52 protein-coding genes (2 of these 52 only partly in view) are annotated in these 57395 nt (G+C 67.8%); 25 read left to right on the forward strand and 27 right to left on the reverse strand.

The window, feature by feature from the left end:
- Positions 1–1051: the 3' portion of a glycoside hydrolase family 3 N-terminal domain-containing protein gene (locus GNX95_RS40540; RefSeq protein ID WP_163513398.1), read on the forward strand. It extends 68 nt beyond the left edge of the window; only the last 1051 of its 1119 coding nucleotides appear in the window; its start codon lies off the left edge, out of view; its stop codon occupies positions 1049–1051.
- A gap of 69 nt (positions 1052–1120) precedes the next feature.
- Here GNX95_RS40540 and GNX95_RS40545 read toward each other — a convergent pair whose 3' ends face one another.
- The 5 genes from GNX95_RS40545 to GNX95_RS43690 all read right to left on the reverse strand — a co-directional run bounded on the left by GNX95_RS40545 (position 1121) and on the right by GNX95_RS43690 (position 5952).
- A complete protein-coding gene (locus tag GNX95_RS40545) occupies positions 1121–3475 on the reverse strand; it encodes a glycoside hydrolase family 65 protein (RefSeq protein WP_163513401.1) in 2355 nt (784 codons plus the stop codon).
- Positions 3472–4185 (reverse strand): beta-phosphoglucomutase family hydrolase, encoded by a 714-nt coding sequence (locus tag GNX95_RS40550; RefSeq protein ID WP_163513403.1) that lies wholly within the window; start codon positions 4183–4185, stop codon positions 3472–3474. Before GNX95_RS40550 ends, GNX95_RS40545 begins: the two co-directional genes overlap by 4 nt.
- Before the next feature lie 19 nt (positions 4186–4204).
- Positions 4205–4570, reverse strand: coding sequence for an STAS domain-containing protein (locus GNX95_RS40555; RefSeq protein ID WP_163513405.1), 366 nt, complete (start codon positions 4568–4570; stop codon positions 4205–4207).
- 216 nt (positions 4571–4786) lie between these two features.
- The gene (locus GNX95_RS43685; RefSeq protein WP_163513407.1) at positions 4787–5569 is read right to left on the reverse strand and encodes a SigB/SigF/SigG family RNA polymerase sigma factor; all 783 of its coding nucleotides are present in this window, start codon (positions 5567–5569) and stop codon (positions 4787–4789) included.
- Positions 5566–5952 (reverse strand): ATP-binding protein, encoded by a 387-nt coding sequence (locus GNX95_RS43690; protein ID WP_246281929.1) that lies wholly within the window; start codon positions 5950–5952, stop codon positions 5566–5568. The genes GNX95_RS43685 and GNX95_RS43690 overlap by 4 nt, the downstream gene beginning before the upstream one ends.
- Positions 5953–6646: 694 nt before the next feature.
- On the opposite strand from GNX95_RS43690, the gene GNX95_RS40570 reads away from it, so the two are divergent.
- The 6 genes from GNX95_RS40570 (at position 6647) to GNX95_RS40595 (ending at position 12341) form a co-directional block, all read left to right on the forward strand.
- Positions 6647–7693 carry an ABC transporter substrate-binding protein gene (locus GNX95_RS40570; protein ID WP_163513409.1) on the forward strand — a complete coding sequence of 349 codons (1047 nt, stop codon included), beginning with the start codon at positions 6647–6649 and terminating at the stop codon, positions 7691–7693.
- A gap of 2 nt (positions 7694–7695) precedes the next feature.
- Positions 7696–8472 (forward strand): ABC transporter ATP-binding protein, encoded by a 777-nt coding sequence (locus tag GNX95_RS40575; protein WP_222854306.1) that lies wholly within the window; start codon positions 7696–7698, stop codon positions 8470–8472.
- Complete coding sequence (locus tag GNX95_RS40580; RefSeq protein ID WP_163513412.1) at positions 8462–9316, forward strand: ABC transporter permease; 855 nt, start codon at positions 8462–8464, stop codon at positions 9314–9316. The genes GNX95_RS40575 and GNX95_RS40580 overlap by 11 nt, the downstream gene beginning before the upstream one ends.
- A gap of 74 nt (positions 9317–9390) precedes the next feature.
- On the forward strand, positions 9391–10221 hold the full coding sequence (gene mmuM / locus GNX95_RS40585) for a homocysteine S-methyltransferase (protein WP_163513414.1): 831 nt from the start codon (positions 9391–9393) through the stop codon (positions 10219–10221).
- 177 nt (positions 10222–10398) lie between these two features.
- Complete coding sequence (locus GNX95_RS40590; protein WP_163513416.1) at positions 10399–10626, forward strand: hypothetical protein; 228 nt, start codon at positions 10399–10401, stop codon at positions 10624–10626.
- Positions 10627–10751: 125 nt separating this feature from the next.
- Positions 10752–12341 (forward strand): beta-N-acetylhexosaminidase, encoded by a 1590-nt coding sequence (locus tag GNX95_RS40595; RefSeq protein ID WP_163513418.1) that lies wholly within the window; start codon positions 10752–10754, stop codon positions 12339–12341.
- Positions 12342–12356: 15 nt separating this feature from the next.
- On the opposite strand, the gene GNX95_RS40600 is transcribed toward GNX95_RS40595, so the two are convergent.
- The 4 genes from GNX95_RS40600 to GNX95_RS40615 form a co-directional block, all read right to left on the reverse strand.
- A complete protein-coding gene (locus GNX95_RS40600; protein ID WP_163513419.1) occupies positions 12357–12941 on the reverse strand; it encodes a hypothetical protein in 585 nt (194 codons plus the stop codon).
- 36 nt (positions 12942–12977) lie between these two features.
- Positions 12978–13349: a glyoxalase superfamily protein gene (locus GNX95_RS40605; RefSeq protein ID WP_163513421.1), complete on the reverse strand. Its 372-nt coding sequence runs from the start codon at positions 13347–13349 to the stop codon at positions 12978–12980.
- Between the two features lie 62 nt (positions 13350–13411).
- Positions 13412–14878 (reverse strand): phytoene desaturase family protein, encoded by a 1467-nt coding sequence (gene crtI, locus GNX95_RS40610; RefSeq protein ID WP_163513423.1) that lies wholly within the window; start codon positions 14876–14878, stop codon positions 13412–13414.
- A gap of 403 nt (positions 14879–15281) precedes the next feature.
- Entirely contained in the window at positions 15282–16709 is a 1428-nt protein-coding gene (locus GNX95_RS40615) for a hypothetical protein (RefSeq protein WP_163513425.1), read from the reverse strand.
- An 83-nt stretch (positions 16710–16792) separates the two neighbouring features.
- On the opposite strand from GNX95_RS40615, the gene GNX95_RS40620 reads away from it, so the two are divergent.
- Positions 16793–17398 carry a TetR/AcrR family transcriptional regulator C-terminal domain-containing protein gene (locus GNX95_RS40620; protein ID WP_163513427.1) on the forward strand — a complete coding sequence of 202 codons (606 nt, stop codon included), beginning with the start codon at positions 16793–16795 and terminating at the stop codon, positions 17396–17398.
- On the opposite strand, the gene GNX95_RS40625 is transcribed toward GNX95_RS40620, so the two are convergent.
- The 3 genes from GNX95_RS40625 to GNX95_RS40635 are packed head-to-tail and all read right to left on the reverse strand — an operon-like array spanning position 17395 to position 19250.
- Positions 17395–18081, reverse strand: a complete 687-nt coding sequence (locus tag GNX95_RS40625) for an anti-sigma factor (RefSeq protein WP_163513845.1) — start codon at positions 18079–18081, stop codon at positions 17395–17397. The two genes, GNX95_RS40620 and GNX95_RS40625, sit on opposite strands and share 4 nt — an antisense overlap.
- The gene (locus GNX95_RS40630; RefSeq protein ID WP_163513429.1) at positions 18078–18680 is read right to left on the reverse strand and encodes a sigma-70 family RNA polymerase sigma factor; all 603 of its coding nucleotides are present in this window, start codon (positions 18678–18680) and stop codon (positions 18078–18080) included. Before GNX95_RS40630 ends, GNX95_RS40625 begins: the two co-directional genes overlap by 4 nt.
- A 15-nt stretch (positions 18681–18695) precedes the next feature.
- Complete coding sequence (locus GNX95_RS40635; protein WP_246281962.1) at positions 18696–19250, reverse strand: TetR/AcrR family transcriptional regulator; 555 nt, start codon at positions 19248–19250, stop codon at positions 18696–18698.
- Positions 19251–19335: 85 nt separating this feature from the next.
- Between GNX95_RS40635 and GNX95_RS40640 the strand changes: the two genes are divergently transcribed.
- Positions 19336–20259, forward strand: a complete 924-nt coding sequence (locus GNX95_RS40640) for a cytochrome P450 (RefSeq protein ID WP_163513432.1) — start codon at positions 19336–19338, stop codon at positions 20257–20259.
- A gap of 111 nt (positions 20260–20370) precedes the next feature.
- On the opposite strand, the gene GNX95_RS40645 is transcribed toward GNX95_RS40640, so the two are convergent.
- From GNX95_RS40645 to GNX95_RS40675, 7 genes are all read right to left on the reverse strand, one after another.
- Complete coding sequence (locus GNX95_RS40645) at positions 20371–20847, reverse strand: (2Fe-2S)-binding protein (protein ID WP_163513434.1); 477 nt, start codon at positions 20845–20847, stop codon at positions 20371–20373.
- An 11-nt stretch (positions 20848–20858) separates the two neighbouring features.
- Positions 20859–23189 (reverse strand): molybdopterin cofactor-binding domain-containing protein, encoded by a 2331-nt coding sequence (locus GNX95_RS40650; protein WP_163513436.1) that lies wholly within the window; start codon positions 23187–23189, stop codon positions 20859–20861.
- A 479-nt stretch (positions 23190–23668) separates the two neighbouring features.
- Positions 23669–24595, reverse strand: a complete 927-nt coding sequence (locus GNX95_RS40655) for an Lrp/AsnC family transcriptional regulator (protein ID WP_163513438.1) — start codon at positions 24593–24595, stop codon at positions 23669–23671.
- A gap of 80 nt (positions 24596–24675) precedes the next feature.
- Positions 24676–26055: a purine-cytosine permease family protein gene (locus GNX95_RS40660; protein ID WP_163513439.1), complete on the reverse strand. Its 1380-nt coding sequence runs from the start codon at positions 26053–26055 to the stop codon at positions 24676–24678.
- A gap of 68 nt (positions 26056–26123) precedes the next feature.
- Positions 26124–27080, reverse strand: a complete 957-nt coding sequence (locus tag GNX95_RS40665) for an isopenicillin N synthase family dioxygenase (RefSeq protein ID WP_163513441.1) — start codon at positions 27078–27080, stop codon at positions 26124–26126.
- Positions 27077–27526: a nucleoside deaminase gene (locus GNX95_RS40670; protein WP_163513444.1), complete on the reverse strand. Its 450-nt coding sequence runs from the start codon at positions 27524–27526 to the stop codon at positions 27077–27079. The genes GNX95_RS40665 and GNX95_RS40670 overlap by 4 nt, the downstream gene beginning before the upstream one ends.
- Positions 27527–27572: 46 nt before the next feature.
- Positions 27573–28061 (reverse strand): CAP domain-containing protein, encoded by a 489-nt coding sequence (locus tag GNX95_RS40675; RefSeq protein ID WP_222854307.1) that lies wholly within the window; start codon positions 28059–28061, stop codon positions 27573–27575.
- A 346-nt stretch (positions 28062–28407) separates the two neighbouring features.
- Here GNX95_RS40675 and GNX95_RS40680 point away from each other — a divergent pair, with 346 nt between their 5' ends.
- The 4 genes from GNX95_RS40680 to GNX95_RS40695 all read left to right on the forward strand — a co-directional run bounded on the left by GNX95_RS40680 (position 28408) and on the right by GNX95_RS40695 (position 33236).
- Positions 28408–29394 (forward strand): right-handed parallel beta-helix repeat-containing protein, encoded by a 987-nt coding sequence (locus tag GNX95_RS40680; RefSeq protein WP_163513448.1) that lies wholly within the window; start codon positions 28408–28410, stop codon positions 29392–29394.
- A 53-nt stretch (positions 29395–29447) separates the two neighbouring features.
- On the forward strand, positions 29448–30353 hold the full coding sequence (locus tag GNX95_RS40685) for a right-handed parallel beta-helix repeat-containing protein (RefSeq protein ID WP_163513450.1): 906 nt from the start codon (positions 29448–29450) through the stop codon (positions 30351–30353).
- Positions 30354–30537: 184 nt separating this feature from the next.
- Entirely contained in the window at positions 30538–30708 is a 171-nt protein-coding gene (locus GNX95_RS40690) for a hypothetical protein (RefSeq protein WP_163513452.1), read from the forward strand.
- A gap of 11 nt (positions 30709–30719) precedes the next feature.
- On the forward strand, positions 30720–33236 hold the full coding sequence (locus GNX95_RS40695) for a class III lanthionine synthetase LanKC N-terminal domain-containing protein (RefSeq protein WP_163513454.1): 2517 nt from the start codon (positions 30720–30722) through the stop codon (positions 33234–33236).
- Here GNX95_RS40695 and GNX95_RS40700 read toward each other — a convergent pair whose 3' ends face one another.
- Positions 33237–34178 (reverse strand): NAD(P)/FAD-dependent oxidoreductase, encoded by a 942-nt coding sequence (locus tag GNX95_RS40700; RefSeq protein WP_163513457.1) that lies wholly within the window; start codon positions 34176–34178, stop codon positions 33237–33239.
- Positions 34179–34261: 83 nt separating this feature from the next.
- Here GNX95_RS40700 and GNX95_RS40705 point away from each other — a divergent pair, with 83 nt between their 5' ends.
- On the forward strand, positions 34262–34846 hold the full coding sequence (locus tag GNX95_RS40705) for a helix-turn-helix domain-containing protein (protein WP_163513459.1): 585 nt from the start codon (positions 34262–34264) through the stop codon (positions 34844–34846).
- Here GNX95_RS40705 and GNX95_RS40710 read toward each other — a convergent pair.
- Together GNX95_RS40710 and GNX95_RS40715 are read right to left on the reverse strand one after the other, a co-directional pair.
- Positions 34776–35582: a helix-turn-helix domain-containing GNAT family N-acetyltransferase gene (locus tag GNX95_RS40710; RefSeq protein ID WP_163513461.1), complete on the reverse strand. Its 807-nt coding sequence runs from the start codon at positions 35580–35582 to the stop codon at positions 34776–34778. The two genes, GNX95_RS40705 and GNX95_RS40710, sit on opposite strands and share 71 nt — an antisense overlap.
- A gap of 7 nt (positions 35583–35589) precedes the next feature.
- The gene (locus GNX95_RS40715) at positions 35590–35964 is read right to left on the reverse strand and encodes a MarR family winged helix-turn-helix transcriptional regulator (RefSeq protein WP_163513463.1); all 375 of its coding nucleotides are present in this window, start codon (positions 35962–35964) and stop codon (positions 35590–35592) included.
- Between the two features lie 88 nt (positions 35965–36052).
- Between GNX95_RS40715 and GNX95_RS40720 the strand changes: the two genes are divergently transcribed.
- Complete coding sequence (locus GNX95_RS40720; protein ID WP_246281930.1) at positions 36053–37546, forward strand: MFS transporter; 1494 nt, start codon at positions 36053–36055, stop codon at positions 37544–37546.
- Between the two features lie 26 nt (positions 37547–37572).
- Entirely contained in the window at positions 37573–38028 is a 456-nt protein-coding gene (locus GNX95_RS40725) for a cupin domain-containing protein (RefSeq protein ID WP_246281963.1), read from the forward strand.
- An 8-nt stretch (positions 38029–38036) separates the two neighbouring features.
- On the opposite strand, the gene GNX95_RS40730 is transcribed toward GNX95_RS40725, so the two are convergent.
- Together GNX95_RS40730 and GNX95_RS40735 are read right to left on the reverse strand one after the other, a co-directional pair.
- Complete coding sequence (locus GNX95_RS40730) at positions 38037–38660, reverse strand: L-threonylcarbamoyladenylate synthase (RefSeq protein WP_163513469.1); 624 nt, start codon at positions 38658–38660, stop codon at positions 38037–38039.
- Between the two features lie 9 nt (positions 38661–38669).
- Positions 38670–40679 carry a hypothetical protein gene (locus GNX95_RS40735; protein WP_163513471.1) on the reverse strand — a complete coding sequence of 670 codons (2010 nt, stop codon included), beginning with the start codon at positions 40677–40679 and terminating at the stop codon, positions 38670–38672.
- A 192-nt stretch (positions 40680–40871) separates the two neighbouring features.
- Between GNX95_RS40735 and GNX95_RS40740 the strand changes: the two genes are divergently transcribed.
- Both GNX95_RS40740 and GNX95_RS40745 read left to right on the forward strand, forming a co-directional pair.
- Positions 40872–41501 (forward strand): TetR/AcrR family transcriptional regulator, encoded by a 630-nt coding sequence (locus GNX95_RS40740; RefSeq protein WP_163513473.1) that lies wholly within the window; start codon positions 40872–40874, stop codon positions 41499–41501.
- Positions 41502–41740: 239 nt separating this feature from the next.
- The gene (locus GNX95_RS40745) at positions 41741–42487 is read left to right on the forward strand and encodes a hypothetical protein (protein WP_163513475.1); all 747 of its coding nucleotides are present in this window, start codon (positions 41741–41743) and stop codon (positions 42485–42487) included.
- A 29-nt stretch (positions 42488–42516) separates the two neighbouring features.
- Here the strand turns inward: GNX95_RS40745 and GNX95_RS40750 are convergent, their stop codons facing one another.
- Entirely contained in the window at positions 42517–43728 is a 1212-nt protein-coding gene (locus GNX95_RS40750) for an MFS transporter (protein WP_222854308.1), read from the reverse strand.
- Between the two features lie 91 nt (positions 43729–43819).
- Here GNX95_RS40750 and GNX95_RS40755 point away from each other — a divergent pair, with 91 nt between their 5' ends.
- Entirely contained in the window at positions 43820–44386 is a 567-nt protein-coding gene (locus GNX95_RS40755; RefSeq protein WP_163513847.1) for a TetR/AcrR family transcriptional regulator, read from the forward strand.
- On the opposite strand, the gene GNX95_RS40760 is transcribed toward GNX95_RS40755, so the two are convergent.
- Positions 44363–47440 (reverse strand): DUF8189 domain-containing protein, encoded by a 3078-nt coding sequence (locus tag GNX95_RS40760; RefSeq protein WP_163513477.1) that lies wholly within the window; start codon positions 47438–47440, stop codon positions 44363–44365. The two genes, GNX95_RS40755 and GNX95_RS40760, sit on opposite strands and share 24 nt — an antisense overlap.
- Positions 47441–47549: 109 nt before the next feature.
- Here GNX95_RS40760 and GNX95_RS40765 point away from each other — a divergent pair, with 109 nt between their 5' ends.
- From GNX95_RS40765 to GNX95_RS40780, 4 genes are all read left to right on the forward strand, one after another.
- On the forward strand, positions 47550–48389 hold the full coding sequence (locus GNX95_RS40765; protein ID WP_163513479.1) for an alpha/beta fold hydrolase: 840 nt from the start codon (positions 47550–47552) through the stop codon (positions 48387–48389).
- Positions 48390–48456: 67 nt separating this feature from the next.
- Positions 48457–50613, forward strand: coding sequence for a terpene synthase family protein (locus GNX95_RS40770; RefSeq protein WP_163513481.1), 2157 nt, complete (start codon positions 48457–48459; stop codon positions 50611–50613).
- A 591-nt stretch (positions 50614–51204) separates the two neighbouring features.
- Entirely contained in the window at positions 51205–51957 is a 753-nt protein-coding gene (locus GNX95_RS40775; protein ID WP_163513483.1) for a VOC family protein, read from the forward strand.
- Entirely contained in the window at positions 51957–52868 is a 912-nt protein-coding gene (locus tag GNX95_RS40780) for an aldo/keto reductase (RefSeq protein ID WP_163513485.1), read from the forward strand. Before GNX95_RS40775 ends, GNX95_RS40780 begins: the two co-directional genes overlap by 1 nt.
- Here the strand turns inward: GNX95_RS40780 and GNX95_RS40785 are convergent.
- Positions 52865–53590: an SDR family NAD(P)-dependent oxidoreductase gene (locus GNX95_RS40785; RefSeq protein ID WP_163513487.1), complete on the reverse strand. Its 726-nt coding sequence runs from the start codon at positions 53588–53590 to the stop codon at positions 52865–52867. The two genes, GNX95_RS40780 and GNX95_RS40785, sit on opposite strands and share 4 nt — an antisense overlap.
- 140 nt (positions 53591–53730) lie before the next feature.
- Between GNX95_RS40785 and GNX95_RS40790 the strand changes: the two genes are divergently transcribed.
- The gene (locus tag GNX95_RS40790) at positions 53731–56295 is read left to right on the forward strand and encodes a family 78 glycoside hydrolase catalytic domain (RefSeq protein ID WP_163513489.1); all 2565 of its coding nucleotides are present in this window, start codon (positions 53731–53733) and stop codon (positions 56293–56295) included.
- 88 nt (positions 56296–56383) lie between these two features.
- Positions 56384–57395, forward strand: the 5' portion of a protein-coding gene (locus GNX95_RS40795) for a glycoside hydrolase domain-containing protein (RefSeq protein WP_163513491.1). 1571 nt of this gene lie beyond the right edge of the window; only the first 1012 of its 2583 coding nucleotides appear in the window; its start codon is at positions 56384–56386; its stop codon lies off the right edge, out of view.

Below are 57395 nucleotides of genomic sequence, written 5' to 3' on the forward strand. Positions count from 1 at the left end.
GTTCGCCGACACGCCGGTTTCGCAGGCTCGCGCGGCGAAGATCCAACTCACGCCTCAGCAGGAGGCCGGCCAGCGAGTGGTCTACTCGTATCCGGGGCTGACCGTGCCGCAGAGCCTGCTGACCGCGATCCAGAACGGCCAGGCGGCCGGTGTGATCTTCTTCAAGGAGAACATCTCCAGCCCGACGCAGATCTCCGGCGTCATCCAGCAGCTGGCGCGCGCCCAGCAACAGAGTCCGGTGCAGGCGCCGCTGCTGCTGATGACCGACCAGGAAGGCGGCCAGGTGCGCCGGTTGCCGGGCGCGCCGGAGTTGTCCGAGAAGGAGATCGGCGCGTCGTCCAACGGCCCGACGCTCGCGACGCAGGCCGGCACCGGAGCCGGCGACAACCTGCGCGGCGTCGGCATGAACCTCAATCTCGCGCCGGTGCTCGACGTCTATCGCACCGCCGGTGACTTCATGGACCAGTACGGCCGTTCGTACAGCATGAACGCCACCACCTGCGGCAACCTCGGCCGCAACTTCATCAGCGCGCAGCAGGCCGTCAAGGTGGCCGCCACCGCCAAGCACTTCCCCGGCATCGGGTCGGCCACCACCAACCAGAACACCGACGCGCGGCCGGTCACGCTGAACGTGCCGCTGTCGACGCTGCGCAGCGTGGACGAGGCACCGTACGGCCAGGCCATCGGCGCCGGCGTGAAGCTGGTGATGACCTCGTGGGCCGTCTATCCGTCGCTGGACGCCAACCGGCCGGCGGGTCTCTCGTCCACGATCGTGCAGCAGGAGCTGCGCGGCCGGCTCGGCTTCTCCGGCGTGACGATCACCGACGCGATCGAGGCCGGTGCGCTGCAGGCGTACGGGACGACCGGACAGCGCAGTGTCCTGGCCGCGCAGGCCGGCATGGACCTGATCCTCGCCTCGGCTCGCGACGTGAGCCAGGGCCAGGCGGCGACCACCGCGCTGGCCAACGCGCTGCAGTCCGGCCAGCTCGACCAGGCCGCCTTCACCGCTTCGCTCAACCGCATCAACGCGCTGCGCAGCAGCCTCGGGTAGAAGGCCGCATGGCCACCATGCTTGCACTGGATGCACGCATGGTGGCCATGCGCGCATTCGGCGACGGGGTCAGCGGATCGGCCGGCGGCGGCTGGGTTCGCGACCTGGCGGCTGGTGGACCGGTGCCACCTCCGGCAGCGGCGGGATCGGCATGGTGACCGGCGTGTCCGGCTCCAGCGTGATCGTCTCGCCGTGATGCCGTACGCACGTCGGCTGGCCGTCCAAAGCCGTGTAGCGCACCGAATCGGCGCGCACCTCGACGCGCAGCGGCGTGCCGCGTACGCACACACGGAAGGCGAAACCGGTCAGCGCTGGCGGCAGCCGCGGCGCGAACGACACACATTCGTCACCGACCCGCAGCCCGCCGAAGCCGGCCACCATCGCGTTCCAGCCGCTCGCCAGCGCGGCGATGTGCAGGCCGTCGGAGGTGTTGTGTTCGAGGTCGCGCAGGTCCATCAGCGTGGCCTCGGCGAGATAGTCGTAGGCCAGCTCCAGATGGCCGACTTCCGCGGCGATCGCCGCCTGCGTGCCGGCCGACAGCGACGAGTCGCGTACGGTTATCGCTTCGTAGTAGGCGAAATTCCGTGCCTTCTGCGCGGCCGTGAAAGCCTCCGGATATTGCTGCATCGCGAGCACCAGGTCGGCCTGCTTGACCACCTGCTTGCGATAGAGATCCAGATACGGGAAATGCAGCAGCAGTGGATAGTGTTCCGGACCGGTGTTCGCGAAGTCCCAGAACTGGTGCCGGGTGAAGCCGTCCGACTGCGGGTGGACGCCGATTTTCTCGTCGTACGGCACATACATCGCGTCCGCCGCCGCGGCCCAGCCGGCGGCCTCGGCCGCGCTGATGTCGAGTTCCTTTGCGCGGCCCGGAAATCTCTTCGCCAGCTGCGCGGCCGCGCGCAGGTTTTGTTGCGCCATCAGGTTGGTGTAGACGTTGTTGTCGGCGATCGCGGAGTATTCGTCGGGACCGGTGATGCCGTCGATCCGGAATTCGCCGTCGCGGCCCCGATGTCCGACCGACATCCACAGTCGCGCGGTCTGCGTGACGATGTCCATGCCCAGACCGCCGGCGAAATCCTGGTCGTCGGTCACTCGGCAGTAGTTGACCACGGCGTCGGCGATGTCCGCGTTGACGTGCAACGCGGCCGTACCAGCCGGCCAGTATCCGGAGCATTCCGCGCCGTCGATGGTCCGCCACGGAAACGCCGCGCCGGCGAAGCCGAGTTGTCTGGCCCTGTCCAAGGCGGACGGCAACGTGCTGTGCCGCCAACGCAACGCGTGTTTCGTCGCCTCCGGATACGTCAGCGTCAGCACCGGAAGCACGAACGTCTCGGCGTCCCAGAACGTGTGCCCGTCGTAACCCGGCCCGGTCAGCCCCTTGGCTGGTACGGCCCGGCCCTCGCTGCGCGCGGATGCCTGCAGCACGTGGAAAAGTCCGAACCGCAGGCCCTGCTGCAGCTCCGGATCCCCGTCCAGCTGGATGTCGGCGTTGGTCCAGAACTGGTCGAGGAACTCGCGCTGTTCGGTGCGAAGTCCGTCCCAGCCGGCGCGGTGCGCGGCGACCAGCGCGGCCGCGACCTGGTCGCGCACCGCCGGCAGCGAGCGGCGGCCGGACCAGCCGTACGCGACGTATTTCACCAGCGTGAGTTTCTCGCCTGGTTGCAGGACAACGGCGACCGTCGTCCGGCCAAGGTCGGCGGCCGAGTCGGACGTGATCTCCCGCTTTTCCGGTCCGTCGATGGTGTGCACCATCCCGGCTCCGACCCGGATCTCGCTGCGCCGCGTGTGATGCACGAGGTAGGCGCCGTTGGGCCGGCTGCCGTGGTCCTCGCTCACCAACGCGTCATGCAGCATGGCCGACGCGCGCGGGTCGCCGTTGCCGACCGGCAGCTGCTCGTTGGCGACCAGCTCCGACTGCAGCACGATCCGTGCCGGCTCGCCGACCGCCTCCACCTCATAGCGGATCGCCGCGATCGCGCGGTGCGTGAAGGACACCAATCGCTGCGAGCGCACGCGTACGACCTGACCGGCCGGCGACTCCCACTCCACCTGCCGGTCCAGCAGGCCGGTGCGGAAGTCGAGCTCACGGCGGTGTGCGTGCACGACGCCGTAGCGGATGTCGAACGGCTCGTCGTCGACCAGCAGCCGGATCAGCTTGCCGTTGCTGACGTTGAGGATCGTCTGGCCGGACTCCGGATAGCCATAGCCGGCCTCGGCGTGCGGCAGCGGGCGGATCTCGTGGACGCCGTTGAGATAGGTCCCCGGCAGGCCGTGCGGCTCACCCTCGTCGAGGTTGCCGCGCCAGCCGATGTGTCCGTTGGACAGCGCGAAAACCGACTCGCTCTGCGGCAGCATGTCGGGCTCCAGCGCGCTCTCCACCAGGCGCCACGGGTCGACGTCGTAGGCCGGATGCGGGATCACGCGTCGTCCTCCAGCAGCTCGGCGAGATCCTCGACCACCGTGTCGGCGCCGTGTGCGCGCAACTGCTCGGCCTGGCCGACCCGGTCGACGCCGACCACGAAGCCGAAGTGGCCGGCTCGACCGGCCGCCACGCCGGCCAGCGCGTCCTCGTACACGACCGCCTCCGCCGGCTCGACGCGCAGGTCGGCGGCACCGGCCAGGAACGTGTCCGGCGCCGGCTTGCCGGACAGGCCCCGCTCGTGCGCGACGTTGCCGTCGACGCGTACGGCGAAGAAGTGCTCGATGCCGGCCGCGGCCAGCACGTCCTTGCAGTTCGTACTCGATGACACCACCGCGCACGGCAGGCCGGCCTCGGTCGCCGCGCGCAGATAGCGCACGGAGCCGTCGTACGCCTGCACGCCCCGCTCGTGGATCATCCGCAGCACCAGCTCGTTCTTGCGCAGGCCGAGCCGGTGGATCTCGTCGCCGGACGGCTCGATGCCGCGCGAGGCCAGGAACGAGCGCGTGCCGTCGTCGCGTGGCTTGCCGTCGACGTACTCGTCGTAGTCGGCGACCTTGTCGAACGGCCGGAAACCGGGTCCGTCGCGCTCGCGCAGGTAGTCGTCGAACATGGTCTTCCAGGCGGCGGCATGGACCTTGGCCGTCTGGGTCAGGACCCCGTCCAGATCGAACAGACAGGCCCGGATGGAGTCGGGGAGGCCGAGTCGCACTCCATCAGGCTACGAGACGTCAGCTCGCCCCGCGCGCCTCGTCGAGCGTGCCGTACACGGCGAAGGTGGCCTCCAGGCCGGTCAGCTCCAGCAGCCGCTCGATCGGCGAGCCGCCGAGCACCAGCCGCAGGCTGACCTGCCGCAGCTCCGCGTGCTGCTGCTGCTCGACCAGTGCCTTCAGGCCGGCGGAGCCGACGAAACCGAGCCCGCTCAGATCCAGGACCACGGCCCGCGGAGCGGCGTCGATGCGTGCCTCGACCTGCCGAGAGAACTCCGGCTCGGTGGCCATGTCCAGCTCACCGGCGACCGTGACCACGGTGACGCCGGCGCTCTCGGAGACATCGACACTGAGGCCCGCGCCAGGTGGGTACGCCGGGTCCGTCATCGGATGCCACCCTCCAGAGCCACGAATTCCCTGTCGATGCGACAGATTACCCGGACCGGTCGGTCGGTGTGTCAGGAGCGCTCGGTTGCCGTGGCGGCGCTCTCACAGGCCCGGACACAGCAAAGCCCCGGCCGCCACGGGGGGAGCGGTCGGGGCTGCGCTGCAAGTAAAGCTTGACACGGGCCGCGTCGCGGCGCAATACCTGGAACCTGTGTGTCAGTCCTCGGTGAGGGCCTCGCGCAGGTTGGCCAGCGTACGGGCCAGGATCCGGGACACCTGCATCTGTGAGACGCCGACCTGTTCGGCGATGCTGGTCTGCGTCATGTTGCCGAAGAACCGCAGCATGAGGATCTTGCGGTCGCGCTCCGGCAGCGCGGCCAACAGGGGCTTGAGGGCCTCGTGATTGTCGATGCCGTCCAGCCGCGAGTCCTCCTCGCCGAGCGTGTCGCCGAGCGGCGTGTCGTCGGAAAAACCCGGAGCGGGGGCCTGCAAGGAGTCGGTGTGGTACGCCCGGCCGGCCTCCAGACCCTCGTACACCTTCTGGATGTCCAGGCCGAGGTGGTCGGCCAGCTGCTGCGGGGTCGGCGCGGCGCCGAGCTGCTGCGAGAGCTCGGCGGCTGCTCCGCTGACCGCCAGGTGCAGCTCCTTGGCGCCGCGCGGCACCCGGATGGCCCAGCTGGCGTCGCGGAAGTGCCGGCGTACCTCACCCATGATGGTCGGCACCGCGAAGGACAGGAAGTCGCTGCCGCGTTCGGGGTCGAACCGGTCGACGGCCTTGACCAGGCCGAGCCGCGCCACCTGCACGAGGTCGTCGTGCGCCTCGCCGCGGTTGCGGAACCGCAGCGCCACGTGGTCGGCGACCGGCAGGTATTCGGTGACCAGCCGCTCGCGCAGGTCGGCGCGCCGCGGATCGCTGTCCGGCAGTCCGGTCAGCTCGGTGAACAGCGGTTCGAGCTCGCTGTAGTCCCGCGGCTGATCGGGCTCGAGTGACTCGGTCACCCGGGCTGCACCGTCCCGCGAGCCTTGACCGCCTCGATGTGTAAGGCGCCGTCGTCCAGCCAGTTGCGCGCCGAGTCGACCAGGGCGGTGAGCACCCGCCAGCCGAACGACGTGGTGCTGTGCGGCGTGGCGCTCTCCGTACGCACCGAGCCGTGCACGGTCAGCTTGTCGCCGGTCATGTCGAACTGGCACGCCAGCACGGCCGCGCCGGCCGAGCGGGTGATCAGCTCCGAGCACAGCTCGTCGACGGCCATGGTGATGTCGGAAATCGCGTCGAGATCGAAGTTTTCCCGCATCGCGATAGTGCTCGCGACCGCCCTGACCACCGGCAGCTGCGTCGGCTCCGCCGGCACGCGCACCTCGACCACCTGGGGAACGTCCACCTCCGCACCGTAGCGTCTCCGGCCCCCACCTGCTCGCACCCGGGTCGGCGGCCGACCGTCGGACGCTTGGGTGTCCGCCTTGGGTGTCCCGCGGCTGGACGCCCGATGCCTCTGTCGAGGGCGGCATGGATCGTTTGGTTGGTCTTTCTGAGTGTTGCGTTGGGTGGGCGGTTGGTTTGCGTACGCGGCAGGCCCGGTCGGACATCGGTGTGGCGGGGAGCCCGTCGCGTCGGCCGGTGTGGCAGGTATTGCACCTCTGGGGTGCCTCAACTGAGTCGTCAGTCGCAGTCGTCACATCCGTAACATCGTCGATGCAAGCATGGTCCCCTTGCGTGCGCTGGATGCACGTAAGGAGGCCCAGCCACCATCATTCAAACCGGCAAGACGGGCATTTAGCGCTACATCATGTGCCATGGCGGCCTTTCGACGCGCGGGACCGCAACGCATGAGGAGCAGCCGGACATAAGTGGAGATTGCCGGCGGTGGATGTGGTGCAGGTCGCCGAGTGCGTGACGTGACGGTGCCGATTCGCATAGCATCAACGTCCATGCGCTCGCTCCGGCTGGTCAGCCGCCGGCACATCGACATGTGCCGGGTCTTCAGCGCCGCGTGTTGTCGCTGACACCTTCTCCGTACGTCCGCGTTTGACCTGAAGTCCGCGCACAATCCTCGCAAATTCCCCCAGGAGACGTCTGTGTCAGCATCTCCGCGCCTTCCGCGGCGCGCCCTGTTCGCGACCGCCGCGGCCGCGGTCCTGATCGCTGCTGGCCTCACGGCCTGCGGCGACAGCGGCAAGGTCGAGTCGGTACGACTCGGCTATTTTCCCAACCTGACACACGCGACGGCGATCGTCGGAGTGCAGGAAGGCCTGTTCCAGAAGTCGCTCGGCGCCACCAAGCTGACGACCCAGACGTTCAACGCCGGCCCGGCCGAGATCGAGGCGCTGTTCTCCGGCGCCATCGACATCGGCTACATCGGTCCGAGCCCGACGGTCAATGCGTACGTGAAGTCCAAGGGCAAGGCGCTGAAGGTGATCTCCGGGTCGGCCTCCGGCGGCGTCCTGCTGGTGGTCAAGCCGGGCATCAAGAAGCCGGCGGATCTCAAGGGCAAGAAGATCGCGACTCCGCAGCTGGGCAACACCCAGGACGTGGCGCTGCGCTATTGGCTCAAGCAGCAGGGTTTCACCACCACCAAGGACGGCGGCGGCGACGTACACGTGACGCCGCAGGAAAACCCGGTCACCGTCGAGGCCTTCGGCAGCGGCGCGATCGACGGTGCCTGGGTGCCGGAGCCGACCGCGTCGACGCTGGTCAAGGCGGGTGGTCACGTGCTGGTCGACGAGCGTGACCTGTGGCCTGGCAAGAAGTTCGTGATCACCAACGTGATCGTCCGTACGGAGTTTCTCCAGCAGCATCCCGACCTGGTCAAGGCCTTCCTCAAGGGCCAGGTCGCGGCGACGCGGCTGATCACCGGCAACCCGGCCAAAGCGCAGCAGGACGTGATCACCGCGCTCGGCAAGCTGACCGGCAAGCCGCCGAAGGCCGCCCTGGTCGCCTCGGCGTGGAAGAGCATCGAGTTCACCAACGACCCGCTGGCCAGCACGCTGGTCACCGGTGCCAACCACGCGGTCGAGATCGGCCTGCTCGACAAGCCCAACCTGACGGGTCTGTACGACCTGACCATCCTCAACCAGGTGCTCACCGAGGCGCACCAACCGACCGTCCCGGAGCCGAGCACATGACGATGACCGAGCTGAGCCCGGACAGACAGACGACCGCACCGGCCGTACGCATCGACGCCGTCAGCAAGGTCTTCGGCCAGCGCGGCGGCCAGGTCGTCGCGCTGGACGGCATCTCGTTGACCGCCCGGCCGGGCGAGTTCGTCTGCCTGGTCGGCGCGTCCGGCTGCGGCAAAAGTACGTTGCTGTCGCTGGTCGCCGGGCTCGACTCGCCGACCGCCGGCACCATCGACACCGGCGGCGCTCGTGCCGCGCTGATGTTCCAGGAGCCTGGCCTCATGCCGTGGCTGACGGTGGCCAGCAACGTCGAGCTGCCGCTGCGGCTCAGCGGTGTCGGTCGCACCGAGCGGCGCGATCGCGCGCGCGAGCTGTTGGAGACCGTACATCTCGCGGATTTCGCCGCGAGGCGGCCGCACGAGCTGTCCGGCGGCATGCGCCAGCGGGTCGCGCTCGCGCGCGTACTCGCCGCCAACGCCCCGGTGTTGCTGATGGACGAGCCGTTCGGCGCGCTCGACGCGATGACGCGTGACGTGCTGCACGACGAGATCGAGCGGATCTGGTCCGAACGCCAGCTCACGGTGCTTTTCGTGACCCACAACGTACGCGAGGCGGCGCGGCTGGGCGACCGGATCGTGCTGCTGTCCAGCCGGCCGGGCCGGGTCGTCGACGAGTTCGCGGTGGACATCCCGCGGCCGCGGCGGATCGACTCGCCGGAGGTGTCCAAGCTGGCCTCGGTCGTCACCGACCGGCTGCGCGAGGAGGTGCGCCGGCATGGCCGTTGACAGCAAGGTCGAGCTGGCCGGCCTGGACGCGCTGGAGCTCGGCGGTGGGCGTACGACCGGACTCGGCTCGCGGTTGTGGGCGGCCAGCTGGCCGAAGCTGCTGGCGGTCGCGCTGGTCTTCGCCGCCTGGCAGCTGATCGTCTGGTCGGGCCTGAAGCCGGACTACATCCTGCCGGGGCCGGCGGAGGTCTTCGCCTGGCTGTGGCAGAACGTCTTCACCGCTCAGTTCTGGACCGCGATCGCCATCACGATGACGCGCGCGCTCAGTGGCTATGCGGTGGCGATCGTGATCGGCGCGATCGTCGGCATCGCGGTCGTACGCGTGAGGGCGCTGCGCGCGGCCATCGGCTCCCTGATCACCGGCCTGCAGACGCTGCCGTCCATCGCCTGGTTTCCGCTGGCGATCCTGCTCTTCCAGCTGTCCGAGCAGACCATCACCTTCGTGGTCGTGCTGGGTGCGGCGCCGTCCATCGCCAACGGGCTGATCAACGGCGTCGACTACGTGCCGCCGCTGCTCAAGCGGGTCGGGACCAACCTCGGAGCACGCGGCCTCGGTCTCTATCGGCACGTCGTCCTGCCGGCCGCGCTGCCGTCGTGTGTCGCGGGCCTGAAGCAGGGATGGGCCTTCGCGTGGCGCAGCCTGATGGCCGGTGAGCTGCTGGTCATCGTGCAGGGACGGCCGTCGATCGGCGCCGAGCTGCAGCACGCACGCGACCAGATCCAGCCAGAGATCGTCATCGCGTTGCTGATCGTCATCCTGATCATCGGCATCCTGGTGGACACCGCGTTCAGCTTCGCCGACCGCACGCTGCGCTCGCGCTGGGGCCTGTCCGACACGCGTTGAGCACGCTGGTCCGACTGAGTCGCAGTCGGCCGGACCAGCGGCGCTTCAAGTATGCCGCGCGGCACACTGGGCAGGTGGTTTTTGCCGAGGTCGTACGCGAGCGGGTCGTCGTGCTGGACGGCGGTCTGGCGACCGAGCTGGAGCGCCGCGGCAACGACCTGTCGTCCTCGCTCTGGTCGGCGCGGCTGCTGCGTGACGATCCGGCTGAGATAGTCGCCGCACACCGCACGTTTTTCGCCGCCGGCGCCCAGGTCGCGACGACCGCCAGCTATCAGGCTCCGCTTGAGCTGCTGCGGCATAGCGTCCCGTTGGCGCGTGAGGCGGCGGACGAGGCAGGCGGCTGGGTCGCGGCCTCGGTCGGCCCGTACGGTGCCGCGCTCGCCGACGGTTCGGAATATCGCGGCGACTACGGCCTGAGCGTCGACGCTTTGCGCGCGTATCACCGGCCGCGGCTGGACCAGCTCGTCGACGCCGGTCCGGACGTACTCGCCGTGGAGACCATTCCGTGTCTCGCCGAGGTCGAGGCCCTGGTGACCGAGCTCGACGCGATCGGATTTCCGGCTTGGCTCTCGCTGACCTGCGACGGCACGCGTACGCGCGCGGGCGAGCCGGTCGCGGAGGCCTTCGCGATGGCTCGCGACTGCGCCGCGGTCGTCGCGGCCGGGGTCAACTGCACGGCGCCGGCCGACGTGCCGGCGCTGGTCGAGCTGGCGGCGGCGAGCGGCAAGCCGGTCGTCGCGTACCCGAACAGCGGCGAGGCCTGGGTCGACCGCCGCTGGACCGGACCGGCCGCCTTCTCCACCGCCGAGGTCGACGGCTGGCTCGCCGCCGGAGTGCGGCTGGTCGGTGGCTGCTGCCGCGTCGGCCCGGCCGAGATCGCCGGGATCGCCGAGACCGTCCGCTGAAATACATTCGGAATTCCGGCGGACCGGAAAAGGTTTTACGGATCATTCTTTCTCGATTCCTGCAGGCCATCGACCGTTAACGTTGCGCAGAAAGTCTTGACAGCGCTGGGACCGAGGAATAGGCATGTGACAAGGCAAAGCCGGCAGATGTCCGGCGGCCCAAGGGGTGTGAGCGGCGTGTCCAGGAATACTTACTACATTGCCGGTGACCTTCCTTACTACGCGATTGCCTGCGACACCTGTGGCGCGTCCTTCACGTGTTACGACGATTCCTGTTACCAGTGGAATTCGCTGTGCGCGACCGCGGAGTACGCCGGCTGGCGGCTCGCCGACGACGGCCGCGGACCACATCTGTGCCCGGACTGCGTCGCGTCGACCTCGCCGCGCCGGCTCGCCACCACCTGACCGTAAGCAGTCAGCTGTGCCGAAACCTTGACGGGTGGTCTACGGCTGCTCGAAGATGTCTGCGCTGAGCAGTTTCGGAGCATCTTCGATCATGCTGACGAGCGTCGGACAGGGGTTGCACGCACATGTCCAGACCCACACGCCGCACCATCCTCACCGCCGCGGCCGCCACCGCACTCTCGCTGGGGCTGCCGACGACACCGGCCGAGGCCGCCGAATCGGCCGCCGAGCTGCCCAAGCTGATTCCGGCGCCGGCCTCGCTGAAGTCGTTGCCTGGCAAGGATTTCCAGCTCACCGCGCGGTCGTCGATCGCGGTGCTGCCGGCGTACGGCCAACCGCTGGCGGCCGCCGAGATGCTCGCCGGCGTGCTGCGTCAGTCGACCGGTTTCGCGCTGCCGGTCAACCGGCCGTCGTCCGGTCCCAAGATCGTCCTGACGCTCGGCGGTCCGGCCTCGCTCGGCCAGGAAGGCTATGAGCTCACCGCCACCGCACACGCGGTGCTGATCCGGGCGCGTACGGCCGAAGGTCTCTTCCGCGGCATCACCACGCTGCGACAGCTGCTGCCGGCGAAGGTCGAGGCGAGCAGCCACCAGCCGGGTCCGTGGGCCGTGCCGAGCGTGCGGATCGCCGACCATCCGCGGTTTGGCTGGCGCGGCGCGATGCTCGACGTGTCACGGCACTTCTTCCCGGTCGCGGCCGTCAAGCGTTACCTGGACCTCATCTCGCTCTACAAGATCAACGTCCTGCACCTGCACCTGGCCGACGACCAGGGCTGGCGGATCGTCGTCGACAGCTGGCCGCGGCTGGCCACGTACGGCGGCAGCACGCAGGTCGGTGGCGGTGCCGGCGGCTACTACACGAAGCGGGACTACCAGGACCTGGTCGCGTACGCGGCGGCTCGCTTCATCACGATCGTGCCGGAGATCGACTCGCCGGGTCACACCAACGCGGCCCTCGCCTCGTACGCGGAGCTCAACTGCGACGGTGTCGCCCCGCCGCTCTACACCGGCACCGATGTCGGCTTCAGCTCGCTGTGTGTCGCCAAGCCGTTGACCTACAAGTTCCTCGACGATGTCGTACGCGAAATCGCCGAGATCACACCTGGCGCCTTCTATCACCTCGGCGGCGACGAGGCACACAGCACGCCGCACGACGACTACGTCACCTTCGTCGACAAGCTGCAGCCGATCGTCAAGGCACACGGCAAGCGGGTCATCGGCTGGGACGAGATCGGTGCGGCCAGCCTGCTGCCCGGCAGCTACGCGCAGCACTGGGACCCGGCGACCGGCAACCAGCCGGGCACCGAGAAGGCGCGTAACGCGGTCGCCAAGGGCGCCAAGCTGGTGATGTCGCCGGCCAGCAGGGCGTATCTGGACATGAAGTACAACAAGCAGACGCCGCTCGGCCTGTCCTGGGCCGGATACGTCGAGGTCAAGGACTCCTACGACTGGGATCCGGCGACGATCGTGAGCGGCCTCCAGGAGTCCGACATCGCCGGCGTCGAGGCGCCGCTGTGGAGCGAGACGCTGGTGAAGATCGCCGACATCGAGTTCATGGCGTTTCCTCGGCTGCCCGGCATCGCCGAGCTCGGCTGGTCGCCGGCCGCGTCGCACGGCTGGGACGCGTACAAGCTGCGGCTCGCCGCGCAGGCGCCGCGCTGGTCGGTGCTCGGCGTGAACTACTACCGCTCGACGCAGGTCCCCTGGCCATCGTGACCGTTCCACAGGCTCTTAGCGGGGGGACAGGTCGGCCGGGGTGGCCCGCAGCGACACGCCGCCGGGTTTGTGCAGGCTCGGTCCGTCGCCGCGGAAACCGCTCGGGTCGTTGTCGCCGGAGACCAGCAACCCGGTCGGCTTGGCGGTCTTCGGGATGTCGAACCAGAGCTCGACCTCGACGGCCGAGTGACCGCCGATGGTGATCCGGTCGACCTGCCGGCGTACGGCCATCGCGAAGGCGTCGGGCTTGGCGTTCGCCGCCGGCACGCCGGTGAGCCGCTGGTTGGCATAGACGTAGTCGTGGAAGTCCGGGTCGTGGTTGTCGACCCGGAGCCGCAGCCGGCAGAAGGCGCCGGCGGTCGGCTCGCCTTCGGAATGCGTGCCCTGCACCGCGGTCAGCCCGCAGCCGAAGGCCTCCAGGGTGAAGGTGAGATGGCCGTCGGTGGCGGCCCGCGACGGCGTCGGCCGCGGCGACCCGCTCGGATCGGCGTTGGCGGTCGGGATGAGGTCGTTGAGAGCCCACCCGACCGCGCCGCCGAGGATCAGCGCGGCCAGCACCAGGAGTGCGCCGCGCCAGCTGAGCAGGCCGCGAGTTCTCACCTGCCAGATGGTAAAGGCCGCGAGGCCTGCACCGGGTCAGTTCTTGCGCTGGATCTCCTGCACGGACCACTTGTTGCCATCCGGGTCGGCGAAGAACACAAAGCGTCCCCACGGAAAGTCCTGCACCTCGGAAACCTCCACGCCGTTGGCCGTGAGGTGTTTGTGCGCCGTCTCGATGTCCGAGACCACCAGCTGTACGCCCTGCACCGATCCCGGCGCCGCCTCGGTCACACCGGTGCCGATGGTGATCGAGCAACCCGATCCCGGCGGCGTGAGCTGGACAAACCGCAGGTTCTCATTGACCCGGTGGTCGTGGTCGGCGACGAAACCGACCCGCTCGGTGTAGAAGGCCTTCGCGCGGTCCACGTCGGTCACCGGGATCGCCACGAGTTCCAGCTTCCAGTCCATCGTCCTGTCCTCTCCGTCGTTGGTGAGAACAACTCTATGGACCCATTAGGAAGATTTGATTCCTAATAGGAAATCGGACCGGTGATCCGCTCGGCGGCCAGCCGGCCGGAGACCAACACCATCGGAACGCCGACGCCTGGCTGCGTGCCGGAGCCGACGAACACCACGTTGTCGTAGGCGAGGTTGGCCGGCCGCATCGGCCCGGTCTGCGAAAACGTGTGCGCCAGCGCGAACGGCGTCCCGGCGGCCATGCCGGCCGCCGACCAGTCGTCCGGTGTGACGACATGGCGTACGACCGTCGCATCGGTCAGCCCGCGATAGCCGCGCGCCTCCAGGACGCGCAGGATCTCGTCGGCGTAACGCTCGCCGTGCTGTTTCCAGTCGATCGGCGCCTTGAGATTCGGCACAGGTGCCAGCACGTAGTACGCGTGCTGACCGGCCGGCGCGAGGGACGGATCCGACCGGCTCGGATTGCTGACCAGCAGGGACGGATCGCTCATCAACCGGCCGCCGGTGAGCTCGTCGAAGGTCCGCCGCCACGCACGGCCGACATGGATGTTGTGGTGCGCGATCCGCGAAAAGCCTTTGCTGGCACCGATATGCAGCAACACGCACGACGGCGAATGACGCAACGGCCGGCGCAGTGGTCGCTTGAGCAGGTCGCGTCGCGCGACCGGCAGGTCGGGGTTGAGCACGACCACGTCGGCGGCGATCCGCTCGTCGGCGGTGCGTACGGCCACCGCTCGCCCACCGGCCATCTCGACCTCGGTGACCGCGTGGCCATAGCGGATGTCGACCCCGTGTTTCGTTGCCACCGCGGCCATCGCTGCTGGCATGGCATGCATGCCGCCGCGCGGGAAATAGACGCCGGCGACGGTGTCCAGATACGAGATGACCGCATACAGGGCGAGTGCCTTGTGCGGTGGCACGCCGGCGTACAAGGCCTGGAAGGAAAAGATGCGCCGCGTACGCGGATCGTCGAAGAACGAGTTGACTTTTCCGGACAGCCGGCGGAATCCGCCGGCCGCGACCAGCCGCGCCAGCGGCCCGCCGAGCAGGTCGAGCGGTGTGTCCAGGTTACGGTCGATGAACGCGTCCCACTCCAGGTCGTGCAGAAACCGCGTGTAGTCGACGAACCGGAGATAGCCGTCCGCCTCCCGCGCACCGCAGACGCGGCGGATCTCCTCGGCGGTGTCGGCGACCTCGGCGCGTACGTCCAATGTGGACCCGTCCGGAAAATGCGCGCGATAGGCAGGATCGAGCCGGGTCAGCTCCAGCCAGTCGTCGAGTTTTTCCCCGACGGCGGCGAAAGTGTCGGCGATCAGCCGCGGCATCGTGAGCACCGTCGGACCGGTGTCGAAACGGAAACCGCGGTCGGCCAGCAGGCCGGCGCGGCCACCTGGCCGGCCGGCCCGCTCCAACACGGTCACCTGCCGGCCGCTGCCGGCGAGCCGGATCGCGCACGCCAGGCCGCCGAGCCCGGCACCGACGACGACCACTCGATCCGTACGACCACGCACCGTACGCATGTCACCTCCGAGGTTTCTCCGCATCGTAGGTTTCGGTCGTGCGGGTGGTTTGTTTGGCTGTGGTCGCGGGGAGCGAGGTGTGCGCTGGACCTGGCTTGCTTCGTGCTGCGGTTGGGTGTGGGTCTTCTGAGTGTTGCGTTGGGTGGGTGGTTGGGCTTTCTGTTTGGTGCGTTGGGCGGGTGGTTGGGCTTTCTGTTTGGTGCGTTGGGCGGGTGGTTGGTTTGCGTACGCGGCAGGCCCGGTCGACATGTGCTCAAGCAAGTATTGCAGCCGTGGAGTGCCTCAACTGAGTCGTCAGCCACAGTCGTCACCTTGCCGCCATCACTCAAACCGGCAAGACGGGCATTTAGCGTTACAGCACCCCACATGGAGGCCGTGCGACCAGAGGGCGGCCGGGCTGACGTCAGGGCTCCGGGGTGATGAAAACGGGGGTGATGGTGAGCGGCAGGTGGACCCGGCCGCTGTCGAGTTTTGGCTCCCGCGCTTGGTTGTACGCATCGACCGCGTACGCCTCCGGCGCGTGCCACGGCCAGTCGAAGTCGACCGCCGGCTCGTTCTCGCCGTCCAGACCCGAGCGGCGGACCCAGGCGGCGATGACCGGCGGCCTGTCCGCGCGCTCGATCTCGAAAACGAAGAGATCCGGCTGGTCCGCCACGTCGTGCTGGCGCACTTTGCTGGCACCGCGAAGGATTCCGGCGGTGAGCCGCAGTGCCTCGGCCGACGGATAGAGCCGGTCGAGCACGCCGTCGCGATAGTCCATCAGCTTGAACTTGTCGAACATGAAGCCCATCACGCTGTAGTGCGTAGGCGGCAGGTTCGGCACCTCCGGCGCCAGGTTCCAGCACAGCGTGAAGTCCACGTCGTTGGCGAAGGCGAGCAGGTTGCGTACGACGATGTCGCGACTGTTCCAACGATGCCGGCGCTCCTCGTCGTCGGCCGGCGCGTCCGGTACGAACATTCGCAGCTCCGCCGGCAGTTCGGCGACGCGCGCGTAGAGGTCGGCGAGCAGTTTCTGTTCCGGCGGCTCGGCGCCGGCGTCGCCGGTGTTGGTGGACCAGCCGTCCGGGATCTCGCCGATCGTGCCGCCGCCGGCCGCCTCGATCACCGGTGCGAAATAACGAAACATCGTCTCCGGAAACTCGAACGGCACCGGCCCGTTGTATTCGCCGGCGACGACCGGTTTCCGATATCCGGCAGCGGCCATCATCGCGCGCGCGTCGGAAATGGCCTTCGGGATCCCGTACGGGTCGCCGTACAAATGGATGTCGAGAATGTCGAAGTCGTCGCCGCTGCTTTCGATGATGTGCTGCCACGCTGGCCGCTGCTCGTTCTGTGTCGCGCCTGGCGGCATGCCGCCGAGCACGACCTTCGCCCGCGGGTCGGATTTCCTGACCGCTTCGGCGAAAACCTTGAGCTGCGCGACATACTCCTCCGGGGCGCCGGCCCACAGGATCGGCACGGTCGGCTCGTTGTCGCACTGCCAGTATGCGATTTTTCCTCGGCAATGCGCGACCAGCTCGCGTACGAACGCGCCGAACCGGTCGAGGTCCTTCGCCGGCGACGGCGGCAGGAAGTCGGTCTCGCGCTTGGTCCCCCACAGCGACGACGAGCTGACCGTGACCCAGGCCTCGACCTCGCCGTCGAGCTGGTCGAGCAGCGCGTCGGCGACGGTCCAGTCGAAGCGACCCGGCTCCGGCTCGATCTGCGACCAGTAGAGATAGACCCGCAGCACATCCAGATTCAGGCCTTTGACCTGCGACGACACGTCTTCGGGTGGGCCATGGTGGCCGAAGGTGATGCCGCGGACCACGCCGAGCCTGATATCCATCATGTCCTCCTGAACACTGTTCATTGAACGCCGTTCAGGACGCTAGTTGAACACCGTTCAGTGCGCAAGGGTAGGATCGGCTTCCGATGGCACTCGACCGTGATCTGATCGTGCGTACGGCGTTGCGCCTGCTCGACGAGGTCGGCCTGGAGACGCTGTCGCTGCGCCGGCTGGCCAAGGAGCTGGACGTGCAGGCGTCGGCGCTCTACTGGCACGTCAAGAACAAGCAGGAGCTGCTTGATGAGATGGCGCGGGTGATCGTGATCGACGCCGTACGCGCGGCGCCGATGCCGGCCGGGCAGACCTGGCAGGAGATGCTGACGCATCTCGCTCGCGTGCAATACACGGCGACCCGGTCGCATCGCGACGGTGGCGCGCTGATGCTGACCGCCCGCAACCTCGCCGACTACCAGCTGGAATATCTGGACTGGATGCTCGGCATGCTGGTCGCGGCCGGCTTCACCGAGACCGCGGCGGCCGAGGCTTTCCTGGTGGTGAGCAACTACGCGCTCGGCGCCGCCGTGGTGCAGCAGCGCGGCGGCAACACCGGGGTCGACGCGACGGAGCCGGAGGTGGTGGCTGCCGTGCGGACACATCCGGCGCTCATCCGGATCGTCGAGGCGTCCAAGGACCCGGACGCGGTCTTCGAGACCGGCCTGCGCTGGCTCATCGCCGGCATGATCACCGTCTAGCGATCGACGGTGCCGTTGGCGATCACTTTCGTCGGCTTGGCCGGCCGCGCCTGACCCGGCTCCAGGCTCACCGCGTACGCGGCGGCGTCCGTCACCGGCACGTCGAGCTTGTGCACCGCGAGGCCGGCGCCGGTCACGTCGAAGCGCCCCACCGGCTCCGGTGACGCACCGGCGATCCGCCACAGCCAGTACGAGCCCGTCCGGTTGGCCGCCAGGTCGTCGGTGACGACCTGCAGCTTGCCGCCGGTGGCCAGCACGTACGCGACGGCCTGGCCGCTCGGCGTGGACAGCGTCGCGAGCCGTCCGCCTGGCCGGCCGAGCTGGCGCACCAGCTCGGCGGTCGCCTGCCGGTCGGCGGCGTTTTGCTGCTGCAGCACGACGTTCCAACCACCCAGCAGCACCGCGACGACCACCGCCGCGGCGGTCAGCAACCACGGCAACCGGCGTCGCGCCGGCAGCTGCCGCACGACCACCGCCCGCTGGATGCGGTCGCGCAGCTCCGCCGGCGGATCGACCTGCGGCGCCGCGTACGCCAGCTCACCGGCGACCGCGCTCAGGTCGTCGACCGTCCGCCGGCAGTCGGCACAGGTCTCCAAATGGTCGCGAAAGCGCGTCTCGTCCTCGGGGTCCAGCGCGTGCAGCGCATAGCCGGCGGCCAGCTCGTCGAACTCCTGGTGCGTCACTGCGCACCTCCGTCCGCGATCGTGCCGAGCAGGTCGCGCAGCCGCCGCATGCCGGTCAGCATGCGCGTCTTGACCGTACCGAGCGGAGTGTCGGTCAGGGTGGCGACCTCACGTTGTGTGTAGCCGCCGAAGTACGCCAGCACCAGTGCCTCTCGCTGCGGCTCGGGCAGCTTGCGCAACGCGGCTCGTACGCGCTCACCGCGCAACGTCGTCCACGCGTTGTCGTCGACCGTCCGCTCGACGTGCTCGGTCACGAACTGCTCGGTCGCCTGCGCGCGCCGCTTGCGCGACGACTCCTCGCGGCGTACGGCGTCGACCGCCTTGTGGTGTGTCACCGACAGCAGCCAGGAGGCGAAGCCGCCACGGCCGGCGGCATAGCGGTCGGGGTCTTTCCACAGCGCCAGAAACACATCCTGCACCACGTCCTGTGCGAAACCGTCGTCACCGGTGACCCGGCGGGCCAGGCCGTACACCGGCCGCGCGTAGCGGTCGTACAGCTCGCCGAGCGCGTCGGCATCGCGTTTGAACAGCCTGGCGACCAGCGCGGCGTCGCTCGGTGCAGGCGGCTCCGCGCGCGGCCACCGGTGTGGTCCGGCCATCAGGCTCCTCGTCACTCACGACGTTCGCACGCCGGCCGGATCCGGATTGGTCGCCGCGCCGAGCGCTCCGCCGGCCGCCGCGATCAGCTGCTCGCGAGCGACCGCGCGCGAAGCCCGGCCGGCCAGCCGCGGAGCGCTGGTCAGGATGTTGAGCGCGGCCGCCGCGCGCAGCCGGGCACCGGCGTCGTCGGTCGTCGCCAGCATCTCGGCGAGCCGGTCCATCGCACGCCTGGTGCGCGCGCCCGGCGGCAGCGTACGGATCGCCGCGACACTGCTCTCCAGCACGCTCATCAACGCGCGGTTACCCCACACCAGGTCGAAATAATCGGTCAGGATCCGCCGGCGCCGCTCGTCCCGGTCGCCGATCGCCTCGGCGCTCGCCGCGATGCCGGTCACGCCGTCGGCGATCTTCGCGGCGAGCGCGACGAGAATCTCCTCCTTGTTGGGGAAGTGGTAGTAGAGCGCGGCCGAGGTGATCCCCAGCCTGCCGCCGAGTGCCCGGATCGAGGCCCTGTCATAGCCGACCTCGCCGAACAGCTCGATCGCCGCGGCCAGGATCCGCTCGCGCATGTCCGTCACGGTCCTCCTTGCTTATCGATCGATCAGTAGCCTAGCATCGCCGGCGTACTTATCGATCGATTAGTAAGGGACGGCGATGGTTCATCAGGCTCGGTTGCCCAACGGACTGACGGCGTGGGTCGTCGGCAGGCACGCGGACGTACGAGCGGTGCTGACGGATCCGCGGATCAGCAAGGACCTCCGAAACGGCGCAGCCGCGCTGGCGGCGGCCGGGATGGACGGCTTTGACGACGGCGCGCTGGACATGAACCACGCCGATCCGCCGGAACACACGCGGCTGCGGTCGTCGGTCATGAAGGTGTTCACCGCGCGGCGCATCCGCGAGCTGGAGCCACGTATCCAGCAGATCGCCGACGATCTGGTCGACGGTTTCGTGGGAAACACAGCGGAACTCGTCGGTGAGTACGCGGCGCCGCTGCCGGTGACGGTGATCTCCGAACTGCTCGGCGTGCCGGCGGCGGACCGTCCGACCGTGCGCGAGCTGTCGACGAGACTGTTCACCGACGCGCACGCCGGCCCTGAGGCGGTGCGGAATCTCCAGGCGTACATCGGCGATTTGCTGGCGCTCAAACGTAAAGAACCGGATGACGCGCTGCTTTCCGCGTTGGTCGTCCAGGATCAGCTCAGCGCAGCCGAGTTGGTGTCGATGACGTTCCTGTTGCTGGTCGCCGGGCACGAGACGACCGCCAACCTGATCGGCAACGCCGTCAACGCGACACTGGCGAATCCGTCCGTACGCGATGCCGTGCTGGCTGACCCGGCGACCGCCGTCGAGGAGTTCCTGCGTTTCGATCCGCCGGTGAAGATGGGGACTTTTCGTTGTGCGGTCGAGGATGTCGAGATCGGTGGCGTACGGATCAGGAAAGGCGAGGCGGTGATCGTCGACCTCGCCGCCGCGAGCACTGTCTCGGCGCACCCCTCGCTCGCGCCGAGGCCCGGATCGCCATCGCCACCCTGCTGCGCCGGCTGCCGGCGCTGCGCCTGGTGGCCGAGCCGGTGAAGCGCGATGCCGGCATCATGAACGGATTCCGGGCCCTGCACGTCGCCTGGTGAACCACCCCGAGGGTGACATTTTGGCTGCGGAGCGCGAAATGTCACCCTCGCGTCGGCTCTACATCTTGGCGGCGGCGGCTTTCACTGCCTCGCGGATGCGAAAGTAGGTGCCGCAGCGGCAGATGTTGCGCAGGTCGTCGAAGTCCTCGTCGGTGATCTCGCGGCCTTCGCGGCGGGCCTTCTTCACCAGCGCCACCGCGGCCATGATCTGACCGGGCTGGCAATAGCCGCACTGCGCCACGTCGTAGTCGAGCCAGGCCTCCTGCATCGGGTGCAGGTCACCGGTCTTCTTGTCGGCGAGGCCCTCGATCGTGGTGATCTCGTCGGTCGCCTTGATCTTGGAGATCGGCACCGAGCAGGGGTTGAAGGCCTTTCCGTTGATGTGGCTCGTACACGCCTTGCAGACGTCCAGGCCGCAGCCGTATTTCGGTCCGGTGATGCCGAGCAGGTCACGCAGCACCCACAGCAGCCGCGTGTCTGCCTCGGTGTCGACGGTGACCTTCTCGCCGTTCAGGACGAATGTGTGTTGGGACACCAAAACTCCTTCTAGAAGGCGTGGTCGAGGCCGTCGGTGGGAGAGGCCGGGATGGACGGTACGCGGGGCAGCGGCTCGAAGCCGAGCTTGCTGTGGTTGATCGGGAAGGTGGTCGGCATGGTGCCGGTGGCGCGCGCGTACGCACAGGCCACCGCGGCGAAGGCGGCCGAGACACCGAGCTCGCCGGCGCCGCCGATCCGGTCGCCGCGCCGCGGCATCACGAAGATCTTCATCTTCGGTGGCGTGTTCCACTGCCTGGTGTAGAAGTAGTGGTCCCAGCTGCCTTCCAGCGGCAACCCGTCCTTGATGTGCAGGCTGGAGGTGAGCGCGTGCGCGATGCCGTCGTTGAGGCAGCCCATCATCTGCGCGTCCAGGCCGCGCGGGTTGATCGGGATGCCGGCGTCGACCGCGATGGTGGCCCTGGTGATCCGCGGTCCGGTGACACCGTCGCGTATCGGCCGGTTCACCGTCTCCGGCCGGCAGTCGATCTCCACCAGCATCGCGACGCAGCTCGCGTACTCGGAGTGGAAGCCGATGCCCTGCGCCATGCCGGCCGGCAGCTTGCGTCCCCAGTCGCCTTCGGACGCGACTTTGTCGAGTACGGCGCGAAACTCCGCCTTCTTCATGAACTCGCGGCGGAAGGCGACCGCGTCCTTTCCGAGTTTCGCGGCCAACTGGTCCACGACCAGCTCGCGAGCGGTCGTCACGTTCGGCGAGTAGACGTTGCGCATGCTGCCGGTGTGGAAGCCGAGGTCGACCTCGTTGAGCAGCTGTGTGGTGACACCGAAGTTGTACGGCACCGCCTGGGACAGCATGAACACCGTCTGCGCGAAGCTGAGGTTGCCGCCGACCGGCAGTTTCGCCGCGGTGGCGGTCAACGCCTCACCGAGGCCGTGGGTGAAGTCGGTGCGGACGCTGGTGTGCCGCTGCTCGTACGAGACGACGTTGCCGGCCGCGTAGGTGGCGCGGATCCGCGAGAAGCTCATCGGGTGCGTACGGCCGTGCCGGAAGTCGTCCGTGCGGTGCCACATCAGCTTGACCGGCTTGCCGATCTTCTTGGAGATCTCGGCGGCTTCCAGCGCCGCGTCGCCGAACAGCTTGCGGCCGTTGGAGCCGCCGCCGTGCATGACGTGCGTCTTGACCGCGGTCACCGGCAGGCCGACCTTGGCGGCGATCTCCTCGTGCACGTCGATCGGCGTCTTCAGGCCGGACCAGATCTCCGCGCGGTCGGGCCGTACGTCGGCGATCGCGCAGTTGGTCTCCAGCGCGGAGTTGCTGTTGAACGGGAAGGAAAACTCGGCGTCGATGTGCTTGACCAGCAGGCCGGGCACGGTCATCGGCAGCGTCGCGTCCTTGAGCTTTTGCAGCACCGTGGCGTCGGACTCGCCGTCGACGACGCCGGCCGTCCAGGTGACCTTCAACGCGCGTACGGCGTCGATGCAGTGGCTGAAGGTCTTCGCGCGCACGGCCACACCCGTCGAGATCGTCACCACGTCGGTGACACCGGGCATCGCCTTGACCTTGGCCAGGTTCTGCACCGACTTGACCTTGGCGCTGATCGTCGGCGGCCGGCACACCATGGTCGGCAGCGCACCCGGCACCTGCAGGTCCATCGTGAAGGTCTTCTTGCCGGTCACGATGTCGTGTGCGTCGATCCGGTTCTGCGGAGTGCCGACGATCGTGAACTCGCTGGCGTCCTTGAGCTGGACCGACATCTTCTGGTTCTTCTGCACCGCGGCGGCGGCAGACAGCTTGCCGTAGGAGACCGTCCTGCCGGACTTGCGGTGGTGGACGACGCCGGCCTTGACGGTCAGCTCGGACGTGGGCACGCCGAGCTTCTTGGCGGCGGTGGCCATCAGCTGCGCCTTGGCGACCGCGGCCATCGTACGGACCGGCGTGTAGAGCGACCGGACCGAGTTGGAGCCGCCGGTGAGCTGGTTGAACAGCAGCTCCGGCCGGGCCGGCGCCGGTGTGCAGTTGACCTTGGACAGCGGCATGTCCAGCTCTTCGGCGATCAGCATCGCCATCGTCGTACAGATGCCCTGGCCGACCTCGGCGCGCGGCACCTCGAAGTTGGCGACGCCGTCCTCGCTCATGTGCATCGAGATGAGGCCCGAGGTCGGGGTGGCGGCCAGCGTCAGCGCGTCGCCGAGGTCGAGCAGCTCGGCCGGCTGCGGCGGCGACGGGATGGCCGCCTCGGCCTGCCGGTTGACGATCGTCTCGGTGCCGATGCCGGCGGCCACCACGAGCGTCGGTGCGGCCACCAGATAGCCGAGGACCTTGCGCCGTCTCAACCCGGCGGGGTCGGCGTGCTGGGGGTGGTGTCGGCGATCGTCTGCCATCGGCTGTCCTTTCGCACCGGCATGCGGATGGCCGTACGCGCGGGCCGGCGTGGGACACGGCACATCCAGATTCGCGAGGCAGTGTGACACGCCGCACTGTCGTCGCGTATGAGCGGTTTGCCCACAGTCCGCCGAGGCGACTTGGGCAGTCCGCACATTTGTCGCCATGCTTGCCGCAGATGCGGAAGGGATCAGGGAAGCTGGCGCCGAATCTGCGCCTGGAAGAATTTCCGATACGGACAGTGATGGAGTGACGCTACCTGTCCGGCGTCCAGCCCGTCATACAGACCAGGCGCCGGACCGGTAGGTCCCCCTTGGAGTGGCCGCGACCGTTGGTCGCCGGCCAGCCAAGGCTCCAGAGGCATCCCCCAGATGTGCCTCTCTTTGAAGCTACGCCACGAAATTCGGCGAGAGAAGCGGCCGAGTCTGAGGCAGTGATCACATCCAGTTGATCATTGCGGGCCGTCGATTACGTAGAGTTAGTTCTTGATCGGCTTGCCGAGCAGGACGGTGTCCACCGAGGCGATGCCGAGGCCGCCGAGGTCGCCGGCGATCAGGGCGTACAACCGGGACAGGTCCGGCACGCGTACGGACAGTTGGAGGTTGGCGTCGCCGGTCGTCGCGAAGGCGCCGTGCACAGCGGGATGACCGGCGAGCCGCCGGCCGGTGCGGTCGAGCTGGCCGGGATCCACCCGCAGCGCCAGGATCGCGTTGACCGCCAGGCCGAGCCGGCGGTGGTCCAGCAGCACCTGCGTACGCAGCTGGCCGCTGTCGGCGAGCGCGGCGAGGCGCCGCCGTACGGTCGACTCCGGCAGGCCGCACTGTGTCGCCAGCCGGGCGGCCGGCGCGCGACCGTCCGGTTCCAGTGCCGCCAGGATCGCGCGGTCGGTCGCGTCCAGCGGCCGCTGCGGCTGCGTCGCCGGTGTGGTCAGCGCGGCGCGTTCGGCTTCGGTCAGCGCGTCCAGCCGCCAGTCGGCGGCGCTCGCGTACACGTGCAGCACGGTCTGCGCGGCCACCGACGCGACCGCCGTCTGCTGCGCGACGACGCGGTTGACCGCGTCCGGGCGGCCGGTGGCCACGGCCACGATCTCGTCGCCGGTGGCCGAGAGGTCGATCAGCGGAATGTCCTCGTGTGCCGCCAAAGTCGCGGCGATCGCGTCGACCCGGCCGCGCAGCACCTTTATCCGTAACAAAATCCCGCCGACGCCGGTGGCTGGTCGCGGTGCGCCGACCACCCGGGCGGCGCCGCTGGCCAGCAGCGTCGTCCATCTGCGGCGTACGGTGCGCGTGCTCATGTCCAGGACCGCCGCGGCTTTCTCCGCGGTCAGCCGGCCGTCACACTGCAGTGCGCCGATCAGCCGCCGGTCACGGTCGTCCAACGGGGATTCGGCCGGAGTCGCTGCCACGCCGGCATCTTTCTCCCCATCCGCAACACAAACGACGGCAGGGGTGGCCGGTGCCGCTTTTTTGGAGTTTTGTCCATTGGTCAGGAAACGACCGGCCGGCGAGCAAGTGCCAGATAGAGCAGCGCGGCGACCGCGAAGCCGACCAGGAAGGTGACGTCGCCGACCGCCGGCAGGACGCTCGGCACCGGCGCCACGTACAACTTCTGGTTGGCGAACAACACGATCGACACCGCCGCGCCGGCCACGAAGGACAGCAGGCCGGCCCAGTTGCTGTACGTCCGGTCGTCCAGGAGGTGGTCGACCGGCTGGCGGCGCCGCAGCCACTGGTCGACCAACACGATCGCCAGCCACGGACTGATCCAGTAGGAGATCAGCAGCAGGAAGTTCTCGTACGCGGAGCCGGCGTCGGTCAACCCGAAGGCGGCCAGGATCAGCCCCACCGCGCCGAAACCCAGCGCGACGATGGCGCGCCGCCAGGCCAGCGGCAGCCGGATCCCCAGGCACAGGAAGGAAAGCGCGCCGGAGTAGATGTTGAGTGCGTTGGCCGCGACCGCGCCGAGCGTGATGGCGAGCAGCGTGAGCGCGGCCAGCCAGGCCGGCATGTGGCTGGTGAAGGCGGCGGTCGGCGTCGCGGTCTTGTCGGTGGTGATGGTCGCCGAGGCCGAGCCGACCAGCATCAGCACTGTGGTGGAAAGGAAAAGCCCGCCGCCGGCGGCCCAGCCGACCGCGCGACCGCTCACCGAGGCGGGCAGATAGCGGCTGTAGTCGGCCGCGTACGGATTCCAGCCGGCGGTGTAGCCGAAGGCCGCGCCGACGGTGAGCAGAAAGCCGCCGAGGCCGCCGTTGCCGGTGCCGCCGAGCGCGTTGGCCTGTCCGAGCACGAAAACCGCGCCGATCGCGAAGATCACCGCGAGCACCGCGAAGACGTACTTTTCGTACGCCTGCACGAGATTGTGTCCGAAGAAGCCGATGCCGACCTGCGCCACCACGACGATGACCAGGGTGAGCAGGACCGGCAGGCCGGTCAGCGTGTTGAGCGCGAAAGCGCCGCTGACGCTGTTCACCGCGAACCAGCCGATGCCGGCGGTCACCGACATCAGGCCGGCCGGCAGCGTGTTGCCCCAGAAGCCGAAACCGAGCCGGCTGAGCACCATCTGCGGCCGGCCGTGCCGCGGACCGCGCGCGGACAGCAGGCCGTGCGCCAGCGACCCGAGCGCGTTGCCGATCGCGGTGGCCAGCACCGCCTGCCAGAAGGTCAGTCCGAACGCGGACACCGCGAGCACGCCGACGAAAATCGTGGCGAACTCCAGGTTGGGCGAGGCCCAGGTCCAGAACAGCTGCCGCGGCCGGCCATGCCGGTCGGCGTCGGCGACCGGCTCGATGCCGCCGGGCTCCACCGCGACGACGCGATCACCGTACGCGCCGTCGCCGGCCGCCGGTTTCGGCTTCACTGTGGCCATCGCGCGCCTACCCTCTCCGCTTTTGCCACAATCTAGGCAAGGGATGTTTCGTCGGCGTTGCGCGAAGCCTATCCAACTGTGATGGCGTCCAGCTTTTCCTTCAGATATTCGGCGGCAATAACGTCCGGATACGTGGTTTGTCCCACCGGTGCCGGCAATGAGGCGATCCTGGCGTCGTGGTTGGTTTCGTAGAAGAAGACCAGCGACACCAGCTCCTCGTGCGGCGCGGACGGATCGGGCGGCAGCACGCGGTGCCGGGTCGACCGCCAGCGGTCGCCGGTCCACCTGGCCATCAGGTCGCCGATGTTGATGGTGAAGGCGGCCGGATCGTACGGCGCGTCCACCCATTCGCCGTCAGCGGTGAAAATCTGCAGTCCGCCGAGCCCTACCTGACGGTCGAGCACGGTGACCGTGCCGAAGTCGGTGTGCGGTCCGATCCGGAACTGGCCGTCCTGCGGCACACCGGTGTGGGTGATCGCCGGATACCAGTTGATGTTGAAGGTGTGCGTCGGACGATCGGTGTGCCTGGTGAAGAAATCGGCTGGCAAATCCAGGGAAGCCGCGAAAATCGTCAGCAATTCATCCGATAGCGCGCGCATTCGCGCCATATAGGCACGTACGGCCGTGCCGAATTCCGGTGTCTCGGCCGGCCAGAGGTTTTGCTGGAACCAGAACGCGTCGATCTCCGGGATGCCGACCGGCTGGTCGGCGCCGACGGTGTAGGACTCCTTGAGATCCGGCGGTGTCCGCTGGCCTTCGGCGCCGGCGTTCGCCTCGACGCCCGGCGGCAGCCAGCCGCGGCCGCCGACGGTCACCGCATAGCGGGATTTGGTCGACTCCGGCAACGCGAAGAATTCGCGAGCCAACGCGCGCGTACGCTCACGCAGCTCGTCGGGGACGCCATGGCCTTTGACGAGCAGGAAACCAGACTCGCACAATGCCGCGTCGACTTCGGCCGCGACGGCCGCGCGGTCGGCGGCAGAGCCGTCGCGCCACGGCCGCAGGTCGATCAGCGGAACGCTCATTTCTCCCCGCCAATGTCCTCGAACCACAGATCCGGGCGGTCCCTGACGAACTCCGTCATCAGCGCGACGCAGGCCGGGTCCTCGACGATGGTGATGCCGACGCCGAGCTCGGCCAGCCAGTCGTGGCCGCCGGAAAACGTCGTCGCCTCACCGATGACGACTTGTGAGATGCCAAACTGGCGCACCAGGCCGCTGCAATACCAGCACGGTGACAACGTCGTCACCATCACCGTGTCGCGATAGTGCGGCCGGCGGCCGGCGTTACGGAACGCGGCGGTCTCGGCGTGCGTCGACGGATCGTCGTCCTGCACGCGCCGGTTGTGACCGCGGCCGAGCAGCTGGCCGCCGATGGTGAAAAGCGCCGCGCCGATCGGCACGCCACCTTCGGCCTTGCCGAGCTCGGCCTCCTCGCGTGCGACGGCCAGCAGCCGGTCAACGTCATCCATGCTGCTCAGCGTAAACGAAACCGCGCCGAGGGTGAGGGTGTCGTCGTCAGCGCCTGGTGCCGAAGTCCTGCGTCCAGTACGTGCGATATTTCGCCGCCCCGGAATAGACATAGCCGACGCCGATGTCGCGCAGCTTGCAGTTGAGGATGTTGGCGCGATGACCGGAGCTGTTCATCCAGCCGTTCACGACCTGCGCCGGCGTCTGGTAGCCGGCCGCGATGTTCTCGGCCCACCGGCTCCACGAATAGCCGGCGGAGGTGATCCGCGCGCCAGGCGTCTTGCCGTTTTGGCTGTTGTGCGCGAAATAGTTGTGCGCCGCCATGTCGGCGCTGTGGCCCTGCGCGGACCGGGTCAGCGCCGCGTTCACCGTCAGGTTTCCGCAGCCGTGCGAGCGGCGCTGCTGGTTGGTGAGGTCGACGACCTGTTGTGCGTAGCTGACGGCGGCGTAGGCCGGACTGACGGCGACGGCGGTGAGGCTGGCGGCGCCGGTGGCGCCGGCGAGCAGGCACGCGAAAATCACACGGCTTGCTTTCACGGGTTGACCCTTTGCGCTCGAGGCGATACGGAAATCGCCGGGAAACGTGCCCCCGCACGAAGGTTTCACCGGATTATCGGCGGCGTTCCGCCGGACGTAACAGCGCTAAAAGCAAAGTGCCGGATCCGGCCAGTTTATTCACAGTGAAAAAGCGCTGCGTCGCAATGCGATTACGAATTCGGTCGGTCGGTGTCACGTCGCGCGGTCGGCCGGTTACCGGCTCCGGGGACCGGTCCCCGGACGTACGTGCACTATGCCGGATGGCATCAACCGGACAGTCCCGACTTTCCGTGCTTCCCGGACGGTAGGGAGGGTGGCACATCTGGACCCGCGCGAAAGGGCTGGCATGCATCGGATCCGATTCTGGTTGGCCGCGGCCGGCGGCATTCTGCTCGTGCCGTCGATCGCGGTGAGTGCGCACGCGGACACGGTGACCGTACGCACCGCCGCCGAGCTGACCAGTGCGCTCGCCGCGGCCGCTCCCGGCCAGACCATCGAGCTGGCGGCCGGCACGTACGACGGCAGCTTCACCGCCACCGCGAAAGGCACCGCGAGCCAGCCGATCACGTTGACCGGCCCGCGCGAAGCGGTGCTGTCCAACCACGGCGGTTATGGCCTGCATCTGGACGGCGCCGCGTATTGGAAGCTCACCGGCTTCGCGGTTTCCGGCGCCAGCAAGGGGATCGTGCTGGACCACACCAACCACACCGTGCTGGACCGGCTGGCCGTGTCCAATGTGGACGCCGAGGCGATCCATCTGCGCGCGTCCAGCTCCGACAACACGATCAGCGACTCTTCCGTACGCGACACCGGCCGCAAACAGCCACAGTTTGGCGAGGGGATCTATCTCGGCTCGGCGAAAAGCCACTGGGACGACTACGGCGAAAACGGTGGACCGGACCGCAGCGACCGTAACCAGGTCATCGGAAACCAGCTCGGGCCCAACATCCGCGCCGAGGCCATCGACATCAAGGAAGGCACCCAGGACGGCGTCATCCGCGGCAACAGCTTCGACGGCCACGGCATCTCCGGCCAGAATTACGCGGATTCGTGGGTCGACGTGAAAGGCGGCGGATATCGGCTCGCCGACAACACCGGCACGTACGACGGCGACGGCGCGCTCGTCGACGGATTCCAGGTGCACCAACAGGTCAGCGGCATGGGCTGCGCGAACACCTTTGACGGCAACAAATCCGACCTCGGCGGCGCCAGCGGATACGCGATCGACGTGACCGACCAGAGCAAATGCGACCGGCCGAACGTCGTGCGGTCGACCAACACCGTACGCGACGCCGGCTCCGGCCTCACCAACATCGACGTGACCGGGAGGTGATCCAGCCACTCTTCGACAGGCCAGATCCAGACGACCACGGGAGAATGCTCAGAATGCTACTGAAAAGAACGCTCGGCATCGCCGTCGCGGCGGTCGCGGTGCTCGGCTGTTCGCATCCGGCGAGTGCGACCAGTCCCGACACCAGGCCCGGTGCCCAACACGTGGCGGCGGCGAAATGTTCGTTGCGTACGACCGCGACGAGCGCGGCGCGCACGGCGCGGCCAGGCGATGTGGTGTGCCTGACCGACGCACGCAAGTCCAGCCGGCTGAAGATCACCAAGGGCGGCACGGCGGAAAAGCCGGTGGTGTATGACGGCGGCGGCACGACCCAGGTCGGCGGCATCGATGTCGACGCCGATTACGTCGTGGTGCAGGGATATGTGATGAACCAGCCGTCCGCGCCCGGCGTACGGATGACCGGCAACAACGACACACTGCAGAACAACAAGATCGCCAAGCCGAAAGGCGGCGACGGTGACGGCATCCGGTTTTTCGGCGACCACGTGAAGATCCTGCACAACACGGTCAGCCAGACCGACAACAGCACCGGCGCGCACGCGGACTGCATGCAGACCTACCAAAGTGACACACCGTCCAGCTCCGACGTGACGATCGACGGCAACCGGTGCGAGAAAATCGACAACATGTGCATCATGGCCGAAGGCCCCAACGACGGCGAAGGCGACGGCCAGGGCCACAGCGACCACTGGATGTTCAGCAACAACTTCTGTGAGACGCTGCAGGCCTCGCAGAACGTCATGGTCGAGGACATCCAGTATCTGACGATCAACGGCAACGAGTTCACCGGCAACACCGACCACGCGATCGGGCTGGACATCGGCTCGACGTACGCGCATGTCGGCGACAACAAGGTCGATCCGTCGATCCACTGCTATGTCGGTGCCTCGAAGGACTCGATGAAGGGTTACCAGGGCCCCAAACCGGAGTGCCAGCCTTAGAACTGGCAAACCGACGGCCGGCCGCGCCCGCCGGGGGTGCGGCCGGCACCTTGCGATTATCTCGGCGGCACCTTGCAAAGCCGCCGCTATATGGTGGTGACAAAGGAAAAAGCCTCGATCCGGCCTTGTCTGGCGGGTGAGCTGGACGTACGTTCGGCGGACCTGTCGACCGATGGAGGTTGCTATGGAGGCACTGCTCGAACTGGCTCCGCGGGACGCCGGCACCGATCCCGGTGAGCCGGACGTCGAGTTCCTGGAGGGCCGTTCGCTGCATGACATCGTCGCCTGCGAGGCGAGCTGTTATTGCACGTACGGCACGGATTACTGTCCGGCGACCGGACGGTCGAACTTCTGACCGTCGACGCCATGACCAGCGAGGACGTCGAGCTGGTGGTACGCAGCCTGGTGGCCGGTCACGGCCGCCAGGTGCGCGCCAGCTCGCTGTGGCTGCAGGTGTCCGGTGCCGATCCGGACGAGGTGAGGCCGCACGGTTGGAAGCTGCACGTTTCCGCGCGTGCGGCGGATTTCGCCGCGGTGGTGACCGAGGTCGTGCCATTGCTGCTGGACGCCGGTTGCGCGTTCAAGCTGGCTCGCTCGGTCGAGGTGCTGTCGCAGCTCAACGACGGAAATCCGACGCCGGCGCTGGTCGGCAAGGCGTTCACCGTCTATCCGGCGGAGCCGCTTTTCCGTCCACTGGCGGAAAAACTCGCCGGTGTGCTGGGTGGCCGGCCGGCGCCCCGGGTGCTCAGCGACCGGCAGGTCGCCGCGGACGCTCCGGTGTATTACCGCTATGGTCCGTTTGCCAGCAACCTGAGCGCCGAGCCGGACGGCAAGGTCATCTCGGCCATCGTCGGACCGCACGGCGACCGGTTCGACGGCACCGCCGAGCTGACTTACCGACAGCCGTCGTGGGTCACCGACCCGTTCGGTGCCGACCCAGCGCCGCCGGACGAGCCGGTGATCCTCGGTCGGCGTTACCGGCCGGCGAAGGGGATTTTCCAGTCGCCGCGCGGAAACGTCTACACGGCGTTCGACGAGTGGACCGGCGAGAAAGTCGTCGTTAAGCGGGCACGGGCGTACGTCGGAGAGACCGACGCCGGCTATGACACACGTCTGCGACTGCGTAACGAGCGATACGTTCTGACCGCGCTGGCCGGCATCGCGGGGGTGCCGCGCTGCCTGGACCATTTCCGGCACGGCGACGACGAGTTTCTGGTCACCTCGTTCGGCGGCAAGTTCAACCTCGGCGAGGACATCGGCCGCCGCGGCCGCTATCGTCCGTCCACAGTGGACAGGCGTTCGCTGGACTCGCTGGCATGTCGCCTTGGCGGCATCATCGCGGCCGTGCACGATCGCGGCTTCGTCTCTCGCGATGTCTCACCGTCCAATGTGGTCGTCGACGACGAGACATACGACGTGACGCTGATCGATTTCGGCATCTGCCATCACGGCGACGTACGGATGCCTGGCGGCACACCAGGGATCGCACCGGCGCGGCAGTTCGCCGGCGAGCCGGCACATCCGGCCGACGACTGCCACGCGTTGGGGATGGTGCTGCTGCAGGCCGCGACCGGAGCGCCGGCGGCGACCGGCGGCGCGGATCCGGCGGCGCCGCGGCGGCACGCGCTGGAGATGATCGATCGCATCTATGGCACGGATCTTCCGCCGGCCATCGCGTACGTCGTCGGCCTGCTCTCCGACGATCCTGACGAGGCGGTGGCGACTTTACGGGCGATCGTTGAGAAAAAGCCGCCGCCGGTGGAGCCAGTCGCATGCGCGCCCACCTATGCACCGGATTTGCTTGATCGTACGCGCGAAAACGTCCTGGCCGCGATCGACGCGCGGCTGGCCGAGCCAGACGGATTCGTGGAGCCAAACGTCTATCGCGGCGTCAGCGGCGTCGGCCTGGAACTCCTGCACCACCTGGACAAACCAGGAGTCGCGGAGATGGTCCGGCGGCTGCAGGATTACTGCGCACAGAGTGCGACCCGGCTCGACCTGCCACCCGGGCTGCTGCTCGGGGCGACCGGCGTGCGGATTTTCCTTGAGCAAGCACGGATCTGTGGCAGTGACGGCCCGGTGCTGCCGGCCGAGACCGCCGGTTGGCGGCCGAAAGGCGACGAGATCACCATCGGCGCCGCCGGCATCGGCCTCGGTCACCTCGTCCTCGACCGGCTCGCGCCGCATCCGGATCACGAACGCGTCGTACGTGAGTCCGTCGAACGCGTGACGCGGCACCTCGATCCGGAGTCGGCGTTTGCGCCGGAGCAGGTGAGCGAGGAGTCCGGCATGGACACGACGACCGGCTTCGCGCACGGCCTGTCCGGCGTCATCGCGCTGCTGCTGGCCGTGCGAGACACGGCACTTTGGTCGGAATCGCTGGAAAACCAGCTGGCTCGGCGGCTGGAGCTGGTGCGCGCGCGTACGACCCGGTTGATCGAGGTCTCGGCCATGGCGACCGCCGTGCCGCTGTCGGTTTCCTGGTGCCGCGGCCTCGCCGGCATCGGCCGTACGCTCTGGCTGGCCGGCCACAAGCTGGCCGATCGTGAGCTGGTGGAGCTGGCCGTCGCCGCCGGATCCGCCTGTGCCGACTGGGTCCCGTATCTGGCCAACCGCGGCCAATGCTGTGGCATCAGCGGCGTCGGCGAGTTTTTCCTCGACCTGGCCGAGGAAAACGAGCGCTTCGGTGCGGCGGCGGAGTCGGCGGCGACGCAGCTGGTCGTACGCGGGCTGGCCGATCCGCCGGCGAACGTCAAGGTCACCAGGCTCGGCGAACAGGACGGCGTGGCGTGGTCCGGCGGTATTTCCGGCCAGCTCGCGTTCTTACGGCGGCTGCGCGATCGCGGCACCGGAAACCCGATGGGACCGTTTCCGGCGCCGTGATCACAGCCGGGAGACGCGGCGCTCCATCTCCGGGCCGAAGGTGCCGGCGCGCGACCGATCCAATGCGTCGGCGAAGTCTTCCTCGACCAGCTCGGCGTTGATGAAGGCGCCGGCCTGCGCGCCGGCGCTGGCGGCGCCGATCACCGTGGCCATCGGAGTGACGCTGTTGCCGGCGGCGAAAACGCCGAACTCGCTGGTGCGGCCGACGGCGTCGACGCGTACGACCCCGTTGTCGTCGGCAACGCAGCCGAGATCTTTCAGCAGCCGGTCGTTGGGCACCATTTTCGGCGCCACGAACAACGCCGAGCGCTCGACCGTACGACCGTCGGCCAGCTCGACAGCGGACAGCCGGTCGTCGGTGACCGCGACGCGTACGACCTTGCCGTCCACCACCTTCACGCCGCGAGCCGAAAGCTTCTCGCGGTCTTCCAGCGAAACCTCGGTGCCGTTGGAGAAGAAGACCAGGTCGGGGGACCATTGGCGGACCAGATACGCGTGGTGCAGCGAGCCGATCACGCCGAGCGGCCGGTCGCGCACCTCGTAGCCGTGGCAGTAAGGACAGTGCAGCACGTCCCGGCCGAAGCGCTCGCGCAGCCCGGCGATGTCCGGCAGCACGTCGGTCAGGCCGGTGGCGACCAGCACGCGCCGCGCCTTCAGGACGCGCCCGTCGCCGAGCCGCACGTAGAAGCCGGCGTCGATGCCGGTCACCTCGCCGTCGATGATCTCACCGCCGTACGACTCGAGCTCCGCGCGTCCGGCGGCCAGCAGCTCGCGTGGCGGCATGCCGTCGCGCGACAGGAATCCGTGCATCGCCGTGGCCGGTGCGTTGCGGGGCTGGCCACCGTCGACCACCGCGATCCGCCGCCGCGCGCGTCCCAGCATGAGCGCCGCGTTGAGCCCCGCAGCGCCACCGCCGACTATCACTACGTCGTAAACACTCATCGTTTCCTCCTCTGTGCTGGCGAGGATGCACGCGTCGTACACCCCTTGGCAAACCTTGTTGCCGTTTCTGGGACACTGGTGTCATGGACGCAACCGTCGAGAACGCGTTGGCCGAGGTCGGCGGCCGGTTGAAGCGCGTACGCATGGAGCGCGGCGTCACGCTGGCCGCGCTGTCGGAGGCCACCGGCATCTCCAAGAGCACGCTGTCGCGGCTGGAGGGCGGCCAGCGCAAACCCAGCCTGGAGCTGCTGCTGCCGATCGCGCAGGCACACCAGGTGCCGCTCGACGAGCTGGTCGGCGCGCCGGAGGTCGGCGACCCGCGGATCCGGATGGTGCCGCGCAAGTTGCCGCACATGACCGTCGTGCCGCTGACCCGCCAGCCGGGCGGCCTCCAGGCATACAAGATGATCCTGCCGGCTCGCCGGGAGCCGCCGGAGCTGATGACGCACGAGGGCTATGAGTGGTTCTATGTGCTGTCCGGCCGGGTACGGCTCCGGCTGGCCGACCACGACCTGGAGCTCGGCACCGGCGAGGCGGCCGAGTTCGACTGCCGGCTGCCGCACTGGTTCGGCGGCGCTGGCGGTGCCGCCGAGGTGCTCAGCCTGTTTGGTCCGCAGGGGGAGCGGATGCACGTACGCGCGCGTTCGAAGGCGCGCGACGCTCGATGAAGACCGTGTCGTGCCAGCGGCCGTTGAGCCGCGCGATCCGCTCGCGGATGCCGACCGTACGGAACCCGGCCGCGTGGTGCAGGGCCAGGCTTGCCGTGTTTTCCGCGAAGATCGCCGACTGCAGCGTCCAGATGCCGGCCGCGTCGGCGCCGCTGACCTGCTGGTGGAGCAGCGCCTTGCCGACGCCACGGCCGCGCATGCCGTCGGCGATGTAGACCGAGGTCTCGGCGACGCCGGCATAGCACGGCCGGCTCGACGCCGCGGTGAGCGCGGCCCAGCCGGCGACGGCGCCGTCGACCTCGGCGACCCAGCGCTGGTCCGGCAGCCACTTCGCGTCGAGCGCCGCGCGGCTGGGCACGTCCGTCTCGAAGGTGGCCAGTCCAGTGGCGATGCCTTCGGCGTAGATCCGCCGCACGTCCGGCCAGTCCCGCGGAAGCAACGGGCGTACGTTCACGTCGTCAGGAAGCCGCAGCGGTTTCGCCGTCGTGGTCGTGACCTGGGGAAAGCCGCGACGACAGACGACGCTTTCGTTGTGCAGGCCCACAAAACCGACGTCCGCGAGCGTACGCAGGTGGCCGGCGCAGGCCGCCGGACCGATGCCGAGCTCGTCGGCCAGAGCCTCGACGGTCGTCTCACCGCTCGCCGCGACCGAGTGCAGCAGCCGGACGCGCGTGGCGTCGGCGAGCGCGCCGAACGACGCCGCGTACGCGTCGGCGTTTTCCTGTGACAGCGCCATAACGGCATCATCGCAGGGTTTCGGCGAGCACCTTCCGCTGTGTTGTCTTGGCCACGTCGTAGCGCGCGCGGCCGGCGTCGGTCATCCGCACGAAGATCGCCCGACGGTCGTTTTCGCAGACCGTACGTTCGACCAGGCCGTCGCGCTCCAGCCGGGCGATCAGCCGGGACGCCGCGCTCTGGCTGAGCGGCAGCAGGTCGACGAGCTGCTGGCCGCGGCACTGGTCGCCGATCTCCATCAGCCGGTCGAGCGCCTCGAACTCGCTCAACCCGAGCCCGTGCTCCTCCTGCAGCGCACGCTCGATGGCGCAGCTGACCTGCGCGTACCGCACCTGCAGCGCACGCCATTCGATGACGAGCGGCTCGGCTGTCTCCACGGACATGGCCGCGATACTAACACATGCATGTGCATTAGATGCATCACCATTAAATGCGTTGGCATCATATGTGTGTGCATGTAATCTCGTCCGAGTGACAACACTAGAGACCAATACTCGGCGGTGGGACGCGCGGCTCTGGGGTGTGCTGCTGGTCGTCTGCACCGTGGTCGCTCTCGACGCGCTCGACGTCTCGATGGTCGGCGTCGCACTGCCGGCGATCCGCGCCGACCTCGGCATGTCCACCTCCTCTTTGCAATGGGTCGTCAGCGGTTACGTCCTCGGCTACGGCGGTCTGCTGCTGCTCGGTGGCCGCGCCGCTGACCTGCTCGGACGCCGTCGCGTACTGTTGATCGCCCTCGGTGTCTTCACCGCCGCGTCGCTGCTCGGCGGCCTGGTCAGCGACGGCACACTGCTGATCGCGGCCCGGTTCATCAAAGGCATGGCGGCCGCGTTCACCGCGCCGGCCGCGCTGTCCATCGTCACTACGACCTTTCCGGAAGGCCACGCGCGCAACCGCGCGTTGAGCATCTTCGGTGTGTTCGGCGCGAGCGGCTATTCGCTCGGCCTGGTCTTCTCCGGCCTGATGACGCAGGTCGGCTGGCGGTGGACCTTCCTGCTGCCGGTGCCGATCGCGCTGGCCACCTTGTACGCCGCCTACCGGCTGGTGCCGCGGACCGCGCGGCCGGCGCGTACCGGTCAGGGCTATGACGTGGTCGGGGCCGTGCTCGGCGTCGCCGCGTCGATGCTGCTGGTGTTCACGGTGGTGAGCGCGCCGGAGGCCGGCTGGGCCTCGGTGCGTACGATCGGCGGCCTCGTTCTGTCGGTGGCGCTGGCGGTCACCTTCGTCGTGGTCGAGCGGCGCAGCCCGCATCCGTTGCTGCGGCTCGGCATCCTGCGCGCCGGTGCGTTGCGGCGCGCCAACCTCGGCGTGATCGCGTTCTTCGGCGGCTACATCAGCTTCCAGTTCGTGGTGATGCTCTATCTGCAGTCCGTACGGCAGTGGTCGCCACTGCAGACCGCGCTGGCCTTCCTGCCGGCGGCGCTGATCGTGGCCTTCGGGTCGCCGCGTACGGCCTGGATCGTCGACCGCGTCGGCACCGCGCCGACCATCGCGGCCGGTGTGCTCGCGCACGTCGCCGGCTATCTGCTGTTCTTCGACGTGGGGATCGACAGCAACTACTTCACGACCGTGCTGCCGAGCATGCTGCTGCTCGGAGTCGGCTTCATGCTCGCGTTCCCGGCCTTCAACATCCAGGCCACCTCCGGCATCTCGGACGACGAGCAGGGTCTGGCCGGCGGCCTGCTCAACACGTCGGTGCAGGTCGGCGGTGCCGTCGTACTCGCCATCGTGACCGCGGTGGTGACCGCCAGCGGTGGCGCACAGGCCTCGGCGGCGGCTCTGCTCGCCGGTTTCCGGCCGGCGTTGTACGTCGTCACCGGCGTGTCGGTCCTGGGTCTCGCGGTCGCGGTGATGGGCCTGGTCGCGCACCGGCGAGCGGTGGTCGCTCGGCGCCGCGCCGGCAGTCGCGTACTGGCGACCGGAGGCGCTCAGACCGCCGACCCCACCTATGCCAACGCGGAGTAGCGAGCGGCAAGATCTGGAGGGTGACGATGGGTGAGCGTACGCAGGCGGTGCTGCGGCCGGCCGGGGATGGCGAGGCGATCCCTGGCCCGGGCGTGGAGATGCTGTTCAAGATCGTCGGCGACCAGACCGGCGGCCGGTTGTCGCTGCAGGAGTTTGTCGTCGAGCCGGGCGCGCCGGCCGTACGGCCACACATCCACTGGCAGCACGACGAGTATTTCTACGTGCTGGAAGGCGAGCTGACCGTACACACCGGCGACGGTGAGACGGCGGTCGGTCCGGGTGGCCTGCTCGCGGCCGTACGCGGCTCGGTGCACGGTTTCCGTAACGCGACCGACCGGCCGGTCAAGGCGCTGTGCGTCTTCGCGCCGGCCGGCTATGAGAACTACTTCCGCGAGGTGCACGAGGCGATCATGGCCGGCGAGACCATGACCGACGAGCGGATGGCCGAGCTGCGCGCGAAATACGCCTCGGAAACGGTGTAGGCCAGGCCCTAAACCTCGAAACGCGTCGGGTCGCCGGCGCCGTAGCGAAGGATTTCCGGCTCGTTGTCGGAAAAGTCGACGACCGTGGTCGGCTCGGTGCCGCAGTCACCCGAGTCGACCACCGCGTCGACCACGTGGTCGAGCTCCTCCTTGATCTCCCACCCCTGCGTCATCGGCTCCTCGTGGTCGGGCAGCAGGAGCGTGCTGGTGAGCATCGGCTCGCCGAGCTCCTCCAGCAGCGCCTGCGCCACCACGTGGTTGGGAATGCGTACGCCGACCGTCTTTTTCTTCGGATGCATCAGCCGCCGTGGCACTTCCTTGGTCGCCGGCAGGATGAACGTGTAGCTGCCCGGCGTCGACGCCTTGATCGCACGGAAAACCGCGTTGTCGATCTGCACCAGCTGACCCAGCTGCGCGAAGTTGTGGCACATCAGGGTGAAGTGGTGCCGGTCGTCCAGGTGCCGGATCTGCCGGATCCGGTCCAACCCGTCTCGGTTGCCGAGCTGGCAACCGAGAGCGAAGCAGGAGTCGGTCGGATACGCGATCAGGCCGTCCTCCCGTACGAGTGCGGTCACCTGCGCGACCGCACGCTTCTGCGGGTTCTGCGGATGGACGTCGAAGTACTTCGCCATAAGCGCAGCTTAGGCCAGCGAAATCTCCGCATGCATCGGGCCGTTGTTGTTCAGCGTCCACCCGCTCTGGGTCTCGAATCCGGGGTTGGCGAAGGTGAACCCGACCGTCTCCAGGTTGTCATAGCCGACATCGACGCCATAGTCGCCGACACCGTTCAACTCACACAAGGAAAAGTCGAAGACCACACTGCTTTCACCCTTGAGGAACGAGGTGACGTCCATGTGGTTCCACAGGCCCTGGCCGTTCATCCACAGCGCCGGGTCGACCTGTACGTCCATTCTGGACAGCAGATGCTTGCCGCTGCTGTTGGTGATGTACACGTCCTTGGCGTGGTAGTTGTAGCCGGAGCTGATCGCGTAGTTCTGGTCGAACATCCAGAACGAGAGCTCATAGCGCGGCGAGTTGGGGTCGACGGTGACGCGCTGGCTGGCCGAGGTGCACATGCCGGCCGAGGTGGCGGTCTTCTCCGGCAGGCTCAGCCTGAGCCGGCCTTTTCCATACATCGAAAGGTTTTTCACGCCGGTCGGTCCGGTGCTGACCGGCTGCTGCGTGCCACCCCAGCGGGCCGCGATGGCGTTGCGGATGCGCACCGGACGGTCGGCGAACCACACGTCCTGCGACGGCAGCAGGGAGTCGGCCGTACGCGCCAGGGTCCAGCTGTGCGGCGTCTCGAAACTCGGGTCCGGCACGGTCATGCCGGTCGCCTGTACGCTGTCGAAACCGACGTCGACGGGGAAGCTGCCGACGCCTTTTCGTTCCAGCAGGCGGAAAGTCAGCGTCGCCGAGGTTTTCCCGTGCAACAGCGGATAGAGCTTGTCGTTGCCGACGGTCGCCGAGGCCCAGCTGTAGTTGGGGTCGTCCTCCACGTCGGATTCCCACACCACGGTGTCGTTGATCAGCGCCTGCTTGATCTGGTATCCGACGACCGCCTGGACACGCGCGTTTTCGTCGTAATGGGCGAAAGAAAGCTGGTAAGAGTCGGCGTTGGGATCGACCGTGATGCGCTTGCTGCCCTGTTCGTACGAGCCGGTCGGCGTGGGCGTGTTCTTCGGCACGATCAGGCTGAGCCGGCCGTTGCCGGTCTGCGCCAGGTTGTCGGAGTTGACCTGCGGGTCGTCGGTGATCGGGGCGCCGTAGTTGATGATGCCCTCGATCCAGCCGTTGTCCACGTACGGCTTGGCGCGGTCCATCACCTGGCCGACGTAGTCCTCGGTCGGCGCGAGCGGCGCGTCGAGGAACCGGCCGGCGTAGATCAGCAGCAGCAGCTGCAGGTTTTTCGATTGTGTGTGCGCGAGAATCTGGTCGAGCTGCTGGGTCACGTAGCCGGGATCCTGGGTGTTCCCGTTGGTGCCCAGATACGGGAAGATGATGCCGTCGACGACACCGCTGATCGTGGACAGCTCGCTGTCGTTGAGCGCGTTGCCGAGATAGAAGGTCGTGTAGAAGCCGAGGTTCGGGTTGATCGCCTGCGAGGTCGAGCGCAGCTGCGTCAGATAGTCGCGGGTGAACAGCTGGCGGTTGGCGTCGGCGGCGAAGAAGTCGTCGATGGCCCACGCCGTCACGTTCGGATACTGCACCGACAGGTTGGCGATTTCCCTGGCCCAGCTGACAAAGTCCATCTTGTACGGCAGCGGGCAGTTGCCCGGCGGGTTCGTCTGGCATTCCGACGGCGGCGCCAGATAGATCCAGATGTTCAGGCCGGCCTGCATCGCCGCCGGCGCGAACTCCAGCCGCAGGTCGTCCCAGTCCTTCGGGGAAACCCAGACGTCGTAAAGGAAAGTGTTCAGACCCATCGCCTTCAGCTTGGCGATGGTGGCCGGCGTGTTGATGTGCCGGAAGCCGTCGGCGCGCGGCTGTGTCTCGTAGATGGTGGTGCCAACGGTGTTGCCAGTGCCCTTGCTGGCCTTCAGGCCGCCGGCCGGGATGGCCGCGTACGTACGCGCCGCGGCGTGCACCGCGACCGGCGGTAAGACGAGCAAGAGCGCGAGCAGAAGCAACGGGATACGACCGACACGCATCGCGGCCTCCTGGTTACGGCGACGGGACCAGGGACGTTGTACTCCATTCCTTCGACTTAGTAAATACGTCTACGAGATATCGAACGAACAGGTCGCACACTTTGTGACAATGTTCAAACCGAACTGAATGTTCGGTTCGGATAGGTGGCGACTGGAGCGCCCGCGGTTGTGGTGTCTGTCAGGCTGACCGGCGTGACCGTACCTTTGCGTGGCCGCCAGGCTGAGGCGCGCCGCAACGACGACCGGATCGTACGTGCCGCGCGCGAGGTGCTGGTGGCCGACGGCGCTGGCGCGTCGATGGCGGCGATCGCCAAGCGCGCCGGCGTCGGCGTCGCGTCGCTTTATGCGCGCTTTCCCAGCAAAGAAGAGCTCATCCGCGTGGTGGCAATTGCCGGCATGCGCAGCGTCATCGGCTATGCGCGCGCCGCCGCCGACGAGCCGGACGCGTGGAAAGCGTTTGACACGTTCATGCACCGGTGCGCGGAGTCCGGCGAAGGCGCACTCGTGGGCTTGGCCGGACATTTCGCGCCAGACGAGCAACATCTGGCCACCGTCGACCAGCTGCACGACGCGCTCGACGCGCTTCTGGTGCGGACGAAGGAAAACGGCGATCTCCGTGCGGACCTCACACCGGCCGACCTGTGCCTGCTGTTGACCGAGCCGCCGGTGCGGCATCCGGTCGACCTCGGCCGCACGCCGGAGTTTCGGCGTCGGCACCTGGCGATCGTGGTGGCCGGCCTCAGAAACACCGGCGAGGCACTGCCGGGCCCGGCGCCGGCCTGGTCGGATCTGCGGGATTTCTGGACGAAACCGCATCAGTAGAGGTGTACGAGGCCGAGGCCGGCGATCGTGGCACTGAGCCGCCGCCGAGTGCGATGACGACCTCCGGCGCGATCGTACGCGCAACGGCGGCACCTTCGTCGACAGGGCGGGGAGAGGGATTTGCCGGAATCGCCACTTACCTGACGGCGACTTCCGGCATCTCTGCGACACGGGGCCGGTGAGTCCGTACAATCCGATTTCGCATCGCTTGGGCCGGACGTACCGGAAGTGACGGACAGATGAGACTCTCCGAGCTGCTGGATCGCTTCGCTCCCGGCTATTACTGGCGCCGCCGACGGCTCCGCCAGCTGCTGGTCGGCGCGGGTGCCGTCGCCGTGCTCGGCCTGGCCGGCTGGCTCACCGTGTCGATGACGTCCGGCCCGGCGCCGGTCAGCCGCCAGCAGCCGCCGGCCGCGGAGGCGCCGGCACCGGCCACCTCGCAACCGGTCACGCCGTCATCGCCCGCTCCTTCGCCGACGCCCTCGCGCACTCCGGCCAACCAGAGCGGGCAGCAGCCGGCCGCCGGTGGTGGCTCCGCTGGCTCGGGCCACCATCAGGCGCCGCCGACGCATCGTCCGCCGCCGCGTACGACACCGCCGTCAAGTCAGCCGCCAGCGCACACACCGCCGTCGCACACGCCGCCAGGCAACGGCAACGGCGGCGGAAATGGCAACGGCAACGGTCATGGCGGTGGTCATGGCGGTGGTCACGGCGGTGGCCAAGGCCCCATCGGCGGTCCGATCCTCGGCCCGATCGGTGGTCACGACCAAGGCAACGGTCACGGCCAGGGCAAGGGCCACGGCTTCACGCCGGCCGACCGTCGCGTCGACCGCTCGAGCGGCCGCGGCCCGAAGGCGTACGGTCCGCAAGGTCCCGAGGCACACGGTCCGAAGGCGCACGGCCACGGTGGTCACGGCCGCTTCGAGGCCGACATCGGACGGGACTTCTGGGCGACCCTGCTGGCGCTCTTCCTCTGGCAATACTGACCCCGCCGCGGCCGCTCGCCCCGACGATGTCAGTCGGCGGCCGCCGGGGCGACCGCGCGGCCGGCGGCCAGCACGACCGCTGCCAGCGACAGCACGATCACCGCGATCCCGAAGATCATCGCGGTCGTGGTGAGGCCGATGATGCCGACCAGCGCGCCGGCGAGCACGGACGGCACGCTGAAGGCCAGGTAGTTGACCGTGTAGACGGTGGCGAACAAGGCCGCGCGCTGGTCCGGCTCGGCGAGCGCCGACACTGCGGTGAACGCGCCTAGGAACGAGCCGCCGAAGCCGAGGCCGGACAGGATCGTGCCGGCGAAGAACAGCCAGGTGGACGTGGTGCTCAGGCCGATCAGCGTGACGGCGAGGCCGACCGGCAGGATCAGGCCCCCGCGCACCATCAGCCGCCGCGGGGCACGTCCGCGCGCCACCATCGAGCCGACCGCGCCGGCTCCCATCACGGCCGCGACGACCAGGCCGCCGACCAGGTGATCGCGTACGCCGAGCACGCTGGCGGCGATCGACGGACCGAGCGACATGAGGAAGCCGACCACCGACCACGAGCCGATCATCGTCGGCATCACGGCGAGGAAACGGCCAGCGGAGCCGGCTGGGACGGCGACGCGTGGCCGCAGCGACGCGACCGCGCCGGGCCGGCCGCCGGAGGTCTCCGGCACCAGCAGCATGGCCACGATGCCGGCCACGAACAGCGCGGTGAGCAGCACGAACACGAGTACGGTCGGGGCCGGCAGATATTCCACCAGCACGCCGGCGAACAGCGCGCCGGCCGCCAGGCCGATCGCCGGCGTCGCGCTGTTGACCGGCGCGGCGGCTCCGGGACGCGGTTGCAGATCGACCAGCGACGCGCTGATCGCGCCGGTCGCCGCGCCGGTCGCGAGACCCTGCAGGACACGCGCCGCGACCAGCCAGCCGACGTCCTGCGCGCCGATGAAGACCAGCATGGAGACGGTTTCGGCGGCCAGCGCCGCGATCAGTACGGGCCGGCGGCCGATATGGTCGGACAGTGCGCCGGTCACCATCAGCGCGGCCAGCAGGGCGATCGCGTAGACGCCGAAGATCACCGTCAGGACGATCGCGGAGAAGTGCCATTGTGCCTGGTAGACGACGTAAAGTGGAGATGGCGTCGCGGCCGCGGCCATGAAGGCCAGCTGGATCGCCGCGAGGACCCAGAAGGAAGTCGTACGCGGCAGCCGGACGGCTGGCCGCTGAACTGTGGTGGTCACGGGACTCCTAAAGCAAAAGTGTTTGCTTTAAGGGAGCGTACGACGCCACCGTTAAAATAGCAAAGATCTTTGCGTTAACATCGGCGTTGTGATGCAGACGAGGCCCGGTGGACGCAGCGCGCGCGTGCAGGCCGCGGTGCACCAGGCCGTGACCGACTTGGTCTGCGAGCGCGGCGCCGACCAGGTGACCGTGCCGATGGTCGCCAGCCGCGCCGGCGTCAACCCGACGACCGTCTATCGCCGCTGGGGTTCGGTGCCGGCGCTGCTCGCCGACGTGGCCGTCAAGCAGGAGAGCGACCTGCCGGAGCCGGTCGGCGACCTGCGCGTCGACCTGCCGGCGTACGCGCGCTGGGTCTATCGCGACTTGTCGCGGCCGGGCGGCATCGCGTTTTTCCGCGCCGAGGTCGCCGCCAGTGTGGACGACCGCAAGGAAGGTATGCGCCGATGCCACCAGCGGTGCGTGGAAATCCTCGACGAGATGCTCCAACCCGCCCGTGACAACGGCGCGACGATCCCCGATCTGCAGGTGCTTTTCGACCGGTTGGTCGCGCCGATCTATTCGCGGATCGTCTTCAGCGTCAGCGGCACGGACGAGGCGTACGCGGGACAGCTCGCCGAGGATCTCCTTGACGAATTAGAGGGTCTGCACGCCCTGTAGTACTAGCCGGCCGTCGATCACCGTGTAGAGCTCGGAGACCTTGCTGCCGGGATGGAAGATCAGCACCGGATCGGCCGCCGACTCGCCAACGGGACGCCAGGTGTTTTCGCGCAGCAGATGGAGTTTCCCGTCCGCCGTACGGCCGACGACATCGACGCCGTCCGGTGTCTCCACCGCGCGCAGGCCGACGAATGCCGGCGATTCCAGCGATCGCCACGATCCGCCGAATTGTCCACAGTGGACGTGGCCGTCGGTGTCGAGTCCGTAGATCCGCACGGCCCCGTCGTGATGGACCGGCACGGCCGTCGCGAGTGTCGCGCCGGCGAGCAGCCAGCCGCCGTGGTCGCGGTTGATTTTGAACGTACGCCTCAGTTGTCCGGCTTCGTCGATGGCATAGATCTCGGTGCGTCCGGTCGTCCGGTTGTACGCGACGGCCGGCGGCGCGCTGAACGTGACCGGCCGGATCCGTTCCCACGGCGTGTATCCGTGCCGCAGGTCGAGCGCGCTGCGGTGATAGACGTGGCCGTCCACACCGAGCACATAGATCTCCACCTCCGCCGCCGTCACGTCATAGACGACCGCCGGGTCGCCGACAAACTCCACGTCGCCGAGCGACCGCCACGGTCCGCGCCCGGTCTCCGCGTGGACGTACGCGTGCACCAGCCGGTTTTCCGTCGACCGCGCATAGATTTCCACCGCGCCGGTGGCTGGATTGTCGACCGCGACCGGGTTTCCGGCGACCAGCTGTTCGTCGAACTGTGACCACGGTCCGGCGCCGGCGCGCTGGTCCACGTACGTCTGGCGGACGAGATCGTCGTCGCCGCGCCAAAAGACCTGCACGACATTGAGCAGCCGGCTCGCGACGACCTGGCTGCCGGCCGCCGCCGGGCCCTCCGGCAGCGCGGTCGGATGCGCGATCGACTCGAACTCGCTGACGACCTTCTCCGGCAGGCCGGGCCGTTTTTCCACCGCCGGAAAGAACGTGTGGCCGGTCAGCTTGATCATGGCGCCGAGCAGGATGGTCGCGTTGGCCCAGCCGGTCTCCACGCAGTACGGTCCCCAGCCGATGTCGGCGTTGCTGCCGAAATACTCCCAGTTGGCGAAGTCGAACGACCGCATCCAGGCACCGGACAGTGGCGAGTCGTCATCGATCTGGATTCGCGACAGATAGTCCAGCACGCCGGTCGCCAGCTCGTCGAAGACCGGCTCGCCGGTGAGCTGGTGCGCGATCGGCAGTGTCCACGCCGCGAAACCGAGCGTGTAGAGCTGGTCGGTGATCGGGTCGCCGTTCTGCTGCACGATCGACTGCTCGTCCAGGCCGTACGCGAAGTTGCTGGTCGGGTTGCGACCGTCCCATTCGGCCAGCGCGCCGCTTTCCGGATCGCGGCGCTCCATCAGGAAGTCGGCGATCCTCATGATGACGTCACGGTATTTGCCGGTGTAGTGATAGGCGCCGAGCAAGGGCAGCAGAAACCTGATGTATTCGGTCGTGCGGCTGGTTTCCAGTCGCATCCGGGGAAACTCGGCCGCCATGTGATCGAGCCCGCGGATCGCGATGTCCAGATAGCGCTGGTCGCCGGTGGCCGCGTACGCGAACAGGTAGGCGACGTGCGGTGCGCTTTGCCAGTGTGCGCTGACATCCAGGTTGTCGGTCAGCGGCAGCGTGGGGATCTCGTCCCAGCCGTGACCGATCAGATAGGACGGCGTACGCCACGGGTTGACCTGCAGGCCAAACTCGGCGTCGGCCGTCCGCATCAGCGACTCGACGCCGCGCAATCCCTGCGAGACAGCCGAATCGTCGGCGCGCTGGATGCCGTCGGCCAGCACGAACGCGGAGATCCAGCCGTCGTCGTCGGAGAACAGGTTGTCCATCTCGACCAGCGTTTTCCAGTATTCGCGGGTCTCCCAGGCGCCGTAGACGGCCGTACGGTCGAGCACCTGCATCCGGTCGCGTACCAGCCGCAGCAGGTTGTCGCCGATCGTCCGATAGCGCTTGTCGCCGGAAAGCTCGGCGTAGAGCCGAAAAGCGTACGCGTTTTCCACGTAGCAGTCGCCGCGTCGTACGCTCCGGAACGGATGCTCGCCGTCCGGCTGGACCTCGCTCATGAAGCCCTCGGCGATGCCGGCCGAGCCGTCCGGCCGGTCGAAGAACATGCCGGCGCGGTCATACCATTCGACGCAGCGGTCGAGCATCCGCCGATAGCGCTGTTCTCTCGGTGACACCTGGATGCGGACGTTTTCCTTACCTACCGCGAAAACATGCTCGCCGTCCGGCAGGTTCAGCTCGGCGGACTGCCATTCTCCCGGCGCGACCTCGGTCAGCGGCACGTCCGAGGTCACCGGTTGCGGTGACGATACGAGGATGCGCACCGGTGTGCCGGACGCGGCCCATTCTCGCGGCGAGGTGCGGACGCGTACGACCGGAGGCGCGTCGATGCCGTGCAGAGACGCCAGCAGGCCACGTACGAGCTGCCGCCACCGTGCCGCCAGCCGATAGTGGCCGTGTTGGAAGTTGCTGAGAGCCGTGGTGGCGAAGAGCAACGAGCCGGAGCCGAGCGGAATCTCCAGCAATGCGGGCAAAGACTCGTCCGGCGGACCGAAGACCGCGGAGTAGACGCCGGCGACGCGACCGTACGACAGCAGCTCCGTCGCGTTTTCCGGGGCTGTCACCGGCAGCAGCCACGACTGGTGCTCGTCGAAGAGCGTCAATGCCTCGAAGCCGGCGACTTCCTTGTCGGTCACGAAAATACGCTCGACGCCGGACGGTCGCGGCTCGCCGGCGGTTGGCAGGCCTGGTCCGGTCGCGTACTCGACGTATGCGCGGCCACCGGCGCGGACGAACTCGGCGACCTGGTGGCCGATCGTGGTCGGCGCCGGCGCCGCCTGGCGATAGCCGTCCGCCAGCACGATCACCGCCCGGTGGGCCGACAGGTCCACTGTGGACAGGTCGGTCAGCGGCCGCGACTGGTGGTCTATGCCGAGGTCGTCGAGGATCGGCAGGAAGCCGTCGGCGGTCGCTGGCTCGCCGAACACGGCGGTCGTCGTCTGGTCCATCCGTCGAGTCTGCTGATCGCGGCCGGCCGCGCGCAACGAAGCGGATGAGACCAGTGTGATGAGTTTCGGCGGGCCCGTACGTATCAGGTCGTGACGGAAGGAGTCAGATATGAAGGTGAACGGTGTCGACCTCTGTGTGCGGACCCTCGGCGACCCCGCCGACCCGGCGCTGCTGCTCATCGGGGTGACCGTGCTCAGCTGGCCTGACGAGCTGTGTGAGCGGCTGACCGGCCGATATGTGATCCGCTATGACCTGCGCGATGCCGGCGAGTCGACCTTCGCCGACCCGGACGCGCCGGCCTACGACCTGCGTGACCTGGTGACCGACGCGTCCGCGCTGCTGACCGCTTTGGGGGTGGAGCGCGCGCATGTGGCAGGTGTCGGCGTCGGTGGCTTCATCGCGCAGTTGCTCGCGCTCGACCATCCTGAGCAGGTCGCGTCGCTGACGCTGGTCTCCACGCGGCCGGTCGCGCCGGGTCCGGTCGACGCCGACCTGCCAGATCACGCGCCGGAGCTGATGGGGCTGCTGTTCGGCGCGCCGGAACCGGACTGGACCGATCGGGACAGCGTGGTCGACTACATGACCGGGATGGCGCGCGGAATGGCCGGTTCGCGCGGTTTCGACGAAGCCGACGTACGCGCCACGGCCGGCCGGATCTTTGACCGCGCGGGGGCATCCGCCAAAGCACAACGCGCGAGCCACCTCGGCACGATGTTCGCCGCGATCGACTGCCAGCCGCGGTGGCGCGAGCGTCTTCGCGAGATTTCGGTGCCGACGCTGGTCGTCCACGGCGACGAGGACGGGTTTTTCCCGCTTGGCAACGGAGTCGCGCTGGCCAAGGAGATCCGCGGCGCCGAGCTGTTGACCCTGGATGGCGTCGGTCAGGGGCTGCCGCGGGTGACCTGGCCGGTTGTCGCCGACGCGATCCTCCGCGTTGGAGCCAACTAAAGTTGGCGGATCACGACGCCGTGCGCTGGACGATTCACTCGACGTAACCGATCTTCGGAGGGTGTGGATGTCGGCGCAGGCGTTCGTGTTGCCGCGGTTCTATCTGCCGTATCCGGCGCGCCGCAATCCGAACGTCGAGCGGGCTCGCGAGCACAGCATGCGGTGGGCGCGCGAGATGGGGATGCTCGACTCGCCGACGCCGAGCGGTGGAGTGGTGTGGACCGAGCTGGCGTTGGCGAAGATGGACTATGCCGGCATGTGTGCCTACACGCATCCGGACTGCGACGGACCGACGCTGGACCTGGTCACCGACTGGTATGTCTGGGTCTTCTTTTTCGACGACCACTTTCTCGAGCTCTTCAAGTATTCGCGCGATCAGTCCGGTGCGAAGGCACATCTGGACCGGCTTGAGCTTTTCATGACCGACTCGCCTCCCGCGCCGGAGAATCCGGCCGAGGCGGGGCTGAAAGACCTGTGGGGTCGTACGATCCCGTCGATGTCGGATGGTTGGCGCTCGCGTTTCGTGACCAGCACACACAATCTGATGGTCGAGTCGATGTGGGAACTGGAGAACATCGAGATCGGCCGGATCGCCAATCCGATCGAATACGTGCAGATGCGCCGTCGGGTCGGTGGTGCGCCGTGGTCGGCAAACCTGGTGGAACTCGCCGCCAATGCCGAGGTGCCGGACGCGATCGCCGCGACCCGGCCGCTGGAGGTGCTTCGCGACACCTTTGCCGATGCCGTGCACCTGCGCAACGATCTGTTTTCGTACCAGAGAGAAGTGCAGGAAGAAGGGGAAAACTCCAACGCCGTCCTGGTTTTCGAACGTTTTTTCGAATGCTCGACACAGGATGCCGCTGATCTCACCAACGACCTGCTCACCTCTCGGTTGCAGCAGTTCGAAAACACCGCCTCGACCGACGTGCCGCTCCTGCTCGCCGACGAGGTTGTTCCACCCGAACAGCAGCTCGCTGTCGCCGCGTACGTGAAAGGCCTGCAGGACTGGCAGGCCGGCGGCCACGAATGGCATGCGACCTCCAGCCGCTACATGAACGAGACGGTCGCGCCAGCTTTTGGTGGCAACGCTTTGGGGACCGCTGCCGCTTCGCTGCTCATTGGTCTTCGCGGTCGGATGCGCGAGCACGCGCACACTCCGTACAAGCCGACCGGGCCGCTTCCGCTTCCGGAGATCCCGATGCCCTATGAGGCGAGGGTGAGCCCGCATGAGGAGGCGGCACGGCAGGCGACGCTCGATTTCGCCCGCAGGTCTGGATTCTTTGACGGCCTTGTCTGGACCGAGCAAAAGTTCGCCGGTTTTGACTTCGCACATTGTGCTGCCCGGATCAGCCCCGAGGGCGATGTCGATGGCGTCACGTTGAGCACCGACTGGCTGTCGTGGGGCACGTATGGGGACGATTATTTCCCGAAGATCTTCCGCGGGGATCTGCCGGCCGCGAAGCTGCAGACCGACCGGCTGAGGCTGATGATGCCGCTGGACGACAGCGACATCGCCTCGGAGCCGGAGAACGCTCTCGAATGTGGTCTGCTGGAGCTGTGGAGTCGTACGGCTGCGACAATGAATGCGAAAAGTCGCCGGCTCTGTCGTCGCGGTGTCGACCGGATGCTTGACGGGATTCTGTGGGAAATCAAGAACACGGCGGAGAACCGCATCCCTGACCCGATCGACTATGTCGAGATGCGCCGGCGTTCCTTCGGTGCTGACCTGACGATCAACGTCGGCCGTTTCGCGCACCTCGATGACGTGCCGGAAGCCATCTATGACACGCGTACGCTGCACGAGTTGGAGACCGCGGCGCAGGACTATGCGTGTTTCGTCAACGACCTTTTCTCGTATCAGAAGGAGATCCAGTTCGAGGGGGAGGCGCACAACCTCGTCGCGGTGGTGGAAAACTTCCTGTCCGTTGACCTGATGACCGCGCGTGACATCGCCGCGAAACTGATGACCTCGCGGCTGGAACAGTTCGAGCACATTGTCGGCGCCGACCTGCCGAAAATGTACGCCGACTTCGACCTCGCCGAGCCCGTGCGCGAGGCAATAGACCGGCACGTTGTCGGTCTATGGGACTGGATGGCGGCCGTACGGTCATGGCACTATCACACGATCCGCTATGGCGAGGCAGAGCTGTGGCGTGACCGGCGGCCGGATTTTCCTTTCCTGCCAACCGGTCTCGGCACTTCCGGCGTACGGATGTTCAGTTAGCGTCGACGACGTACGTGCGGCCGAGTGGTGAGGTCCAGGCGTACCTGCCTGGCGTCGCCTGTGTGAGGTCCCAGCCATGGTGGGTTTTGCATTCATGGTGAAACTTGCACAGGGGTTTGAGGTTGTCGGCCGAGGTTGGGCCGTCCGGAAACGGGACGGTGTGGTCCAACTCGCAGCTTCTGGCTGGCCGGTTGCAGTTGGGGAAGTTGCAGGTGGGGGTGTTGGCTCTGACGTAGTCGGCGAGTGCGGGGTTGGGCTTGTACTCCCTAAACCCAACCACCTCTCCACCGCAACAATCGACGCCCCAACCACCCACCCAACGCAGGAAGCGACGCCCCCCAACCACCTCCCCGACATAACACCCGACGCCACCTCCCTAACGACGACGCAGCACCCCAACCACCTCCCCACCGCACGATGCGACCCCCAACCACCTCCCACCCACCACCTCTCGACCGCAAACACGCCTCGCCCTTCCCAAACCCTGAACCACCTCCCAACCCACTAATTGACAGCGCTCTCACCACTCCTCGGTTCATCTATCTTCAACACAAGACCCGACACCCGCCCCAGACCCTCCGGAGAACCCTCATGGCAGAGCTAACCCACATCGAGATCGGGGTCCGCGACCTCGACCGTTCGACCGAGTTCTACTCCGGACTGCTCACCTTTCCGCCAGCCGAAACCTCGACCGACCACGCCGGTCACCGCGTGCAGACCCTCGGCACCGGACCCGGCGTGATCCGCCTCGTCGAAGTCGGTGACGGCCTGCCGAACAACTGGCAACGCGACGACCTGCAGCTCGGCATCCGGCATTTCGGCATGAAGGTCGCCGATGTCGACGGCTGGTCGGCGAGGCTCGCCAAGGCCGGTGTGCCGTTCGCGGCGGAGCCGTTCGACGCGTTCGGCGGCGTACGGATTTCGTTTTTCTTCGACCCGGACGGCGCATATCTGGAGTTCGTGCAGGGTTACGTCCAGCACAACAACCTGTTTTCGGCCCAGCTCGCACAGGCCGAGATCGACGCTGACCGGGACTGGGACGGACATCCGCGTTTCGACCATGTCGCGGTGACCGTGCCGGATCTGGCCGAGGCGTTGGCATATTACGCCGACGGTCTCGGCTTCGACAGGATCGGCCAGCTCGTACGTCCCGAGGACGAGCGCGGCTTCCTGATCACCAATCTCCGCGCTGGACCTGGTGTTCTGGAGGTTTTCACCTACGGGGAGCCGACACACCATCGGGACGGCGTCGGCGAGCCGGACCGCCTCGGCCTGCGGGCCATCGGTGTTTCCACGGACCGCACCGAAGTCGGCCCCGGCGACGTGCCGGTGAAGGGCAGCTGATGTCGCTTCCGTTACGGCAGCTGGGAAAAACCGGACTGCGTGTGACGCCGGTCTGCGTCGGAACCGGTGTCCTCGGCGGCATGGCCGAAATTTTCGGCTACGATGTCGACACCGATCGCGCCGTGGCGACCGTACGCGAGGCGTTGCGCGGTCCGATCAACTTCCTCGACACCTCGGCCGGATATGGCGGCGGCGAAAGCGAACGCCGCGTCGGGCTCGCTCTTGCCGACGGCATTCCGGACGGTTTCGTGGTCGCCACCAAGGTGGATCCGGATCCGGGGACGGGCGGCTATGCCGGCTCGGACGTACGCAGGTCGGCCGAGCGGAGCCTGAAGCGGCTCGGCCTCGACCGGTTTCCGTTGCTTTACCTGCACGATCCGGAACGGATCGGATTCGAGGCGGCGATGGCGCGAGGCGGTGCGGTCGAAGAATTGGTGAAACTGCGTGACGAAGGCGTCGCCGAACACCTCGGCGTCGCCGGCGGACCGGTCGACCTGATGACGCGGTTTGTCCACACTGGACTGTTCGACGTCGCGCTGACCCACAACAGGTTCACGCTGCTCGACCGGTCGGCCGAGCCATTGATCGCGGCGGCGACAGCCGCCGGTGTGGCGGTCGTCAACGCGGCCGTCTTCAACGGTGGGATGCTGGTGAAGGGGCCGCGGCGACAGCCTCGCTTCGCATATCGGACGGCCGATCGCGAGATTGTCCAGCGTGCGCGGGAGATCCAGCGAGCGTGCGCGACGTTCGGCGTGGAGCTCGGAGCTGCCGCGTTGCAGTTTTCCTTACGTGACAAGCGCATCAGCTCGACGGTGGTCGGCGTGTCCAGGCCGGAGCGGATCGCTCAGACCGTACGCTGGGCCAGCGAGCCGCTGCCGGACGAGCTGTGGCAGGCCCTCGACGCCCGCTAGCCGGCACCGAGCAGCTCCGGAGAACGACCGGGCCGCAGCACCATGACGCGGCCGGAAAGACTGTCGTCGCTGACCAACTCGATGACAGCGTCCGTGAGCACGTCGAGCGGAATCGGTGGCGGAGCGAGCGAACGCTGTCCGTGGCTCATCGCGGCCAGCTCGGCCTCGGCGCGTTCGGTCCGGATCCAGTCGGGGACCAGGCAGTTGACGCGTACGCCCGGCAGGTCGGTCAACGTCGAGGTGAAGCGGATCAGGCCGGCCTTCGCGGCCGCGTATTCCGGCCAGCGGTAAGGCGTGTGGCCGATGCCGGCGGTGGACGCGATGTTGACGACGACACCGCCGGAACGCAATGACGGCAACGCAAGCTGGGTCGCGAGCATCGGAGCGCGCAGATTGACCGCCAGCACGTCCGACCACTGCGCCACGGTCGCTTCCGGAAACCGCGCCGCCGGTTGTCCGCCGCCGGCGTTGTTGACCAGAATGTCGAGACCGCCGAGTTTTTCCTTTGTGGATGCGATCATCCGCTCGACCTCGGCGTCGTCACGCAGGTCGACTCGGATGAGCTCGCCGCGGCCGATCCGCCGCCTGGTTTCCGCGCAACCGTCCGCGTCGATATCGGCGAGCGCGAGCCGCGCGCCTTCTGCCGCCAACCGCTCGGCAATGGCACGCCCGCTGCCGACCGCCGCTCCGGTCACCAATGCCACTTTTCCGGCAATATCCATGGACCGCAGTCTGCCATCGCGGTGTGACACTCTCGCGGATGCCGGTCTCGAACGCCCGAGGAGGGCTTGACAGCGGCCCTTCGTGCGGGGTGTAGTCGAGGTCACAGTCCCAGTTGAAACGTATCAACGGAGCGATCGCGATGACTGCACCGAGCCGGCTCCAGGTCGAACATCTCGTCGAACCGTTCGGCATCGACGTGGCCTCGCCGCGGCTGTCGTGGTGGTTGCCGGCCGGTACGAGCCGGCAGCTGGCCTACCAGATCCGCGCCGGTGCCTGGGATTCGGGCAGGGTCGAGTCGGCGCGGAGTTTGCTGGTGTCATATGGCGGACCGGCTTTGTCGTCTGGGCAACGGGTTTCCTGGCAGGTCAAGGTGTGGACCGAGCAGGGGGAGAGCGACTGGTCCGCGCCGAGTTGGTGGGAAATGGGCTTGCTGTCCGTGGACGACTGGTCCGCGCAGTGGATCGAGCCGTACGAGCCGGCCACCGACCAGCGGCCTGGATACGTTCTGCGGCAGGGGTTTTCGCTCGCGAAGCCGGTCGTAAGGGCACGTGCTTATGCCACCGCACACGGCATTTACGAGCTGTTCCTCAACGACGAACGCGTCGGCGACCAGGAGCTGTCACCGGGTTTCACGTCATATCGCCACCGGCTGCAGGTGCAGGCGTACGACCTGACGGATCTGCTTGCCACCGGCGAAAACGCGGTGAGCGCGGTGCTCACCGATGGCTGGTATCGCGGCCGGACCGGCTTCGGCCGGTGGCCGAACGGATACGGCGACCGGGTGGCTTTCCTGGCGAAGCTGGTCATCGAGCACGACGACGGCACGCGTACGGTCGTCGGCACCGGTCGGGGATGGCGGTCGCGGACCGAAAGCATCGTGGCGGCCGACCTGATGGACGGCCAAATCGCCGACTTCGACCGGCCACCAGGCGAATGGCACGACGTTGTCGTCGCGAAATCGCAGGATTTCGCACATCTCACCACCTCGCCGGCTCCGCCGGTGCGTCGCGTCGAAGAGATCCGGCCGAGATCGGTCACCACCCTGGCTGACCGCCAGATCGTGGATCTCGGCCAGAACATCAACGGCTGGATTCGGCTGGCCAATCCGGGTGGCGACGTGACGCTGACTCACGGCGAGGCCGTGGACGCCAGCGGTGATGTCACCATGGACCACCTCGCCGGCATGGACTTCGCCACCGGACAAGCACTGTCGTCCGGCCAGGTGGATCGCGTACGCGGAACGGCCGCGGTTTTCGAGCCGAGGCACACCACCCATGGTTTTCAGTACGTACGTGTGGAAGGCCAGCGGGTCACCGCCGACGACGTGACCGGAGTCGTCGTGCACACCGACCTGCGCCGGACCGGCTGGTTCGAATGCGACGACGACCGGATCAACCGGCTGCATGAGGCAGCGGTCTGGAGTTTTCGCGGCAACGCCTGCGACATCCCGACCGACTGTCCGACCAGAGAGCGCGCCGGCTGGACCGGCGACTGGCAGTTGTACGTGCCAACAGCAGCCTTCCTCTACGACGTCGCCGGCTTTTCGGTGAAATGGCTGCGAGACCTGGCCGCCGACCAGTACGGCGACGGCGCGGTGCCGCAGTTCGCGCCGTTTCCACCGGACGCGATCGACGCCAGCAATCCGTTGGCGACGCTGCGCACGTCCGCCGGCTGGGGTGACGCGTCGGTCATCGTGCCGTGGCAACTTTGGCGCGCCTACGGCGATCTGGACATCCTTGAGGAACAGTTTCCGTCAATGACGGCCTGGGTCGACTACGCGGCCAGGATGGCCAGAGAAAACCGTCATCCCGACCGTGCGGCGGCGCGGCCGCGGGCACGCGCGTACGAGGAGTTCCTGTGGGACACCGGATTTCACTGGGGTGAGTGGCTGGAGCCGGGCGAGGAGCCGGCGCTGGACCCGACTCGCGACAACGGTCACATCGCCACCGCCTTCCTCCACTATTCCGCGCGGCTGCTGGTGAAAATCGGCCGGCTGCTGGGCAAGGACGTCGATGAGTACGAGCGGATCGCCAACGGCGCGCTGGAGGCGTGGCGCTCGGAATATCTCGGCGCCGACGGCACGGTGACGCCGCCGACGCAGGCAACCTACGTGCGAGCGTTGAAAATGGGGCTGATTCCGGAGGAGTTGCGGGCGTCGGCCGCCGACCAGCTGGTGAAGCTGGTACGCGCCGCGGACACCCATCTGGGCACCGGTTTCCTTGCCACGCCTGACCTTCTGCCGGTGCTGGCGGACAACGGCCACCCGGATGTCGCGTACGACCTGCTGTTCCAGGACAGCGCGCCGGCCTGGCTGCCGATGATAGACAAGGGCGCGACGACGATCTGGGAGGACTGGGACGGGATTTCGGCGACCGGTGAGCCGAAAGCGTCACTCAATCATTACAGCAAAGGCGCGGTCATCTCGTTTTTGCACACGCGTACGGCCGGCATCCGGCTGCCGGAGGATCCCGGTGACGCGCCGGCCTACCGGAGGTTCGTGGTCGAGCCGGTGCCCGGCGGCGGCCTGACCAGCGTGTCGGCGCGCCACGACTCCCCGTACGGCCGGATTTCGGTGGATTGGCGGATCACCGACGGACGCTTCGCCATGGATGTGAAGATCCCACCTGGCACGAGCGCGCAGGTGCGGCTGCCGGACGGCAGCACCGCGGAGGCGCCGGCCGGGCGGCACACGTACGCCGTATAGCGGTATACAACTGGTCTACTCCAGATCGTTGGCCGGATCGCGGGTGATCGCAATGATGGACCCCGACCCACAGCCATCTGGAGGTTCCATGCGGCGAAGGTTTGTCGGCGCAACAACAGCACTGGTCCTCGGTTCGACGGTTTTGCTCGGCGGCGCACAGGAAGCCGCCGCGGCACCGGCGAACGTGTGGACCGAGACCGCGTACGCGAGTGTTTTCAAGGACAGTGGTCCATCGGCGGACGCCGGTCGGGCGGTGCGGCTGGACACCGGGAAAAACGACTACGAGGCCGGCCAGGTCGTCCTCCGGATGGACCGGGCGTTTTCCATCGAACGGGTGGATTTCTCCGCGCTGCGGTCCGGCCGCGACAGCATCGCGGCGAGTAACCTGTCCTACAACTTCGTCGGCTATGAGCACCTGAACAACAACTCGGCCTTCGGCACGCAGGACGTCAACCCGGTGATCCGTACGGCACCAGGAGATTTTCCGGACCGCCTGCTCAACGACAGGCACCTCGACGTGCCGGCCGGCCAGACGCAGTCGATCTGGGTCCGCGCGTACGTGCCGGCGACGGCGGCTGCCGGGATTTACTCCGGTGACGTGAAAGTGAAGACCAGCAGCGGCGACGTTCGCGTGCCGATCTCGGTCAACGTACGCGATGTGACGATTCCGCCGTCGAAGAGCGGCGACTTCACCAACGTGCTGTGGCAGCTGTTCACCGGCAACATTTCCTACGACGAGGGCCGCGGCGACACGGTCGCGCTGTATTACAAGTACAACCGCTACACCGACAAGTGGTGGAACCTGATCGACAACGTCGCCGAGACGATGAAGCGCTATCGGACCAACGAGCTGTCCGTGCCGGTCGTGCGGCTGCTGATCGACGGCGGAAGCTCGGTCGACGACAACGGAAACTATCACTTCAACTGGAGTCGCTTCGACCAGGTCGTCGAGCGTTTCATGAGCCATGGTGGCGTGAAACGACTGCAGGGCTTCTGGCAGAGCGGGCGGCACGGCAACGATCCGCCGTGGTACACCGAGGTGATCGGCAAGGACAGCAACGGAAACGCGATCCGCTCCTTCCCGGAGACCGACACCGCGA

It is taken from the genome of Fodinicola acaciae, from assembly GCF_010993745.1.
Classification (GTDB): domain Bacteria; phylum Actinomycetota; class Actinomycetes; order Mycobacteriales; family HKI-0501; genus Fodinicola; species Fodinicola acaciae.

Bases quoted from the DNA above. Each gene is read 5' to 3' on its own strand.
- GNX95_RS40555 (WP_163513405.1), bottom strand. From the start codon at position 4,570: ATGACGGACCCGGCGTACCCACCTGGCGCGGGCCTCAGTGTCGATGTC.
- GNX95_RS40575 (WP_222854306.1), top strand. From the start codon at position 7,696: ATGACCGAGCTGAGCCCGGACAGACAGACGACCGCACCGGCCGTACGC.
- GNX95_RS40580 (WP_163513412.1), top strand. From the start codon at position 8,462: ATGGCCGTTGACAGCAAGGTCGAGCTGGCCGGCCTGGACGCGCTGGAG.
- GNX95_RS40595 (WP_163513418.1), top strand. From the start codon at position 10,752: ATGTCCAGACCCACACGCCGCACCATCCTCACCGCCGCGGCCGCCACC.
- GNX95_RS40605 (WP_163513421.1), bottom strand. From the start codon at position 13,349: ATGGACTGGAAGCTGGAACTCGTGGCGATCCCGGTGACCGACGTGGAC.
- crtI (WP_163513423.1), bottom strand. From the start codon at position 14,878: ATGCGTACGGTGCGTGGTCGTACGGATCGAGTGGTCGTCGTCGGTGCC.
- GNX95_RS40615 (WP_163513425.1), bottom strand. From the start codon at position 16,709: ATGATGGATATCAGGCTCGGCGTGGTCCGCGGCATCACCTTCGGCCAC.
- GNX95_RS40620 (WP_163513427.1), top strand. From the start codon at position 16,793: ATGGCACTCGACCGTGATCTGATCGTGCGTACGGCGTTGCGCCTGCTC.
- GNX95_RS40630 (WP_163513429.1), bottom strand. From the start codon at position 18,680: ATGGCCGGACCACACCGGTGGCCGCGCGCGGAGCCGCCTGCACCGAGC.
- GNX95_RS40635 (WP_246281962.1), bottom strand. From the start codon at position 19,250: ATGCGCGAGCGGATCCTGGCCGCGGCGATCGAGCTGTTCGGCGAGGTC.
- GNX95_RS40640 (WP_163513432.1), top strand. From the start codon at position 19,336: ATGGTTCATCAGGCTCGGTTGCCCAACGGACTGACGGCGTGGGTCGTC.
- GNX95_RS40650 (WP_163513436.1), bottom strand. From the start codon at position 23,189: ATGGCAGACGATCGCCGACACCACCCCCAGCACGCCGACCCCGCCGGG.
- GNX95_RS40660 (WP_163513439.1), bottom strand. From the start codon at position 26,055: ATGGCCACAGTGAAGCCGAAACCGGCGGCCGGCGACGGCGCGTACGGT.
- GNX95_RS40665 (WP_163513441.1), bottom strand. From the start codon at position 27,080: ATGAGCGTTCCGCTGATCGACCTGCGGCCGTGGCGCGACGGCTCTGCC.
- GNX95_RS40670 (WP_163513444.1), bottom strand. From the start codon at position 27,526: ATGGATGACGTTGACCGGCTGCTGGCCGTCGCACGCGAGGAGGCCGAG.
- GNX95_RS40680 (WP_163513448.1), top strand. From the start codon at position 28,408: ATGCATCGGATCCGATTCTGGTTGGCCGCGGCCGGCGGCATTCTGCTC.
- GNX95_RS40685 (WP_163513450.1), top strand. From the start codon at position 29,448: ATGCTACTGAAAAGAACGCTCGGCATCGCCGTCGCGGCGGTCGCGGTG.
- GNX95_RS40690 (WP_163513452.1), top strand. From the start codon at position 30,538: ATGGAGGCACTGCTCGAACTGGCTCCGCGGGACGCCGGCACCGATCCC.
- GNX95_RS40695 (WP_163513454.1), top strand. From the start codon at position 30,720: ATGACCAGCGAGGACGTCGAGCTGGTGGTACGCAGCCTGGTGGCCGGT.
- GNX95_RS40700 (WP_163513457.1), bottom strand. From the start codon at position 34,178: ATGAGTGTTTACGACGTAGTGATAGTCGGCGGTGGCGCTGCGGGGCTC.
- GNX95_RS40705 (WP_163513459.1), top strand. From the start codon at position 34,262: ATGGACGCAACCGTCGAGAACGCGTTGGCCGAGGTCGGCGGCCGGTTG.
- GNX95_RS40710 (WP_163513461.1), bottom strand. From the start codon at position 35,582: ATGGCGCTGTCACAGGAAAACGCCGACGCGTACGCGGCGTCGTTCGGC.
- GNX95_RS40715 (WP_163513463.1), bottom strand. From the start codon at position 35,964: ATGTCCGTGGAGACAGCCGAGCCGCTCGTCATCGAATGGCGTGCGCTG.
- GNX95_RS40725 (WP_246281963.1), top strand. From the start codon at position 37,573: ATGGGTGAGCGTACGCAGGCGGTGCTGCGGCCGGCCGGGGATGGCGAG.
- GNX95_RS40730 (WP_163513469.1), bottom strand. From the start codon at position 38,660: ATGGCGAAGTACTTCGACGTCCATCCGCAGAACCCGCAGAAGCGTGCG.
- GNX95_RS40735 (WP_163513471.1), bottom strand. From the start codon at position 40,679: ATGCGTGTCGGTCGTATCCCGTTGCTTCTGCTCGCGCTCTTGCTCGTC.
- GNX95_RS40745 (WP_163513475.1), top strand. From the start codon at position 41,741: ATGAGACTCTCCGAGCTGCTGGATCGCTTCGCTCCCGGCTATTACTGG.
- GNX95_RS40755 (WP_163513847.1), top strand. From the start codon at position 43,820: ATGCAGACGAGGCCCGGTGGACGCAGCGCGCGCGTGCAGGCCGCGGTG.
- GNX95_RS40760 (WP_163513477.1), bottom strand. From the start codon at position 47,440: ATGGACCAGACGACGACCGCCGTGTTCGGCGAGCCAGCGACCGCCGAC.
- GNX95_RS40765 (WP_163513479.1), top strand. From the start codon at position 47,550: ATGAAGGTGAACGGTGTCGACCTCTGTGTGCGGACCCTCGGCGACCCC.
- GNX95_RS40770 (WP_163513481.1), top strand. From the start codon at position 48,457: ATGTCGGCGCAGGCGTTCGTGTTGCCGCGGTTCTATCTGCCGTATCCG.
- GNX95_RS40775 (WP_163513483.1), top strand. From the start codon at position 51,205: ATGGCAGAGCTAACCCACATCGAGATCGGGGTCCGCGACCTCGACCGT.
- GNX95_RS40780 (WP_163513485.1), top strand. From the start codon at position 51,957: ATGTCGCTTCCGTTACGGCAGCTGGGAAAAACCGGACTGCGTGTGACG.
- GNX95_RS40785 (WP_163513487.1), bottom strand. From the start codon at position 53,590: ATGGATATTGCCGGAAAAGTGGCATTGGTGACCGGAGCGGCGGTCGGC.
- GNX95_RS40790 (WP_163513489.1), top strand. From the start codon at position 53,731: ATGACTGCACCGAGCCGGCTCCAGGTCGAACATCTCGTCGAACCGTTC.